Source organism: Streptomyces sp. F001 (genome assembly GCF_004187715.1).
Taxonomy (GTDB): Bacteria; Actinomycetota; Actinomycetes; order Streptomycetales; family Streptomycetaceae; genus Streptomyces; species Streptomyces flavusporus.
Genome location: NZ_QZWF01000002.1, coordinates 113042 through 167946, shown reverse-complemented (window position 1 = coordinate 167946; position 54905 = coordinate 113042). Strand labels below are relative to the sequence as shown.

Sequence of the window (54905 nt, the reverse complement as noted above, 5' to 3'; positions counted from 1 at the left end):
GGACGATGCGTGAGGTGCTGCCCCTCGTCGAGATCGACACCCTGGAGTCCGCGGCCCGCCGGGTCCTGGAGACCGGCCGGCCGCTCGTCGATCACTCCACCGTCGGCCGCACCCCGGCCGACCCGGACGAGGACCATGCCTGGTCGGTGTCGCTGTACCGGCTGGAGGACTCGCTCGGCACGGTGCTGGGCGTGGCCCTGTCGATCGAGGACGTCACCGAGAAGTACCGGGCGGGCCTCGAGGCGGAGTCCGCGCGACGGCGCCTGGCGCTCATCGCCGACGCATCCGCCCGGATCGGCACCACGCTGGACCTGGACCGCACCGCCCGGGAACTCGCCGACGTCGCCGTGCCGGAACTCGCCGACATCGCGGCCGTGGACCTGCTCGACGCGGTGGTGGGCGGCCGCCGCCGCAACCTCGGCCCCGCCGAGCCGGCGGTGATCCGCGCCCTGGCCGTCAAGGCGAACGACGCACCGGACGCCCTGCGTGCGGCCGACCCGCCCGGGCAGCCGGCCCGCTACGGTCCCGACCGCCTCGTCACGGAGTGCGTGCGCACGAGCCGGCCCGTCATGGTGGCGCAGGTCAAGGACGAGGACCTGCCCCGCATCGCCCGCTCCCCGGAGGCGGCGGCGCTGCTGGCCCGCGCCGGCGTCCACTCGTACCTGGCCGTCCCGCTCATCGCGCGCGGCGAGGTGCTGGGCGCCCTCGACCTCAAACGCACCGGCAATCCGCTGCCCTTCACCGAGGACGACCTCCTGCTCGCCCGTGAGCTGGCCTCCCGCGCGGCCGTGCAGATCGACAACGCCCGCTGGTACCAGAACGCCCGCGACACCGCCCTGATGCTCCAGCGCAGCCTGCTGCCCAGCCACCCGTCCGTCACCGGCGGCCTCGAGGTCGCCTCTCGCTACCAGCCCGCCGGCGCCACCACCGAGGTCGGCGGCGACTGGTTCGACGTCATTCCCCTGGACGGCGGCAAGACCGCCCTCGTCGTGGGCGACGTGATGGGCAGCGGTATCACCGCCGCGGCGACGATGGGCCGGCTGCGGACCGCCACCAACACGCTGGCCTCGCTGGACCTCGATCCGGCACGGCTGCTGGAACACCTCGACCGGATCACCGAGGGCCTGGACCACTCCATCGCCACCTGCCTCTACGCCGTCCACGACCCCCGGCTGCACCAGTGCCGGATCGCCAACGCCGGCCATCTGCCGCCCGCCCGCATCCGCGTCGGCTCACGCCCGGAGCTGCTCGACCTGCCGACCGGGGCGCCGCTCGGCGTGGGCGGTGTCGAGTTCTCCACCACCGTCTTCGACCTCGGCCCCGGCGACGAACTCGTCCTCTACACCGACGGTCTCGTCGAGACCCGCCGGCACTCCCTGGACGAACGCCTCGCCACCATGCTCGGCCTCCTCGACGACCCGACCCGCCCCCTGGAGGAGGTCTGCGACCTGCTCGTCCGCACACTTCACCACCCCGACAACCACGACGACGTGGCCGTACTCATCGCCCGCGCACAGCCGGGGAACTGACGCCGACCGCTCGTCAACTCCAGCTCGGCGACGGCCCGTGCGGGCCCCCGTACGCCACGGGCCGGCCCGTGGCGGCGTCCAGCAGGACGCGATCGCCGACCGGCCGGTCCAGTGTCACGGCCACTTCCCTGCCGAGCAGTTGTGCGGTGCAGGGACCGTCCGTTCCCCCGGCGACGGAGCCGGACAGCACCACGCTGCCGTCCGTCTCCAGCACATGGACGACCGGGCCGTCGTCGCAGGCGCCGTGGTTGCCGATCACGGTGACGGACCGGCCGTCGCCGGCCACCTCGACCAGGCTGCGCAGCTCCCACAGTTCGCCGCTGGGCGACCCCGCGGCCGGCCCGACCGGCGGCCTGGGGAGCTTCGACGGGCCGACGGCGACGCTCCTGAGCGGGCTGTCGTAGCCCTCCAGGGTGAACAGCCAGGCCGGGACGGTCGCCGGGCCACGGCTGGTGGCCAGCGTCATCTCGCCCAACCGCGCCCCGGTCACGGTGAGGTGCGGTCCGTCATTGCCGCCGCCGGCGAACCTCTCGTACGCCTCCCGCGCCCCCAGCAGAGGCCGCGTCAGCGAGCCGCCGCTCTTCCACGTCACCCGCCCGCTGCGCTCCGACGCGACAGGAAGGCGGCCGCGCAGGACGAAGTTCTGGGTCGCGTAGGCATGTTCGTCGGCCTTGTCATGGAAGCCACCCTCGGGCAACTCGACCGCCTCGCCCATCGGGTGATAACCGGCGCGCCACGCCTCGGCGGCCTTCGACCCGTCCCAGGCGCCGGCCACCCGGCGGGCGCGGGCCGCGGCCCCGGGAGCCTGCCCGGTGGCGCGCACCTTGTTTCCCGAACCGCCGGACTGTTCGCTTCCGCAGCCCGCGAGGACGCCGGTGCCTGCCATGAACAGGGCGACTGTGGCGAGCAGTTGCACCGTGCGGGTGGTCCTGGTGGGACTGGTCTTCCTACGCATGGGCCTTCCCCGGGGAGGAGATGCGGACTCTGGGGGGTGCGGGCCGGAGACCGCACCGTTCCTGTGACGCCCGAGCCCCGTGCCGGGTTCACACGGGACGTTCCCTGCAGCCGACAGGGACTCCGACCCCGATCACGACGTGCGCGTACAGCTCATCGGAGACGGCGAGTCGGGTGGTCAGGCCGGCACGGGTGAAGGCGTCGACGGCCGAGGGGGCCTGGCGCTCGCTCGTCTCGATCAGCAGGCAGCCGCCGGGCGCGAGCCACCGGACCGCCCTGGCGGCGACCCGGCGCAGCACCTCGAGTCCGTCGGAGCCCCCGTCGAGGGCGACCAGCGGCTCGTGGTCGCGGGCCTCGGCCGGCAGCAGGCCGACCTCGTCGGTGGGGACGTAGGGCACGTTGGCGGCGAGGATGTCGACGCGGCCTCGCAGCTCGCCGGGAAGGGCCTCGAACAGGTCGCCCTCATGGACCCGGCCGCCGTGACCGGCGATGTTGCGGCGGGCGCAGCGCACCGCGGCCGGGTCGATGTCGGCGGCGTGCAGTTCGACCCCGCCGAGAGCGGCGGCGAGGGCGGCGCCCACCGCGCCCGAGCCGCAGCACAGGTCGACGACGACGGCCGCGTCCGGAGCCTGGGCGACGGCCTGGTCGACGAGGAACTCGGTACGGCGGCGGGGCACGAAGACGCCGGGTTCGACGGCGATCCGCAGCCCCTTGAACTCGGCCCAGCCCAGGACGAGTTCAAGGGGCAGTCCGGCACGGCGGCGGTCCACCATGGCGGCGGCCTCGGCCGGGGTGCGGGCGGCGCCGAGGATCAGCTCCGCCTCGTCCTCGGCGAAGACGCAGCCCGCGGCACGCAGCGCGGCGACGACGGAGGAACGGGAGGGGCGGGACGGCGAAGCGGAAGGAGGAGCGGGCATGAAGCCGAGAGCCTTTCGGAAGCCGAAGGGCGCTCTCACGGTCACCTAGAACCGGTGATCCGCGCTGTCGTGGGAGAAGAGCACCCGACCTGACACAGCGGTAATGGGTCTCACCTCCTCGGCCTCGCAACGGCCGGGACCACCCGCAGCCGGACGGCCACCCTACCCGAAGGGCCGGACGCTCACCGCGTACGGTGGTCCGCGTACGCACCGATCACGCTCTACGGCGGGCCGCCGCGCCGGCGGCCTGGAGGCACCACCCGCATGAACGTCACCCGAGGCTTCACCGGGCGCCCGCGCGTCGACAACCCGGGGCTGCCGCCCGGGCAGTACGACGCGGGCGACGACTGGCCCGTCCTGTCCGCCGAGGTCACACCCGACCTCACGCCCGCCGACTGGACCTTCCGCATCGACGGTCTCGTCGAGGAGCCGCTCACCTGGGACTGGGGTGCGGCACACGCGCTGCCGACGTCGGTGTACGAGGGCGACATCCACTGCGTGACCAGCTGGTCGAAGTTCGGGGTGCGGTTCGGGGGTGTGTCCCTGGACGCGTTCCTGGAGCAGGTGCGGCCGCTGCCGTCCGCCACCCACGCGGTGGCGTACGCGCACACCGGGTACACCACGAACCTCCCGCTCGCCGACCTCACCGGCTCACGTGCCTGGATCGCATGGGAGTACGACGGCCGGCCGCTCACGCCCGAGCACGGCGGTCCGGCGCGGCTGCTCGTGCCGCACCTGTACTTCTGGAAGAGCGCCAAGTGGATCGCGGGCCTGCGGCTGCTCGACCACGACGAGCCCGGCTTCTGGGAGCAGAACGGCTACCACGCGCGCGGCAACCCCTGGGAGGAGCAGCGGTACTCCGGTGACTGAGATCTTCACTCCCCCGACCCGGTTCGCCGTCCCCGGCCGCATCGCCGTCGGCGACGGGACCGCGAACCGCTGGCAGACCGCCACGCTCACCGAGATCCGCCGCGAGACCCCGCGTGCCGCCACCTTCCGGTTCGCGGTGCCCGCCTGGGCGGGGCACCTGCCGGGTCAGCACCTGATGCTGCGGCTGACCGCCGCGGACGGCTACACGGCCCAGCGCCACTACTCGATCGCGTCCGCGCCGGACGACTCGGGGCACATCGAGCTGACCTTGGACCATGTCGACGGCGGTGAGGTCTCCGGCTGGTTCCACGCCGAGGCCCGGCCGGGCGACCGGGTCGAGGTGCGCGGTCCGCTGAGCGGCTTCTTCGCCTGGCCGGGCGACCGGGCGGCGCTGCTGATCGGCGCGGGCTCCGGGGTCGTACCGCTGATGTCGATGGTGCGCCACCACCGGGCACGGGACCTCTCCGTGCCGCTGCGGCTGCTGGTGTCCGCGCGCGGTCCCGAGCAGCTCATCTACGCGGCGGAGTACGGCCCGGAGACGACGCCCGTGTTCACGCGGAGCGCCCCGCCGGGTCTGCTCGTGGGACGCCTGACGGCCGCCCATGTAGCGCCGCTCCTGGCCGAGCGGCCTCCCGGTGGGTGGGAGGCCTATGTGTGCGGCTCCAACGCCTTCGCCGAGCATGCCTCGCGTCTGCTCGTCGCGGCCGGCCAGCCGGTGGACCGTATCCGGATCGAACGCTTCGGCTGAGCCCCGGCACCCCGGCTCGTCCCGCACGGCGGCCGTTCGTCGTGATCGAAGTCCCCTGGACGGGGTACGAGATTCATGTGGCACTCGCACGCATACGTGGCGGCCCGAGGGAGCGAGGGTACGGCTCCCGGGGCCTGCGGTGACGGCGAGGAGGCGGGCATGGGAACCCGGGTGCGCGGCTGGCGCTGGCGGCGTAATCCGCTGCGACGCCGGTCGGACGTCGTCGAGGCGTGGACGGCGCTGGCCGTCGCCGTCCTGCTGTTGCTGGGCGCTCCACTGGCCGGGGCGGTCGCGGCCTGGTGGGCCCACGACGAGGCACGGTCGACCGCGGTGGCCCAGCGGGCCGAGCGCAGGCATGTCCGTGCCGAGGTTCTGGGCAGGAGCCCCGCCGGTGTGCCCGCCCTGCAGGGCGGCCGGGAGTACACGTACCGGGCGACCGTGCGGTGGACGGAGCCGGGCGACGGTCCCCGCACGGCCTCCGCGCAGGTCCCGGCGGGCACGCGGCCCGGGGAGAGGGTCGACGTGTGGTTCGACGGGCGGGGCCTCAGTGTGCCGCCGCCACCGGACGACGCGACGGTCTGGCAGCACACCTTCGCCCTCGGCATCTGCGCCACGGCCGGCGCGGTCGGCGTGGTGCTCCTCGGCCGTGCGGTCGTACGCCGGGTGGCCACCGGTCACCGGATGGCCGAGTGGGAGCGCGAGTGGGCCCGTACGGAGCCGGAGTGGACCGGACGGCGGGCCTGACCGGGCGTTCATGAGTGCTCCGACCACCAGGCGGTCTGTCTCCTCTTCCCCGTCCATGCCCCGGTCGAGGACGAGAAGACCTGGCGAGTGGTCCGACCACCCGCGTACGGTGTGATCATCAACGTCCTCTTCACCCAAGGCGGTCCTACATGGCGCTGTTCGACCTCCCCCTCGACGAACTCCGCGAGTACCACAGCTCCTCCACCGAGCCCGAGGACTTCGACGCCTTCTGGTCCAAGACCCTGCAGGAGGCGCGCGAGTACGACCTGGACGCCCGGTTCGAACCGGTCGACACGGGACTGTCGACGGTGACGGTGTACGACGTGACCTTCGCCGGATTCGGCGGGCACCCGGTGAAGGGGTGGCTGACCCTGCCCGCCGCGGCTCAGGAACCACTGCCGCTGGTCGTGGAGTTCATCGGCTACGGGGGCGGCCGCGGCCTGCCGCACGAGCACCTGCTGTGGGCGTCCACGGGCCGCGCGCACTTCGTGATGGACACCCGCGGCCAGGGCAGCGCCTGGGGCGGCGGGGGCGGCACCCCCGATCCGGTCGGCGGCGCGCCCGCGTACCCCGGTTTCATGACCCGCGGCATCGACGCGCCGGAGAACTACTACTACCGCCGGGTGTTCACGGACGCGGTGCGCGCCGTCGACGCGGCCCGCTCGCATCCGCTCACCGATGCGGCCCGGACCGTGGCGCTCGGCGCCAGCCAGGGCGGCGGGATCACCATCGCCGTCGGCGGTCTGGTCCCCGACCTGGTCGCGGTCGCGCCGGACGTGCCGTTCCTGTGCGACTACCCGCGGGCGGCGACGCTGACGGACCGTCATCCGTACCGCGAGATCGGCCTGTACCTCAAGACCCACCGCGGCCGCGGCGAGGACGCCCTGCGCACGCTCTCCTACTTCGACGGCGTGCACTTCGCCGCCCGCGGCCGGGCCCCCGCGCTGTTCTCGGCGGCGCTGGAGGACCAGACCTGCCCGCCGTCCACCGTCTTCGCCGCCTTCAACGCCTGGGCGCACAAGGACAAGGCGATCGAGGTGTACGAGTTCAACGACCACGAGGGCGGCGGCCCGTACCAGGAGGCCGCCAAGGTGCGCTGGCTGCGGTCCTACGCCTGAGCGGAACTCCACTTCCCTCCGGTCCGACCAGTCGGTACGTTCAGGGAGCCCGGGCCGCAGGGCCGCGGACCGGGCTTCCGACGGACGACGGAGGGGCCATGCCCGAGCGCACACCAGACATCCACGGTCACTGCGACACCCGCTTCGCCGCGGTGCGGACGGCGTTCGAGGAGAACTTCCGGGAGCGCGGCGAGCTCGGCGCCGCGGTCGCCGTCTCGGTCGGCGGCGTGACCGTGGTCGACCTGTGGGGCGGCTGGGCCGACGCGGCCCGCACCCGGGCCTGGGAACGCGACACGCTGGTCAACGTCTGGTCGACGTCCAAGGGTCCGGTGGCGCTGTGCGCGCACATCCTCGCCGACCGGGGCCTGCTCGATCTCGACGCCCCGGTGGCCGCGTACTGGCCGGAGTTCGCCGCGGCCGGCAAGAAGAAGATCCTCGTACGGCATCTGCTGTCGCACCGCGCCGGACTCTCCGGCCCGCGCGAGCCGCACACCTTCGCCGATCTGTGCGACTGGGAGGTGACGACGGGCCGGCTGGCGGCGATGGAGCCGTGGTGGGAACCGGGAACGCGGTCCGGGTACCACGCGCTGACGTACGGCCACCTGGTCGGCGAGGTCGTCCGGCGGGTGTCGGGGCTGCTGCCGGGCGCGTTCCTGGAGCGTGAGGTGACCGGGCCGCTCGGGCTCGACTTCACCATCGGCCTGCCGGAGAAGGAGGCCGGGCGGGCGGCGGAGCTGGTGCATCCGCGGGTCGCGCCGAGCAGCGAACAGGCGGCGATCTTCAGCCAGTTGGCACCCGCCGCGATTGCCGCGCTGACCAATCCCGCGGTGGGCGCGGCCGAGGCCAACACGCCCGAGTGGCGGGCCGCCGAGATCCCCGCCGCGAACGGCCACGGCACCGCGCGGGCCGTCGCCGCCCTGTACGGGATCTTCTCGGGCCGGGGTACGTACGACGGCCACCGAATCCTGTCCCCCGAGGCGGCCGAGCGGGTGCGCGAGGGTCAGGGCGCCTGCCGGGACCTGGTGCTGGGTGCCGGGTTCGAGGGGGAGACGGAGGCCGGGCTGGGACTGTGGCTGAGCGGGCCGCACGGCTCGTACGGGCCCGATCCGCGGGCCTTCGGGCACGACGGTTTCGGCGGGTCCTGCGGGCTGGCGGATCCGGAGGCGGGGGTGTCGCTGGGCTACGTGATGAACCGCATGGGGCCGCACATCGCGAACGACCCACGCAAGATGGCGCTGGTCGACGCCTTGTACAGCGCCCTGTGACAGCCGCGTGACCCGTACTGTTCCGGTCGAACCGCCGGACCGGCCTTCCCTGAGTTCACTCTTCCGGCGGCGGTCCGAGACCGGGCCCCCGGCCGGGCAGGTCCCGCCGCCGCTCCAGCGGGGTCACGCCGGGGTTCGAGGCCGACGTGAAGATCACGGCCTGTCTCCGTAGGCTGGAGACCCTCTCAAGAGAGGCATTCTGCGCATGAGCATCCATAACGCCGAGCAGATCGACCGTGCTACAGGGAGCTCGACATGACCATGTTCACCACGTCCGACGGCACCGAGATCTTCTACAAGGACTGGGGCAGCGGCCGGCCCGTGGTGTTCAGCCACGGCTGGCCGCTCAACGCGGACGCCTGGGACGGGCAGGCCCGCCTCGTCGCCGACAACGGCTTCCGCGCGATCGCCCACGACCGCCGCGGCCACGGCCGCTCGGGGCAGCCCTGGCAGGGCAACCACATGGACCAGTACGCCGACGACCTGGCCGAGTTGATCGAGAAGCTCGACCTCGACGACGTGATCCTGGTCGGCCATTCGACCGGCGGCGGAGAAGTGGCCCGCTACCTCGGGCGGCACGGCAGCGGGCGGGTCGCCAAGGCCGTGCTGCTGGGTGCCGTCCCGCCGCTGATGCTCAGGACGGACACCAATCCGGAGGGTACGCCGCTGGAGGTCTTCGACGGGATCCGGGCCGGAGTCGAGGCGGATCGCTCGCAGTTCTACTGGGACCTGAGCGCGAGCTTCTACGGCTACAACCGGCCCGGCGCCACCGAGTCCGAGGGCGTGCGCCGCGCGTTCTGGATGTGGAGCATGCAGGTCGGGCTCAAGGGCGCCTACGACTGCATCGAGCAGTTCTCGGCGACCGACTTCACCCAGGACCTGCAGAGCATCGACGTACCGACGCTGGTCGCTCACGGCGACGACGACCAGATCGTGCCGATCGGCGCCGCCGCCCTGAAGACGGCCGAAATCGTCAAGGACGCCACCCTCAAGGTGTATCCGGGCGCCCCGCACGGCCTGGCCGGCGACTACGAACGGACGTTCAACGCCGATCTGCTCGAGTTCATCCGGAGCTGAGCTCCTACCGGGGCCGTCCGGCCGCGACCATGCGGACGCGCGGACTGCCGTCGCTGCGCTGCCCGAACTCGGGCAGCGCATGGAGATCCACCCGGAAACCGGCACAGTCCAGCTCCCGCAGGACGTCACTGAACCGGACGGCCCGGTAATACATGACGAAGGGCGGCCGCCACACGGCGTTGCGGACCCGCATCACCGCGTCGAAGCCCTCCAGCATCCAGTAGGCGGTGGATCCCGGGCGGGGCGGGGCGACGACGGGGAAGGCGAAGCACCCGCCCGGCCGCAGGACGGAGTGGACCTGCTCGAACAGTCCCGGCAGCTCGCCCGGGAGAAAGTGCCCGAACGCGCCGAAGCTGGCCACGAGGTCGAACGCGGGCCGGAACGGCAGAGCGCGGGCGTCGGCACGCACCCAGGAGACCCGCGGCCCGACGGCTCGGCCACGCTCCCGCGCGACGGCGAGCATGCCCGCACTGAAGTCGACCCCCGTGACACTCCGCCGGCACACACCCGTCAGCACATCCACGCCCGCGCCGGTACCGCAGCACAGGTCGAGCCCGTCCTCGAACGGCCCGATCCGCCGCAGTGCCGCCGCGGTGGCCTCCAGCACCGCGTCCGGCGTGCGGAAGGGTGTGTGGTCGAACTTCGGGGCGAGCAGGTCGTAACCGCGCTCGACGGAGGACAGCGCCTGTACGGCGAGTTCGCGGAGACTGGGACCTTCGGGGCTGAACATCGACATCAGCTTAGTCACGCCTGGACAGCAGGAACGGCGTCGCCGGTATCAGGAGCCTGGCGACGCGGGGCCGGGCGCCGCGAAGGCGAGGCCGTACCGCCAGGGCGCGAACCCGAGCGGGACCAGCATGGGCACGGCGAGCAGCGGCACGCCGATCCGGCCCTCGGCCGGGACATTGAGGCGTACGTCACAGCGGTAGCCGCGGATCGGGTGGTATCGTGCGGTAAGCACTTGTGTACGCCCCGATGTGGCGCCGGTGCAGTTTCCTTCCTCAGTCTGCCGAACCGCCCGCCGTAATCCCGGTCGGATCAGCGGCTTCTCAGCACCACCTCATCAGCAGACCTTGCGGTCCGTCGCCGAGGTGCTGTTCTCCGCCGCCCGGAGGCACGTACGTACGCCCTCCCCTGCGGCTCCCCCCTCTCTTGCTCCTGCATGCCTGTGTCCCAGGCCCTCCGTCCTGAAAGGACCGACCACCATGACCGCCACTCTCGAACACCCTCCCCTCCAGCAACAGGCCCAGGCCGTCACCGGTGTCGTCGACATCGACGCGGGCGGCAAGGCACATCTGCGCGCCGCGAACTGCCTTCCGACGTCCGCCGATCCGCAGGTCCCGGCCGCGCTGATCCGCCGGTACGGACTGCGCAAGGGCGACCTCGTCGAAGGCGTATGCGGCTCCCAGCGCACCCTGACCGAGGTCGCGCACGTGAACGGCCGCACGCCCGAAGAGGTCCGCGGTCGCCGTCACTTCAGCGACCTCACGCCCCTCCACCCACGCGAACGACTCCGCCTCGAACACCCGGCGTCCGGTCTCGCCGGACGCGTCGTCGACCTGCTCTCGCCCATCGGCAAGGGGCAACGCGGGCTCCTCGTGGCCCCGCCCAAGACCGGCAAGACCGTGCTGCTCCAGCAGATCGCGGCCGCCGTCGCCGGCAACCACCCCGAATGCCGGCTGATGGTGGTGCTGCTCGACGAACGCCCCGAGGAAGTCACGGACATGCGGCGCTCGGTGCGGGGCGAGGTGTACGCCTCGACCTTCGACCAGACGCCCAGGCAGCACATCGCGCTCGCCGAACTGGTGATCGAGCAGGCCAAGCGGCTCGTCGAGGCCGGCGAGGACGTCGTGATCCTCCTCGACTCGCTGACCCGGCTGTGCCGGGCGCACAACAACGCGGCCGCCTCCGGTGGCCGCACCCTCAGCGGTGGCGTCGACGCGGCCGCGCTGCACGGCCCCAAGCGCTTCTTCGGCGCCGCACGCCTGGCCGAGGAAGGCGGATCGCTGACCATCCTCGCCACCGCCCTGGTCGAGACCGGCTCCCGCGCCGACGACTACTTCTTCGAGGAACTCAAGAGCACCGGCAACATGGAGCTCCGACTGAGCCGCGAACCGGCCTCCCGCCGGGTCTTCCCGGCCGTCGACATCACGGGCTCCGGCACCCGCCGCGAGGAACTCCTCCTGTCCCCGCCCGAGTTGACCGCCGTGCACGGGCTGCGGCGCGCCCTGCGCACCCGCGACGGCGAGGCGAGCCTGGAGACCCTGCTGGAGCGGATGCGCGCGAGTCCCGACAACGCGACGTTCCTGCGCCGCATCCAGCCGACGCTGCCCGCCCGCCAGGGAGACTGACGGCGGTTCACGCACGTCCCTCCGGTGCGGCATCCGGGTGCACGGCTGCCGCATTCGGCCCTGACAGCGCGGCGTGGCCAGGACTTCGTTCCTACGTTGCTCATATGAAGATCGGATTCCCTTCCAGGGTGGCCGTGCCGACCTGCGGTCTCTGCGTCGCCGGCATCCTGGCGCTCGCCCCCGTCGCGGCGGCCGCCCCGACAGAGCCGGACCCCGGTGCACCGGGCGCGCCGCGGGGGACAGCCCCGGTGTCGACCCTGCTGTACCGCTCCGGCACGCAGGCGCTGCCGCGCCCCGGGGCACCGCAGGTCCCGGACGTCTCCGCCCTGTCGTGGCTGGTGGCCGACGCCGACACCGGCGAGGTGCTCGCCGCGCACGACGCCCACCGCAAACTGCCGCCCGCCAGCACCCTGAAGACCCTGTTCGCCCTCACGGTGCTGCCGGCGCTGCCCGGAGGGATCCGGCACCGGGTCACGGACGCGGAGCTGTCGGGCATCGGGGCGGGGAGCAGCCTGGTCGGGGTCGAGGAGGGGGGCGCGTACCGCGTCACCGACCTGTGGCGCGGAGTGTTCCTCAGCTCCGGCAACGACGCCGTGCGTGTCCTGGCCGAGCTCAACGGGGGCTGGAGCACCACGGCCGCGCGCATGGAGACCAAGGCCCGCACCCTGGGTGCGCACGACACCCGTGTCCGCTCGCCCGACGGATACGACGCGCCGGGCCAGGTGTCGTCGGCCTACGACCTGGCCGTGTTCGGCCGCGCGGGGCTGCGCAACGCCGACTTCGCGCGGTACTGCGCGACGGCCGAGGCCAAGTTCCCGGAGGTCGACGGCTCGGTGTACGACATCCACAACACCAACCGGCTGCTCACCGGCGAGGACGGTGTGGCGCCCTACCCGGGCCTGATCGGCATCAAGAACGGCTACACCAGCAACGCCGGCCATACTCTGATCGCCGCCGCCCGCCGCGACGGGCGCACCCTCGTCGTCTCGGTGATGAACCCTCAGTCGGGCGACGCCTTCACCGTCTACGAGGAGGCGCGGTCGTTGCTCGACTGGGGTTTCGAAGCCGCCGGCCGGGTCGATCCGGTAGGCTCGCTGGACGCCCTGCGCAGCAGACCGCGGCCCGGGCCTCCCGCCCTGCCCGTGGCCGCGCCGGACACACCGGACACCGGGCCGGGCTGGCCGGCGACGGCGGCGATCGCGGCCGCAGCCTGTCTGGGCGCGGGGGCGGTCGAGCTGGCGTTGCGGCTCATGGGCGTCCGCTCGGCGCCGGAGTGACCGACCGGCAGCCACACCAGCAGTCCGAGGGTGATCCAGGCATAGGTGTTGCTGCCGAGAAACCCGTCGACGCCGGACGCGTCGTCGAACCACAGCCACACCACGCTGGTGCACAGCACCGCGTACAGCGCGGCCGCGATCCGCGGCTGCCCGGCCCGGACCAGCACCACGAAGGACGGCAGCAGCCACACGAGGTGGTGCACCCAGGTGATCGGGCTGACCAGACACGCCGTCAGCCCGGTCAGGGCGAACGCGGCGTACCAGTCCCCCGCCGCCACGGCCTTGCGGGCACGCCAGGCCCACACGCCCATCACCAGCAGCACCACCACCGCCCAGACGGACTTGCCCTCCAGGTCGAGGCGGGCCAGGAGGCCCTGCAGGGACTGGTTCGAGACGTAGTCCAGTCGGCCCACCCGGGTGGTGTCCCACAGCGCATGCGTCCAGTAGAAACGCGACGCGTCCGGCGTCACCCACGCCGCCAGCCCCGTCGCCCCTGCGGCGACGACCGTCGCGACGGCCGCAGCCCGCCACCGCCGGGCGAGCAGCAGCAGCGCGATGAAGATCGCGGGCGTCAGCTTGATCGCCGCCGCGAGTCCGATGCCGACACCGGCCCAGCGTCCCCGCCCGGTGGCGAGCAACCAGGCGTCGACCATCACGAGCGCCAGGAGCAGCAGGTTGACCTGGCCGAAGCTGAACGTGTCGCGGAGCGGTTCGTACAGCGCGAGCGCACCGGCGGCCAGAGAGCAGCCGTACCAGCCGTAGCGCCGCCATGCCTTGCCGGTCAGCACCCGCAGCGACACGCCCAGGGCGGTCAGATTGAGCAGCAGGGCGACCGCGACCGCGGTGTGCAGGCCGACGAGGGCCATCGGCAGCATCACGACCGCGGCGAACGGCGGGTAGGTGAAGCCGTACGTGGTCCCCGGCACCCGGTAGTCGTAGATGCGTCCGCCGTCGTGGATCCAGCTGTGGATGGTCCCGTGGTAGACGCGCAGGTCGAACCAGTCCCGCAGCAGCGGCACCGTCGCGGTGAAGACGGTCACGGCGGCGGCGAGGACGAGCACGAGCAGCGGTCGCCCGCGGTCGGTGCGGGGCGCCCTCATGCCGTACGTCCCAGGACCGGGACCTGCGCGGCCTGGTGGGCCTGCCACAGCACGACCACCGCGAGGACCCCGCCGGAGACGGCCAGCAGCAGCTGCCCGAGGTCCGCCGGGCCGCCGCTGGGCAGCACGGCGAGCGCGAGGACGCAGGTGACGGCCGCCACCCGGTGCCGTACCCAGGTGGTGGGCGCCGCGGCGGCGATGAGGAACAGCCCCCACAGCGCGTACCAGGGCCGGATCGCCGGGCCGAAGGCCGCGACCGCCGCCAGGCTGAGCCCCAGCGCGTACACCGGGCGGGGGCGCAGCCGCAGCCATATGACGAGCAGGGCGATCGCGGTGATCGCCAGTCCGGCCGCGTGCCACACCGGGACGGCGAGCGGCGCCAGATCGCTGCCCAGCCGTTCCAGCAGGGCGCCGGTGGCACGGCCGAGCAGGCTGGTGAGCGCCCAGTTGTGCGGCGAGACGGGCGTGTTGAGAGCGGCGATCCAGCCGTACCCGGTGCCGGCCACGGCCGTCGCGGTGACCGTCGTGGCCGCGGACGCGGCGGCGGTCGTCAGCACCGCCCGTACCGGGTGGCGCCCCGCGCGCATCTGCAGCACGACGATCGCGGCGAGTCCGAGCACGGCGGGCGCCTTCACCAGCGCGGCCAGTGTGATGAGTACGGCGCCCAGGACCGGCCTGCGGCCGAGCGCAGCGACCAGGCCGACGCCGAGCAGGCCGAGCATCATGGCGTCGTTGTGTGCGCCGGCCACGAGGTGCAGCAGCACCAGCGGGTTGAGGGCACCGAGCCACAGCGCGGCGGCCGGGTCGGCACCGCTGTGCCGGGCGAGGCGGGGCAGCGCGGCCGCCATCAGGGCCACGCCCAGCAGCGCCAGGAGCCGCATCCCCATGAGGCCGGCGGGCAGTTCGCCGCTGGTCAGGCCGGACAGCGCGGAGGCGGCGGCGAGGAACACCGGGCCGTAGGGTGCCGCGGTGTGCTGCCACACCGGGGACACCTCCTCGGCGAGCGGGCCGCCGAGACGGGACGGTCCGTGCGCGTACACGTCGATCTGGGCGTCCACCATGGCCCCTTGGGCGAGGTAGCTGTAGACGTCCCGGCTGAACAGCGGCGGGGCCAGCAGCAGCGGGGCCGCCCAGACGGCGAGGACCAGCAACAGCGCGCGCGGCGTGGGCGGTTCGGGACTGCGGATCAACCGGCCGAGCAGGGCCCAGGCCGCGATCAGCAGGACGACGCCGAAGTACACGCCGACCAGCCCGAGAGCGGCGCCGGCCGAGGAGGGCGACAACAGCTCGCGGACGGGAAGGGCTCCGGCCGTCTCACCGCCCAGTGCGAGAAAGGCGGTACCGGCCAGGCCGAGTACCTGACAGCGGCGGAGATCGACGGAGGAAGCCATGGCCAACACTCGGTCAGCGTGTCAACGCCGGGTGGCCGGAAAACGACGTTCCCCCTTCCGGTGGGAGACCTGCGCATGACCTCCGTGTGATCAGAACACCGACAGTCCGGTGAGCGTCGTGAAACGGTCCAGGGCAGCGACCCCGGCGACCGAGTTGCCGCGCTCGTCCAGCCCCGGGCTCCACACGCACAACGTGCAGCGTCCCGGCACGACGGCGACGATTCCTCCGCCGACGCCGCTCTTGCCGGGCAGGCCGACGCGGTAGGCGAAGTCGCCGGCCGCGTCGTACGTTCCGCAGGTCAGCATCACCGCGTTGACCTGTTTGGCCTGGCTGCGCGTGAACAGCCGCGAGCCGTCGGCGCGAACGCCGTGCCGGGCCAGGAAGGCGGTGGCGAGGGCGAGGTCGGCGCAGGAGGCCCGGACGGAGCACTGCCTGAAGTACTGGTCGAGCAGCAGCGGCACCGGGTTGTCGATGTTGCCGTACGAGGCCATGAAGTGGGCCAGGGCGGCGTTGCGGTCGCCGTGCGCGGCTTCGGAGGCGGCGACCTCGTGGTCGAAGTCCAGGCCGGGGTTGCCGCTCTCGGTGCGCAGGAAGTCGAGGAGGGTGCCCGCCGCGTCGCCGGTACGGGTCTGGAGGCGGTCGGTGACGACCAGCGCACCGGCGTTGATGAACGGGTTGCGCGGAATTCCGTTCTCGTACTCCAACTGGACCAGGGAGTTGAACGGGTTGCCGGACGGCTCGCGGCCGACGTGTTCCCAGAGTTCGTCGCCCTCGCGGGCCAGGTCGAGGGCGAGGGTGAAGACCTTGGTGACGGACTGCGTGGAGAACGGCTCACGCCAGTCCCCCACGCCGTACACCGTGCCGTCCAGCTCCGCGACGGCCATGCCGAAGCGGCGCGGGTCGCAGGCGGCGAGCGCCGGGATGTAGTCGGCGGGCCGGCCACGTCCGGGCGTGTGCTCGATCTCCTCGGCGATGCGCTTCAGGACCGGTTCGAAGGTCAGCGACGACGTCATGATCAACAGTGTGCCTCCGCATCAGGTCCTGACGCGCATCCGCAGTTCAGACGACGGGCGAGCCGCTGCCCGCGACGACCTCCGGCCGCAACAACGCGGCCAGCCGCTCGGCCGGCAACAGGCCCCTCTCCAGGACGAGTTCGGCGACCCCTCGGCCGGTGGCCAGGGCCTCCTTGGCGATGTCGGTGGCGGCCGTGTACCCGATGTGCGGGTTGAGCGCGGTCACCAGGCCGATGGAGTTCTCCACGCTTGCGCGCAGGGCCTCGGTGTTGGCGGTGATGCCGTCCACGCAGCGCTCGGCGAGGGCGTGGCAGGCGCTCTCGAGATGGGTGATGCTCTCCGACAGGGAGTGCAGGATGACCGGCTCGAAGGCGTTCAGCTGAAGCTGTCCGGCCTCGGCGGCCATGGTGATGGTGACGTCGTTGCCGATCACCTCGAAGGCGACCTGATTGACGACCTCGGGGATCACCGGGTTGACCTTGCCGGGCATGATGCTGGAACCGGCCTGCACGGGCGGCAGGTTGATCTCACCGAGGCCCGCGCGCGGCCCGGAGGACAGCAGGCGCAGGTCGTTGCAGCTCTTCGACAGCTTGACGGCGATCCGCTTGAGCACGCCGGACATCTGCACGAACGCCCCGCAGTCCTGGGTCGCCTCGACCAGGTTCGCGGCGGTGACCAGGGGCAGCCCGGTGATGTCGGCGAGATGGCGGCGAGCGGCTTCCGCGTACCCGGCGGGGGCGTTCAGCCCCGTCCCGATCGCGGTGGCGCCCAGGTTGATCTCGTGGATCAGCTCGACGGCCTCGGCGAGCCGGCTGCGGTCCTCGTCGAGCATCACCGCGTACGCCGAGAACTCCTGTCCCAACGTCATCGGCACCGCGTCCTGGAGCTGGGTGCGCCCCATCTTCAGTACGTCGCGGAACTCGACGGCCTTGCGGGCGAAGGCGTCCTGCAGCACGGACATCGCCTTGAGCAGACCGCGCACCGCGAACACCGTCGCGATCTTGACGGCGGTCGGGTAGACGTCGTTGGTGGACTGGCCGAGGTTGACGTCCTCGTTGGGATGCAGGTACCGGTACCGGCCCCTGGCGTGGCCCAGCAGCTCCAACGCCCGGTTGGCGACGACCTCGTTGGCGTTCATGTTGGTGGAGGTGCCGGCACCGCCCTGGATGACGTCGACGACGAACTGGTCGTGCAGCTTTCCGGAGCGTATCTCCCGGCAGGCGGCGACGATGGCGTCCGCCTTGTCCGAAGGGAGCAGGCCGAGTTCCTCGTTCGCGAGAGCGGCGGCCTCCTTCACGGCGGCGAGGGCGTCGATCAGATGCGGGTAGGCGGAGATCGGCGTGCCCGTGATGGGGAAGTTCTCCGTGGCGCGCAGGGTGTGGATGCCCCAGTACGCCTCGGCGGGGACGTCGCGGTCTCCGAGCAGATCGTGTTCGCTGCGGGTGGCGGCGGTCATGAAGGTCCTCTGTGGTGTCGGAGGTGTGCGAGTCAGGCGTACGAGGCGGAGGGCAGCGGATCGAGCGCGCGCACCGGCCGGACGCTGCCGACCGGCTGTCCGCCGCCGAGCAGCGGCTCGCCCGCGAACTCGGCGAGCAGCGCCGGGTCGACGCCGGCCCGGGCCAGCGCCGCGGCGGCGACCGGGATCCGGGCCCGGTCGGCGCCGTCGGCGATCTTCACGGCGACGGTCCGGCCGTCCGGGAGTGCGGCGACCTGCACGCCTTCGAAGCCGTCCTTGGCGAGCAGTCCGGGCACGGCCCGCATCAGCGCGGCCACGTCCCGGCCGGAGCCGGAGGCCATTTCGGCGTGCTCGCGCATCGCATCGGCGACCCGCGCCTCGGGGGTGCCGGGAGCGGCGGTGGTGATACGGGCGGCGGCCCGCGCAAGGCCGTGCAGGGAGACGGAGAACAGGGGTGCGCCGCAGCCGTCGACGGTCACCCTGGCGATGCCCTGGCCGGTGAGGTCCTCGACGATCTCGGCGATGGCCTGCTGGAGGGAATGGGCGGGGTCGAGGTAGTCGTCGAGGGACCAGCCGTTGAGCTTGGCCGTGTAGAGCATGGCGGCGTGCTTGCCGGAGCAGTTCTGGGCGAGCCGGGAGGGCATACGGCCCTCACGCACCCAGGCGTCCCGGACGACCGGGTCGAACGGCAGGTCGGGGACGTTGCGCAGATCGTCCTCGTCGAGTCCGGCGGTGTCGAGGATGCGCCGGGTGCCGGCGAGATGGCGCTCCTCCCCGGAGTGGCTGGCGGCGGCGAGCGAGAGCAGCTCGCCGTCGAGCGGAAGTCCGGCCCGCACCATGGCGACGGCCTGGACGGGCTTGAGTGCCGACCGGGGGTAGAAGGCGGCCTCGATGTCGCCGAGCTGGAGCTGGACCTCGCCGTCCGCACCGAGGACGACGACGGAGCCGTAGTGGATGCCTTCGACCATCCCGCCGCGTATGAGATGGGCGACGGGGGCGTGGAGGGGCTCACGGACTGGGGGTGCGTCCGCGACGGAACTGCTGTACATCACTGCCTGGTTCATCGGTGAGGTGTCGTCGGCCGGGGCGCGGTTCACGCGTCGGCCCTGGTGGAGGTGGTGCGTATCCGGCCGCGCATGCCGTCCCGGCCCGCGACCAGCGTCGCGACGATCAGCGGCAGGCACAGCACGTCTCCGGCGTCGACATGGACGGAACGTTTCTGCACAGCGTCGTGCAGGGACTGCTCGCTCACGCCTCGGGTCCGCCTTCCGTGGGGGTGTCCGTGCGCGCTGAGCGCACGATGTCGGTGAGGGTGGTCTCGACCCGGTCGAGGTGGTGGGACATGGCCTCGACCGCGTCGCGCTCGGAACCGTCGATCAGCGCCTCGACGATCGCCCGGTGCTCACGGTTGGACTGCTCCCGGCGTCCGCCCAGCTCGTTCAGGAACGCCGACTGGCGGGCCAGCGCGTCCCGGATCTCCTCGATGACCCGGCGGAACACCGGATTCTGCGCGGCCTCGGCCACGGCCAGGTGGAAGAGGGTGTCCATCGCGACCCACGCGGTGGTGTCCGTCTCCCGCTCCATGCGGTCCAGCAGGTGGGCGAGGTGGTCGAGGTTCTCCGGGGTGCGGCGCAGCGCCGCGTACCCGGCGACCGGGATCTCGACGTGTCGGCGCACCTCCAAGAGGTCGCCGGCCGAGTAGTCGCCGAACGTGGGCTCCTCGACGCTGCTCGCGACGACGAAGGTGCCCTTGCCGGTCTTGGCCACGGTCAGCCCCATCGTCTGCAGGGCGCGCAGGGCCTCCCGCAGCACGGGCCGGGAGACCTCGAGCGTGCGGCAGAGCTCCGCCTCGGAGGGGAGCTTGTCGCCGATCGCGTACTCGCCGCGCTCGATGGCGCCGCGGAGGTGGGTGAGCACCGCTTCCATCGCGCTGACGCGCCGCGGGCCCACTCCACCTGTCTGGCTGTCTGACAGGTTCACAGGGGTGATACTCCGGGTGGCCGGCGGGTGGTGTCAAGCGGGCCGAGCGCGCCGCAAACCGGTGGACCCCCCGTTCCGGCAGTGGGGCTACCCGCACCCCGCTCGGGGGGAAGACGTCATTCTGCTGCCGGGAAATGGCTCACATACTGAAGCGCATGGCCAATCCAATGGTGCTCCCAGGGAACTCGTCCACGCGCGAAGAACAAGGCGCACAGCAAAGGGGAAGCGACTTTTCCGAACTGTCGCGCCGCATAACCGAAGCCGGGCTTCTGCGGCGCCGGCCGTTGTATTACACCGTGCGTTTCGGGGCGGTGACCCTCGCTCTTGCGGGAGGCATCGGGGCGTTTCTCGCGCTGGGGGACAGCTGGAGCCAGCTGATCGTCGCCGCTTTCCTGGCCGTGATCTTCGGCCAGCTCGCGCTGGCGGCCCATGACCTCGCCCACCGGCAGGTCTTCTCCCGTCGGCGTCCCAGCGAGGCCGGCGGTCTGCTGGTCGCCGATCTGCTGCTGGGCATGAGCTACGGCTGGTGGATGAACAAACACACCCGGCACCATGCGAATCCGAATCACGAGGGAAAGGACCCCGACGTCTCTCCCGACATTCTGGTGTGGTCACAGCGGCAGGCACGCAAAGCAAAGGGGCTGCCCCGTTTCATCGGAAAGCACCAGGCCATGCTCTTCTTTCCGCTGCTCACCCTGGAAGGGCTGAATCTGAGTTTCGCCAGCTTCAAGGCGCTGGGGAACGCGTCGATGAAACGGCCGGTGCTGGAGGGGACGCTGCTCGTCGTCCATTTCGTCGTGTACTTCGGTGCCCTGTTCACCGTGCTCTCCCCTGCCAAGGCGCTCGCCTTCGTCGCCGTCCACCAGGGCCTGTTCGGGATCTGTCTCGGCTCGGTGTTCGCCCCCAACCACAAGGGGATGCCGATGATCGAGGAGGGGATGCGGCTGGACTTCCTGCGTCGCCAGGTCCTCACCTCGCGCAACGTCAGGGGCGGTGCGCTCATCGATGTCTTCATGGGCGGGCTCAACTACCAGATCGAGCACCACCTCTTCCCCAGCATGCCGACGCCGGCGCTCCGCAGGGCCCAGGTCATCACCGAGCGGTACTGCGCCGAGCTGGGCATCCCGTACCACCAGACCGGGCTGCTCGCCTCGCACCGAGAGGCGCTGCGCCACCTCAGGAGCGTCGGAGAGCCGCTGCGCGGCGGGGGTGACTGACTCGCCGGGCGCCGGTGCGGTGCGGAGGGCGCGGTCTTCGCCCCCGCACCCCCGTTACGACCACACCGCCTCGGCGATCGCCACCCCCACGAACGCCGCGCCGAGACCCGCGCTCACGCTGCCCACTACGTTGACGGCGGCGTAGAGCCAGGCCCCCGTCTCGGCCAGCCGCAGTGTCTCGTACGAGAAGGTCGAGTACGTGGTCAGGGCCCCACACAGGCCGGTGCCGAGGAGCAGCTGAAGGTGGGAGCCCGCGGCGCCCGCCGCTGCCGCGCCGGCCAGCAGGCCGAGGACTGCAGAGCCCACGACGTTGACCGCGAAGGTGCCCCACGGGAAGACGGAGTCGTGCCGGGACTGCACCGCCCGGTCGGCGAGATAACGGAGCGGGGCGCCGATCATGGCGCCCGCGACGACCAGCAGCCAGTTCACGACGACGTCTCCCCCTCGGTCCCCGATGCGCCACGGCCGACGTACCTGATGACCTCGCAGCCCTCGAGGATCACGAGTCCCTCGGTGACCAGTTCGTCGAGCTGCGGCAGGAAGGCCCGGACGCGCTCCTCGGTGTCGACGATCACGACAGCCACCGGCAGGTTCTCGCTCAGGGACAGCAGCCGGGAGGTGTGGATCACGGACGAGGCGCCGAAGCCCTCGATGCCCTTGAAGACGCTGGCGCCCGCCAGCCCCGCCGCGCGGGCCCGGTGCACGATCTCGGAGCAGAGGGGTCTGTGGTGCCAGGTGTCGTTCTCGCCGACGAAGACGGTCACGCGCGTAGCGCTGCCGGTCAGCCGGGTCATCGCTGCCTCCGTGTCAGGAAACGACGGGTCGCGGTCGCGCCGAGCCACACCGCGGCGAGCGCCGCCGACACGGTCGCGGCCAGATACGCCAGGGCGGTGCGCGGGTGGCCGGCGTCGACCAGCTGCTGAATGTCGACGGCGTACGTCGAGAAGGTCGTGAAGCCGCCGAGCACGCCGGTGCCGAAGAAGGGGCGGACCAGGCGGTGGGCGACCCAGACGTCGGTGATGATCACCATGAACACGCCGATCACGGCGCAGCCGGTGACATTGACCCAGAAGGTCGACCAGGGGAACCCGCCCGTCTGCGCGGGCCACCACACCGAGGCCGCATACCGGGCCGTCGCGCCGATCGCGCCGCCGACGACGACCACCGCGACGACGGGCACCTGGGCACGCCAGGCGCGCCGTCGTGGGGGACGCGTGTCCAGGGGGAGGCTCTCGGTCTCCGGGGCTGTCATGACAGTACGTCTCCTACTCGCCGGGGCCCTGACTGCGGGCGCCTGTCGTCGCAAGTAGGGACCGTTGGCGGCACCGACGCCGCGGTTCGGGTACGGCGGGCCCCACCGCCGCGCCGCGCGGGAACGCGGCCCCCGCCAGACTAGCTCCGGGGCCGCGCACCCGTCACTTCGAGGCGGTGCCTCGCACACCGCGACGCCGCGCTCCCGGACACTGCCCAGGATCAGCAGGTCGCCCCCTGCACAGACGCTGGTGATCACGCGGAAGCCGGTGCGGCGGTGGGTGAGGTGGTGGACGACGTCACCGTCGTCGACCGCCAGGACACCGGCCGCGGCCGGAGGGCGGACGGGGGCGTGACCCTCGGGCGGGTACCCGCCGTGGCCGCTTCCCTACCAGCCCTTCTCGAACATCCGGGCCACCTCGGCGATCCGGACCTCGTCGCGGCGGTAGTAGGTGCGGCGCCGGACACGCTTGGCGCGCAGCATGCCGAGGTCCGCGAGGAGGGTGAGGTGGGTGTGGGCCACCGCGCGGCGGACGCCGAGCTTCGCGGCGACGGCGTCGGCGGAGACCCCGTCCGCCACGAGGTCGGTGTGCCGCCGGCGGGGAAAGTGGGCGACCGGATCCTTCAGCCACTCCAGGATGCGCAGGCGGGTGTCGTTGGCGGGAGTCCTCAGCATTACGTCCCCCTCGGTCCGGGCCCTCTATGTGCGGCTTGCCCACTGTGGCGCCGGTCAAGCCGCCGTGCTCGGCACACCGCCGGACTTGACCGGGATCGAACGGACCTTCGCCTCAATGTCACGGAACAGCGAGGACCCGGCCGCGGAGGTACGCACTCGCACGGCCGGGTCCTCGGGTCCCGTGATCCGCCTGGGAGCAACACGATGGGGGCCTCACCTCAGCCCCGCCGACCTCCGGCGAATCCCCGCCGAATCCCCTCAGCGGTGGCTGAACCACGCCATCGCCGGCAGCGCCCTGTCGTCGTAGCCGAACAGGGCCTGGTTCTCCCAGCCGTTGCCGGAGGAGGCGTCGGTCGGGTCCCAGCCGTTGCCGTTGACGGCGGTCCAGGTCGCCTCCCAGTAGAAGACGCCGAGGCCGCGGCCGTTCGGGACGGCCTCCACGATGCTCGCGATGTCCTTCATCCACTGCGTCTGCCCGGCCGTCGAGGCCGCGTAACCGGACACGAGCTCACCGGAGAGGTCGATGATGTTCTCGTGCGCGTCCTCGCTGTCCAGACGGAAGGGGTAGGCCGTCTCGGCGACGAAGACCGGCTTGCCGTAGCGGGACGCCGCGTCGTCCAGCGTGGTCTGGAAGTCGTGGAGCGTGCCGTGCCAGTAGCCGTAGTACGACAGACCGATGGCGTCGAACTTCACGCCGCCCGCCACGGCGCTGTCGAACCACCAGCGGGTGCCGGACAGGTCACCGCCCTTGGCGAGATGAAGCGCGACGGTGGTGGACGAGTTGACCGCCTTGACCGCGTCGTATCCACTGTTGATCAACCCGGCGAGCTGCGTCCAGTTGTCGGTGGATCCCTCGTTCCACAGCATGCCACCGTTGATCTCATTGCCGACCTGGACCATGTCGGCGGTGGTGCCCTGTGCCTTCAATGCGTTCAACACGTCGTACGTGTGGTTGTACACGTCCGTCTTGAGCTGACTGTACGAGTGGCCCGCCCACGCCGCCGGCTTGCTCTGGGCGCCCGGGTCGGCCCATGTGTCCGAGTAGTGGAAGTCCACCAGCAGCTTCATGCCCTGCGCCTTGACGCGCTTGGCCATCGCGAGCACGCGCGTCTTGTTGTTGTAGCCGTCGGCCGGGTTGACCCAGACCTTCAGGCGCGCGTAGTTCATGCCGGACGACTTGAGGATGGCGAGGGCGTCGCCGGTGGTGCCGGAGCTGTTCTTGTAGACCCCACCCTTGGCCTCACTCTTGGCGAGGGACGAGATGTCGGCACCCTTGATCGACGTACCGGACGTGCCCGACGTGAAGGTCAGGTCGTCAACATTGATCCAGTTACCCGCGTTCGCGTCACTGTTGATGCTGATGGTGCACTGGTTGTTCGTCACATTGACCGGCACGACGATCCGGATCCACCCACTGGCGGACACCGGCAGATCCGTGCGCTGCTCCGCGCTGCCACAGTTCTTCAGGGCTATGTACGCGGATTTCTGGCCACCGCCGGAACGGACCCACGCGGTCAGCTTGTAGGTGCCGTTGGCGAGCCCGGAGAGGTACTGGTACGTCTCCACCTTGTAGGCGGTGGACGCCCAGTGGCTCAGCCGGTAACTGCCGCTGCGGCCACCGGCTTCGACGTACGAGGCGCCGGTCGAGCCGTACTCGGACCAGCCGCTCGGCGTGGCCGCGCCGGTGCCGTCGGCCTCGAACCCGCCGTTGGTGAGCGTGCTCGCCGCAGCCGCGGTCGGGGCGGGCAGGGCGGTGAGGGCGAGCCCGGCCGCAAGCGGCAACAGCAGGGCTCTGAGGGTGCCTCTGGGATGGAACTTCATCGTCCGTCGTCCCTTCCGACGTGATGGGGATGGGGGATGCCCCTCTCGTGGGGATGAGGGGCCCCTCCGCCCGCGGCTCTCGTGGCACACACGGGCGGAGGGGAGTCGGCTCAGCCGTCGAGTCGTACGACCCGTACGGCTCCCGCCGGAACCGCCAGGCGGCCGGCGGCGCGTTCGCCGGTCAGCAGCTCGGTTCCGGACGTGTCCAGCGGCACCTTGGCGTCGGCGGCGGTGTGGTTGACGGCGAACAGGAAGGTGCCCGACTCGCCGGTGCGGCGCACGACTTCGACATCGTGGGGCAGGTCGGTGCGCGGGGCGATGCGCGCGTCCTCGGCGGCCCGGCCCAGCACCGCGTCGAGGCCGTCGGTGCCGAGGCGGGTGGAGACGTACCAGGCGGTGCCCTCGCCGAGGCGGTGCCGGGTGACGGCGGGGCGGTCGGCGGTGAGGCCGTCGACGTAGGTCCACACCGTCTCGGCGCCGCGCGGCACCACGAACTCCGTCCACACGTCGGCGCCGAGCTCGGCGCCGTCCGGGCCGGCGATCCGGACCTTCTCGCCCTTCAGGAGCGGCGAGAACTCCTCCACCGTCAGGCCGAGGATCTCCCGCAACGGGCCCGGATAGGCGCCCTCGTGGACGGCGTCGTGCTCGTCGACGATGCCGGAGAAGTACGACACGACGAGGGTGCCGCCGTGCTCGACGTACTCCTTGAGGTTGAGCCCGGCCGCCTCCGTCATCAGATACAGCGCGGGCACGACGACAAGGGGATACGCCGACAAGTCGGCTTCCGGATGGGCGAAGTCGACCGTGAGGTGGCGGTCGTAGAGCACCTCGTAGAAGGTGTCGGCGCGTTCGCGGGCGTCGTGGTCCTCGCTGGGGCGCCAGTCGAGGTTCTGCGCCCACCAGGAGTGCCAGTCCCACAGGACGGCCACGTCGGCCTGGGTGCGGGTGCCGCGGATCGGGCCCAACGTGTCGAGGGACGCGCCGAGTTCGACGACCTCGCGCCACACGCGCGTGTCGGTGCCGCCGTGCGGCAGCATCGCCGAGTGGAACTTCTCCGCGCCGCGCCGGGACTGCCGCCACTGGAAGAACATGGCGCCCTCGGAGCCGCGCGCCACATGCGCGAGGGAGTTGCGGGCCATCTGGCCGGGCGCCTTGGCGGGGTTGCGGGCCTGCCAGTTGACGCCCGAGGTGGAGTGCTCGAGGAGCAGCCAGGGGGCGCCGCCGGCGACGGAGCGGGTGAGGTCTGCGGCCATCGCGAGGTTGACGTGGGTGCGGCGGCCGTCGGTGATCAGGTAGTGGTCGTTGGTGACGAGGTCGACCTCGCGGCCCCAGGCCCAGTAGTCGAGGGAGTCGCACTGGCTGAGCGCGGTCATGAAGTTGGTCGTGACCGGCACGCCCGGTGAGAGGCGGTGCAGGATGTCCCGCTCCATGCGGAAGTTCTCGCGGATGGTGACGTCGGCGAACCGCTTGTAGTCCAGTGCCTGCCCGGGGTTGCCGACGGTGGGGGTGAGGCGCGGCGGGTTGATCTGCTCGAAGTCGGTGTACCGCTGGCCCCAGAAGGCCGTGCCCCAGGCCTCGTTGACCGCGCCGACCGTCTCGTACGTGGCCTCCAGCCAGCGGCGGAAGTGCGCGGCGCAGGAGTCGCAGTAGCAGGCGGAGACGGGGACGCCGTACTCGTTGTGCACGTGCCACATCGCGAGGGCGGGGTGGTTGCCGTAGCGGTCGGCGAGCCGGGTGGTGATGTTCGCGGCGGCCGCGCGGTAGTCGGCGTTGCTGTGACAGATGGCGCCGCGCGAGCCGAACTCGTAGCGGGTGCCGTCGGCCGTCACCGGCAGCGCCTCGGGGTGGGCCCGGTAGAACCACACCGGCGGCACCACGGTGGGCGTGCCGAGGTCGACGCGGATGCCGTTCTCGTGCAGCAGGTCGAGCAGGCGGTCGAGCCAGCCGAAGTCGTACATCCCGGGTTCGGGCTCCAGGAGCGCCCAGGAGAAGATCCCGACACTCACCATGGAGACGCCGGCCTCCCGCATCAGCCGGACGTCCTCCTGCCAGACGGTTTCCGGCCACTGCTCGGGGTTGTAGTCCCCACCGAAGGCGAGCCTGGTGAGGCCCCTGGGGGTGGTCTCCGGCATGGATCTCTCCCGTTTAATCGATCATTTGGGAACGTGCACACACAGCTGGGGCGGTGCGAGCCCAACATAACCGCACAGCAACAACCATTGACAAGTGTCTGGGATGTTTCTCTACTGTGAACGCTCACAGAAGCATGACAGGGCCTCGCGACGGGCGAGGACCCAGGTCAGCAGGCATCTGCAGGGCAGGTCTCCGCAGCGGGCGGGGACCCTGGTCAGGGGAGAGTTCCATGCCGAACACGAAGCGCCGGCGGCTCTTTGAAATCGCAGCAACCACTGTCGCCGTCACGCTCGGCGCCACCGCACTCGCCGCCTGCGGTTCCGAGGACGACGGCGACGCCCAGTCGGGCCCGGTCTCGCTGACGTACTGGACCTGGACGCCCGGCATGGACAAGGTCGTCGACCTGTGGAACAAGGGGCCGGGCAAGAAGGAGCAGATCACGGTCACGGTGAAGAAGCAGGCGTCCGGCGACACGCTGGTCACCAAGATCCTCACCGCGCACAAGGCCGGCAAGGCGCCCGACCTGGTCCAGGCCGAGTACCAGGCGCTGCCGACGCTGGTCAGCAATGACGCACTCGCCGACATATCGGGCGAGGTGGGGGACGCGAAGGGCAAGTTCGCCGAGGGCGTCTGGCAGCAGACGACGCTGGGCACGGACGCGGTCTACGCGGTGCCGCAGGACATCGGACCGATGATGTTCTACTACCGCGAGGACCTCTTCAAGAAGTACGACCTGACGGTCCCGATGACCTGGGACGAGTTCGCCGAGACCGCGCGGAAGCTGAAGAAGGCCTCCCCGGACACCGACCTCACCACCTTCTCCGCCAACGACTCCGGCCTCTTCGCGGGCCTCGCGCAGCAGGCCGGCGCCAAGTGGTGGACCACCGAGGGCGACAAGTGGAAGGTCGGCATCGACGACGCGGCGACGCAGAAGGTCGCCAAGTTCTGGGGTGACCTCGTCGAGGAGGGCGCCATCGACAACCAGCCGATGTACACCCCGGCCTGGAACAAGGCGCTCAACACCGGCAAGCAGATCGCCTGGGTCAGCGCCGTGTGGGCGCCGGGCACGCTGAGCACCGCCGCGCCCGACACCAAGGGCAAGTGGGCCATGGCTCCGCTCCCCCAGTGGTCCGGCAGCGAGAACGTCACCGGCAGCTGGGGCGGCTCCTCCACCGCGGTCACCACGGACTCCGGGAACAAGGAGGCCGCCGCGAAGTTCGCCGCCTGGCTGAACACCGACGGCGAGGCCCTGAACGCACTGGCCAAGGAGAGCGGCATCTACCCGGCCTCCACCTCCGCGCAGCTCAGCGGCGCCTTCACCACGCCGCCGGACTACTTCTCGAACCAGGCGGACTTCTACACCCAGGCCGCGGAGATCGCGAACACCACCGCGCCGTCCGCGTGGGGCCCGAACGTCAACGTCGCCTACACGTCCTTCAAGGACGCCTTCGGCGCCGCCGCCAAGAACAAGTCGGACTTCACCGCCGCCCTGAAGACGATGCAGGACGACACGGTCGCCGACATGAAGAAGCAGGGCTTCGAGGTCGCCGAGTGACCAGCACGGCACGCCGGAAGTCGTACGGGGTCAAGGGGGCCCCGTACGGCTTCCTGATTCCCGCATCGATCCTCTTCGTCCTGTTCTTCGCGCTGCCCATCGGGTACGCGATCTGGCTCAGCTTCCGCAAGGTGCAGGTCTCGGGCCTCGGCCTGGGCGCCGGTGCCCGCAAAGAGGTCTGGGCCGGGCTGGAGAACTACACCGACGCCTTCACCGACAGCGAACTGCTGGATGGTGCGCTGCGCGTCCTCGGCTACGGCTGCATCGTCGTCCCGGTGATGCTCGGCCTCGCCCTGCTGTTCGCCCTGATGCTCGACTCCGAGAAGGTCAGGCTCGCACCCTTCTCCCGGCTCGCGATCTTCCTGCCGTACGCCATTCCCGGCGTCGTGGCGGCGCTGCTGTGGGGATTCCTGTACCTGCCGGACGTCAGTCCCTTCTACTTCGTGCTCGACAAGCTGGGCCTGCCGCAGCCGGACCTGCTGGACGGCGGTCCGCTGTTCCTCGCTCTGTCGAACATCGCGGTGTGGGGCGGCACCGGCTTCAACATGATCGTCATCTACACCTCGCTGCAGTCCATTCCGGCCGAGGTCTACGAGGCGGCGAAGCTGGACGGCGCCACGCCGCTGCAGATCGCACTGAAGATCAAGATTCCGATGGTGGCGCCCTCGCTGGTGCTGACCTTCTTCTTCTCGATCATCGCGACGCTCCAGGTGTTCAGCGAGCCGACCACCCTCAAGCCGCTCACCAACTCCGTGTCCACGACCTGGAGTCCGCTGATGAAGGTGTACCAGGACGCCTTTGGCAAGGGCGACATCCACGCCGCGGCAGCGCAGGCCACGATCATCGCGCTCGCCACCCTGCTGTTGTCCTTCGGCTTCCTGCGGGCCGCGAACCGTCGGAACAAGCGGGACGTCAGTCAAGGAGTCGCACGATGAGTTCTCTTGCCGTCCGCAAGGCCGCCCCGGCGGCCGGCACGACCCCGGGCACCGCCCAGGGTCCGCCGCTGCGCCGCCGGATCGCGCTGGTCCCGACGATCACGCTGCTCCTCGGCGCGCTCTACTGTCTGCTGCCGGTCGCCTGGGTGGTGATCGCGTCCACCAAGTCCGGCAGCGAGCTGTTCTCCACGTTCACCTTCCTGCCGGGCACCGGCTTCGCCGAGAACCTGTCGGACCTCAGCGCCTACCGCGACGGCGTGTACTGGCAGTGGATGGGCAACTCGGCCCTCTACGCCGTTCTCGGCGCCCTGCTGTCGACGGTGGTGTCGTCGTTCAGCGGCTACGCGCTGGCGACCTACCGCTTCCGCGGCCGCGAGGCGATCTTCAACGTGCTGCTCGCGGGCGTGCTGATGCCTCCGGTGATCCTCGCCATCCCGCAGTACCTGCTGCTGGCGAAGGTGGACCTCACGGACTCGTACCTGTCCGTGCTGCTGCCGCAGATCCTCTCCCCCTACGGCGTCTACCTCGCGCGGATCTACGCCGCCGCCGCGGTCCCCTCCGACGTGGTGGAGGCCGGGCGGATGGACGGGGCGAGCGAGTGGCGGATCTTCACCCGGATCGCGCTGCCGATGATGATCCCGGGGCTGGTCACGGTGTTCCTGTTCCAGTTCGTGGCCATCTGGAACAACTTCCTGCTGCCGTACATCATGCTCAGCGACGACGAGAAGTTCCCGATCACCCTGGGCCTGCACACGCTCCTGGAGCAGGGTGCCAACACCCCGGCGCTGTACACACTGGTGATCACGGGGGCGTTCCTCGCGGTGTTCCCGCTGGTCGCGCTGTTCCTGGTCGTCCAGCGCTTCTGGAGCCTGGATCTGCTCTCCGGGGCCGTAAAGTCATGACCATGAGCAACACGGGGGGCCGGCGCAGACCGCCGACGATTCACGACGTGGCGCGCGAGGCGGGTGTCTCGCGCGGCACGGTCTCGCGCGTGCTCAACGGCGGCCATTACGTCAGCCCGGCCGCGCAGGAGGCGGTCAACGCCGCCATCCGCAGGACCGGTTACGTCGTGAACCGGCACGCCCGCTCGCTGATCACCGGGCGTTCGGACTCGATCGGCTTCCTGCTGACGGAGCCGCAGGAGCGGTTCTTCGAGGACCCGAACTTCAACGTCCTGCTGCGCGGCTGCACCCAGGCCCTCGCCCAGCACGACATCCCGCTGCTGCTGATGCTGGCCGGCACTGAGGACGAACGGCGGCGCATCACGCGGTACATCACCGCGGGGCACGTCGACGGGGTGCTCCTCGTCTCCAGCCACTCCGGGGATCCGGTGGCCCAGGAGCTGCGCGAGGCGGGGGTGCCGCTGGTCGCCTGCGGCAAGCCGATCGGGCTGGGCTCGAAGGTGAGTTACGTCGCCGCCGACGACCGGGACGGCGCGCGGGACATGGTCCGGCATCTGCTGTCCCTCGGCCGACGGCGGATCGGCGTGGTCACCGGTCCGCTGGACACGCCGGGCGGTGTCGAGCGGCTCGCCGGGTACAAGGAGGTGCTGACCGAGGCCGGCGTCGAGATCGACGAGCGGCTCATCGTGTCCGGCGACTACAGCCGGGCCAGCGGTGAGGCGGGCGCCGAGCGCTTGCTCGCGCAGGCCCCGGACATGGACGCGGTGTTCGTCGCGTCCGACCTGATGGCACAGGGCGTGCTGACGGCACTCCAGCGGGCGGGGCGCCGGGTGCCGCAGGACGTGGCGGTCGGCGGCTTCGACGACTCCCCCGCCGCCGTCACGGCGAGCCCGGAGCTGACGACCATTCGACAGCCGTGGGACCGGATCAGCGCCGAGATGGTGCGGGTCCTGCTCGCGCAGATCGGGGGCGAGGATCCGGCTGCCGTGATCCTGCCCACGGAGCTGGTGAAGCGGGAGTCCACGTAGCCGTTGCACGCACACTAGTTGCACACTCAACGAATGGCCGATTCGGTGTTACCGTGCGGATATGGCAGCGAACACGGCCCAGTCCGGCCTGGAGCAACGGTGGCGGGACATCCTGTCGGCGCATGCGCGGACGATGTGCGAGATCGACCGCGTGCTGCATCCGCACGGCCTGGGGGCGAGTGACTTCGAAGTGCTGGACATCCTCGCCACCGAGTCGCCGGAGGAGGGCGACCAGTGCCGGGTGCAGAACCTCGTGGGGCGGGTGCATCTGAGCCAGAGCGCCCTGTCCCGCCTCATCGGCCGGCTGGAGAAGGACGGCCTGGTCGAGCGCTCCGTCTGCGCGGAGGACCGGCGCGGCGTCTGGGTGACCCTGACCCGCAAGGGCCGCGAGCTGCACGCCGAGGTCCTGCCCCTGCAACGGGCGGCCCTGGCCCGCACGCTGCAGGGCTGACATGGGCGTTCACCCGGGGTGAACGCCCGCGGTCACCTCTGTGGCCGGGCCAGCAGGGTGCGCACGCCGTCCGAGGTGAGCGTCAGGCCGTGCGACGAACTGCCGTCGATGGTGAGAGACAGGTCGTCGGAGGGCCACTGCGAGGCGAGCGCGCCGAGCGGTACGAGGCGGTAGCGGGAGACGAACGGGAGCAGCTCGGCCATCTCCAGCTCCGAGGTGAAGACAGGCACCACCGGGCGCCCGTCCGGTTCCTCCAGCACGGGCAGCGCCACGGCGGTGGGATCGGCGGCCTCCTCCTCGAGGGCGTCGTCGGGCACGGGGACGAGCACCTCACTGCTCGCGAGCGTGTCCAGCGCCGCCGTGTCCTCGGTGTTCTCGGCGAGCACGTCGAGTGCCCGCTGGGCCGGGGTGGCGTTGTTGTCGTTCGCGGGTGTCTCCATGACAGATCCCCTGGTAGCGGTGGTCGTACGGCCCGCCCGGCACGAAGTCGCCCCGGCGCGGCATCCCACGCGTACCCGACCCGACGGAACCCAACCCTCCGCCCGCCGGGCGGTGCTCCGGCGCCGGAAAAGGAGGTGAGGCCGGGCCCGCCCGCTGGTTGTATGAGCGTCATGCTGCCCACCGACCGCCTGCTGGCCTTCGCGGCCATGTCCTTCGTGCTGATCGTGATCCCCGGGCCGAGTGTGCTGTTCGTGATCGGCCGGGCGCTCGCGCAGGGCCGGCGCGCCGCGCTGACCACCGTCGTGGGGAACACGCTGGGCGCGTATGTGCTGGTCGTCGCCGTGGCGCTGGGGGTGGGGGCGGTGGTCGAGCGTTCCGTCCTGGTGTTCACCGTGCTGAAGCTGGCGGGCGCCGCGTATCTGGCCCACCTCGGGGTCAGGGCGTGGCGGCAGCGTGGTGCGCTGCAGGCCGCGTTCACCGCCGACGAGGGTCACCGGGGTGGTCTGCGCACGCTGTGGGAGGGGTTCGCGGTCGGGGTGGCCAACCCCAAGACCATCGTGTTCTTCGCCGCCGTGCTGCCCCAGTTCGTGGACCGCGCTCAGGGGCACGTCGTGGTGCAGATGCTGCTGCTCGGTCTGGTCTTCAACATCATCGCGGTGGTCTTCGACAGTCTGTGGGGGCTGACCGCGGCCACCGCCCGGAACTGGTTCGCCCGCTCCCCGCGACGGCTCTCCCTGGTCGGCGGCGTCGGCGGCCTCACCATGATCGGCCTGGGTGTCACGGTCGCCGTGACGGGCCGCAAGGACTGAACCGCCGGGGCGGTGGCGGTCGCCCGCGACTGACCGCCCTCGGGGTTCCGACCTGCGGCTCGGCGGAGGCGGAGGCGGCGCTGTCCGGTGTATCTGCGGCAGCCGGACATGGGTTCATCATGGCTTGTGTGGTCACCTACAGGCTGATCGCCGGTTGTTTGTCGCGCTTCGGCCCTGGCGGCGCTCGCCGAGCGCGCGTTCGCTCGCGACGGTGGCCGCCGCGGCGCCTGCCTCCTGCTGCAGCGCCGGTTCCCCGCTCCTCGGTGAGAAGAAGGAGTGCCGTGTCATGGATACAAAGCTTGAGGTCGTGGTGATTCCGGTCGCCGACGTGGACCGGGCCAAGGCCTTCTACAAGGCGCTGGGATGGCGGGAGGACGCCGATTTCCCCGCCGGGGACGACTTCCGCGTGGTGCAGATGACCCCGCCCGGCTCTCCCTGCTCGGTGATCTTCGGCACCGGAGTCAGCGACGCCGCGCCCGGCTCGGCGCAGGGGCTGCACCTGGTCGTGTCGGACGTCGAGGCGGCCCGGGCGGAACTCGTCGAGCGGGGAGCGGAGGTCGGCGAGGTCTTCCACGACGCCGGAGGCGTGTTCCACCGCGCCGGTACCGACAACCGGGTCCCCGGGCCCGACCCCGAACGCCGCAGCTACGCCTCCTTCGCCTCCTTCAGCGACCCCGACGGCAACGGCTGGATCCTGCAGGAGATCACCGAACGCCTTCCCGGCCGCTGAGGCTGCTGCTCCGCGGCTACTGGCCGAGGCGGTCCAGATCGGCGGGGGTCATGCCGAGCGGGCCGAGGACCACGACGCCGAGTTCCTCGGTCAGTGCCATGAACCACTCCGCGTCCAGCTCGGTCTCCGGCGTGGCCAGGTGAAGCGGGTGTCGGCCCGGACGACGAGCTCGGCGAATCCGGCCGGCGAGGAGTCAGACTTCTTGCGGGTGCCGACGTACCGGTCGCATAGGGCCGGTGAACAGGCGGAATCGCCCCGGGCCGGCGCTCGGTCAGCGGCTGCGGGTGCGGCTGACCGAGTCGGAGTCGGAGGTGTGGCTGGTCCGGTCCGTGCCGGCGGACGGACCGCCCGCCCTGAGCGCGGCCACGGCGGACGCGGGGTCGTCGGCGTAGAAACGGAAGGTGCGAGCCTCGGCGGGCTTGCCCAGGGCGCGTACGTACCGCACCGGCTCGGTGAGCTCGACGGTGACCGTCGTCTGGCCGTCCACCGCCATGTCGGCGACGCCGTTCTCATCCACGACGGCCAGCTTGCCGTTCGGGAACTTCCGGTCCAGGCGGACGGAGGCTATGCGGTCGGCCGGGATGCGGATGTCCAGCAGGGCGCCGTAGCGCAGGCGCAGCGAGCCGTCGGCCCCGATCACATGCGGGCGAACCACGCAGGAGGCGTGCAGGGCGATGACGAAGTAGCAGCCCCAGATGTCGAGGACGAGAGTGACGGCGTGCACCACGGGCCAGGGGATCAGGAAGGCGAGGGCCACGGTCTCGACGATGCAGACGAAGAAGAAGCCGTACATGACCGCCGTCTGACCCGAGGCGTACGGGATGGGCAGGTCCCCCTCGCGTACGCCGTGCGGTCCGCGGCGGGTCACCCAGCGCAGGAAGCTGGTGGAGAGGAAGACCTCGTGGGTGGTCAGCTTGCGCACGGGCGCCGGAACGGTGTCGGCGATCGCGGCGCGGAAGGCAGGGCCGCGCTCCAGACCGTCCCGACGGTGCCGGCGGTAGTCGAGGGAGAGCAGGGCGGTCGCCGCGGCCATCAGCGCGAGTACCGTCAGCTCCACCACCAGCCGGACGGCTGGGGCTGTGCGCACCCCGCCGACCACGCACAGGACGAGCACGAGTTCCCCGGGGACGAGCGTGGCGAAGGACCAGCGCACCGCCTTTCTCAGCGCCTTCACCTGGCACGCTCCCGCAGCAGCTCGATGGCGCGGCGCACGGCCGCGGCCTGGGCGGGGGCGAAGTCCGCGAAGAAGGCGTCCGCGAAGCCGCCGTCCTCACCCACGGCGCCGTCGTCCGGGATGGCCATCGACTGCGCCGCCTCGTCCGGGATGCTGTCGACGATGGCCCGGGCGGTCCGCTCCACCCGCGGGTCGTCCTCGGCTGCCTCGGCCAGCTCGTCCAGCTGTGCGTAGACCTCGTAAGCGCGCCGCATGGCCTCCGGCCCGGCGCTGAGGCTGCGCACCATGGCGTCGAGCCAACCGCCGTCGCCGCCTGGTGAGCCGGTCTCCAGAAGGGCGAGCAGCTCCCGCTCCCTGGCCGCCATCGCCGGCTCCGGCCCGGGCAACCGCGCCGAGGCGCGGGCCATGTCGGTGAAGAGGGCTGCGAGTTCGGGCGAGATGGGGGCCTCGGCGGGCAGCCGCCCGGTCTGCTCGGCCTGCTCGAGCAGCTGGCGCAGGCGGGCGCGGCGCTGCCGGATGGACTCCTCCTGGCGGGCCAGGTCGGCGTCCAGCTCGGTGAGGATCTCGACGAGATCCTTGCCCGCGTCGTCCACCAGCACGTCCTTCACCTCGTCCAGGCTCAGGCCGAGCTCGGTCAGACGGCGGATGCGGGCCAGCTCGACGGCGTCGCGCAGTGAGTACTCGCGGTACCCGTTGGGCTGCCGCGGCGGCTCGGGCAGCAACCCGATGCGGTGGTAGTGCCGCACGGCGCGGGTGGTGATGCCGGCGATGCCGGCGAGCTCTCCGATTCGCATGGCCCCAGTAGAAACGTTGTCGCCGCGACAAGGTCAAGCGGCACGGTTCACGGCTGGCGGCCTCTGCCGAACGCCGACCGTGTGTCCGCGCGCAGCCCGTACAGCACACCGTGCAGGCCGATGTCGTGCGCCTCGGGGGAGGAACGGCCCGGGGGCAGAGGCAGACCCGGCTTCGCCTCGACCACCCGGGCCGTCCCGGTCGTGATGTCCTGCGCGCTCGTCGGTCACTCGGTGAGGGCGAGGAACTCCCGCACGGGCAGCGCCCGGTCGACGATCCGTGTGTCGCCGATCCAGCCGTAGAAGCCCTGCCCGAAGCGCGCGTCGAACTGTGTGGCGCCGAGGACGAAGGGCTTGCCGAGGGTGGCGATGCCGGCCGACGGCTGCGTGGGGTTGCGTGCGATCTTCGAGCCGTCCACGTACATCACCGTGCGGCGGCCGTCGTTGACGACGGCGATGTGCATCCAGCGGCCGACGGGGACGGCGTGGGACCACGACGTCGGGTCGGCGTCCTGCAGGTGCGGGTAGACGACGAACTGCAGGAACCTCTCCGGCGACAGGTTGAGACTGCAGGTGGGTTCCAGCGGCGACCAGCCGGTGGTCTTGCCCGCGTCGCCGTTGCGGCCCTCCCAGCTGAGGATGCCCATCCAGCTGTGGTCGCCCTCGAACGGCTCCGGCAGCCGGACGAAGGTCTCGATGGTGTAGCCGCGGGTGAACTTCTCGCTGTTCAACGGCGCCTGCGCGGCGGTCCGCAGGACGGCGCCGCGGTCGGGGCTCTTGCCGCCGTCGAAGCGGAGGCTGGCGTGCGCGGGCTGTCCGGGGTGGTGGTCCCGGGACCAGGTCAGCGCCTCGGGCCCGCTGGAGTGCAGTCGGCTCACCGTCAGGTCGTTGCCGTTGCCGGTGAGGTCACGTACGACCACGCCGTCGGCGACGGGGGCTCCGGAGGTGCCGGCCGCGGGGGTTCCGGACGCGTCGAACCGCCAGTAGGCGACCGTGCCGCGGGGCATCACCGCGGAGGCCGGGCGCGGCTCGGGCCGCACGACGGGAGCGAAGCCCTTGAACCGCTCGTCGAAGTCGATGTCGAGGCTGAACCGGTCGACGGGGCCGGTGAGTTCGATGGTCTCGGCCGCCAGCGGCGACCGCTGCTGCGGGTCCCGGGCGAGGAACCACGGCGAAAAGGTCTCGACGTCGATGACGCCGCGGACGAGGTCGAAGCCGTAGGTGCGGATCATCCCGGCGCCGCCGTAGTAGCGGTCCTGGTAGTTGGTGATGTGGACGTGGACATCGTTGTCGGCGTCGTTGGTCAGGACCGTGCGCCCCGGGGGCCAGTAGTGGCCGCCGAGCGCGAGGAAGATCTGGTCGTTGCCGCGGATGAGACCGTTCCACAGGCGGGTGCCGTGGCCCGACAGCTGGGCCTTGCCGTCGTCGTCCGACCAGGCGATGTCGTGTGTGGTGAGGACCGCGGGCAGTGCGGGATGGGCGTCGAGGACGCCCTGAGCCCACTGCAGTCCCTTGTCCGAGACCCGCCAGTCCAGGGCGAGGACGATCCACTCCTGGCCCCCCGCCCTCAGGACGTGGAAGCTGTTGTAGCCGTCGGGCGAGGCACCCCGGAAGGTCGGCATGGCGGCGTAGCGGCGTGGTCCGAAGGCGGCGAGGTAGGCGGAGTCGCCGCGCTGGTCGTCCGTCGATGACCGGATGTCGTGGTTGCCGGCCAGCACGCTGTAGGGCACCTTGCCGTGGAGGGTGCGGAAGGTGTCGGCGGCGAGTTCGATCTCGTCCTCGGTGCCGTGTTCGGTGACGTCGCCGAGGTGCGTCATGAAGGCGATGTTGGACGCGGACCGCTCGGCCACGAGGTAGCGGAAGGTCTCCCGCAGCGGGGTGGGGTCGGCGCTGTCGGCGTCGAAGAGGTACTGCGTGTCCGGCAGGACGGCCAGTGCGAAGCGCGGGCTCTCGGTGTCGAACCGGCCGCCGCCTGCGCGGTCCTCGGCGGCCGCGGCCGTCGTGACATCCAGCCCCGCGACCGCCGCGCCGGCTGCCGGGACGGCGACCGCGGCGCGCAGCAACGCGCGTCTGTGCAGGGGAGTTTGCTGTCTGTCTGCGCTCATCGATGCTCCACGGGAGAAAGCTGGGTCGGGTCAGCCCGTACGCTGCTCACCCGCCCTGGCCACCCGGTGGCGTGGAGCTGAACACCGGCTGCATGGACGCCGCCGGTGCGTCCCTCTCACTACAACCCGACGCTCAGCACGTCCGCGGCCCGCACCGCCCGCCCCGACGCGAGGGACTCGTTCGCGGCCAGGCCCGTCACGAGGGACCGGGCGCCGGCCGTGGCGTCGGCCGCACGGCCGAGGGGGTCGGCGCCGGCGTCGCCGAAGAGGTCGTCGAGCATGCGGACGTCGCCGCCGCCGTGGCCGCCCTCGCCCGTGGCGACCTTGATCTCGCGCGGGCGTTCCCAGAAGCGGCGCAGCAGCAGTTCGGTGCGGCCCGCGTCCTCGTCGGTCTCGGCGCCGTGCAGAGCGGTCCGGGTGCCGGGGCGTGACCAGGTCGTCTCCTCGACGAGGAGTTCCAGTCGTCCCTCGCTGCCGTTGAAGGCGATGCGGTAGCCCTCCCAGGGCGCGTACGCCGTCAGGTGGTACGTCAGCGTCGCGCCGGAGTCGTAGCGCACCAGTACCGCCATGTCGTCCTCGATGGTCACGCCCGGCGCGAAGACGTTCTGGTCGCGGTGGTAGCCGTCCTCCGACTCTGCGTCCAGGTAGAGCGACTTGAGGATCGGCTCGTCGGCCAGGCGCAGGGCGTACGGGTCGTCGTCGGCCGCCGGGGAGCCGTGTGCGCGGATGTAGTCGCGGGCCAGGCCCCGGCGTCGGCCGGCCTCGTCGCCGTAGAAGAAGAGGCCGCCCTGTGCGAAGACGGTGTGCGGCGTGGCGTCCAGCCACCAGTTGACCAGATCGAAGTGGTGAGTCGACTTGTGGACGAGGAGTCCGCCGGAGTCGGCCTTGTCGCGGTGCCAGCGGCGGAAGTAGTCCGCGCCGTGCCGCAGGTCGAGGAGCCATTCGAAGTGCACCGAGCCGACCTCGCCGATCTCGCCGCCCGCGAGGAGCTCCCGTACGGCCGAGTGCACCGGGTTGTAGCGGTAGTTGAACGCCACCCGCACCGAGCGTCCGGTCCGCCGCCGTGCGTCAAGGATGCGCCGGGCGCGCTCGGCGTCCGTCGTCATCGGTTTCTCGGTGACCACGTCGCAGCCCGCCTCGAGGGCGCGCACGATGTAGTCGTCGTGGGTCCGGTCCACGGTGCACACCACCACGAGGTCGACCCGCTCACGGCGCAGCATCTCGTCGAAGTCCTCGGCCCCGTACGTGGGTACGGGCACGCGGTCCGGGTGCACGGACGCGATCCAGTCGTTGTGGACGTCCATGCGGTGCGCGTTGACATCGCAGAAGCCCACAAGATCCACTCGGTCCGCGTAGGGGCCGGCCAGTGCCTGCGTGTAGAGCCGGGCGCGGGCGCCCAGACCCACCACGGCACAACGACGTCGGGGCGCGGTGTCGAAGGTCATGCGGAGCCTTTCGTTCCGATGAGGCGGTGCAGGGGTCTTGTCGTGACATCCGGACGTCTCTAGGGTCGCAGAACGGTGCAAGCGCTTTCTAGTGTCTGGAGAGGGGTGACTCCGCATGCCCGGAATGCCCGTAGTGCCAGGAAGCAGAACGACGAGGTCCTGGCTCACGGCAGCCGTGCTCGTGCTGTGCGCGGCGCTGACCGGCTGCTCCGGTTCCGCCGAGACGAGCGGCTCGTCCGGCAAGGTCGTGCTCCGCTACACCTGGTGGGGCAATCCGGACAGGGCGGCCAGGACGGAGCAGGCGATCGAGCTCTTCGAGAAGGAGCACCCGGACATCGAGGTGCAGACCTCGTTCTCCGGATACGACAGCTACAAGCAGAAGCTCGCCACCCAGGCCGCCGGCGGCGACGCCCCCGATGTGATGCAGCTCGACTACCGCATGATCGAGCAGTACGCGTCCGGCGGTGTCCTCTACGACCTCGGCCGGCAGAAGTCCGTGCTGCGGACGGACGAGATCGATGCCGGCCTGCTCGCCACCGGTGCCGTCGACGGCAAGCAGTACGCCGTACCGCAGGGGCGTGGCACCGAGGCCGTCGTGTACGACGCAAAGACGTGGCGGGCCACCGGCGTTCCCCTGCCGAGCGGGGACTGGACCTGGAGCGAGTGGGCCGACACCATGCGCACCCTCGCGCAGAAGACCGGCCGACCGGCGGCCACCGACCCGGGCCAGAGCGAGGACGCCTTCGAGGTGTGGCTGCGCGGCCAGGGCAAGTCCCTGTACACCGAGGACGGCAAACTCGGCTTCACCGCCGACGACCTCACCCGCTGGTGGACGTTCACCGATGAGCTCCGCCGCGAAGGCACCGTCTCGCCCGCCGAGCAGACCACCCAGCTCGACGGCACCGTCGAGAACACCCCGCTCGGCCGTGGCAAGGCCATCGCCGACATCAACTGGGACGCGCCGGCCAGCGGTTTCGTCCCGCTCGTCGGCGAGGGCGTCACGCTCGCACCGATGCCGTCCGGCGAGGACGGCACACCCGGACAGTACTTCAAGCCGTCGATGTTCATGGGCGTCTCCGCCGACTCCGGGCATCCCGAAGAGGGCGCGCTGCTGATCGACTTCATGCTCAACGACCCCGGCGCCGCGAAGATCCTCGGCGCGACCCGCAGCATCCCGGTGAACGAGACCCTCCGCGAGGAGACCGCCGGGTCCCTCACGGACTTCGACCGGACCATCCACGACTTCCAGACCACCCTCGAAGGCGAGCTCAACGATCCGCCCCAGGCGCCCCCGTCGGGTGACAGCGCGTTGCAGACCACCTTCCAGCGGGACTACGACCAGGTCTCGTACGAGCGGATGTCACCCCGTGAAGCGGCCGAGAACTACATCACCGAGGCGAAGGCGGAGCTGAGGTCATGACCACCACGCAGATACCAACCGCGGTACGCCCGAAGGGCGTTGCCCCGGCACACAAACCCCCGCGCCGCCGACGCGAGGGCGCCGCCTGGGTGTTCCTCTCCCCCTGGGTGCTCGGTGCCTGCGTCCTGACGTTGCTGCCGATGGCCGTCTCGCTCTACCTCTCCTTCACCGACTACGACCTGTTCAACCCGCCGAGCTGGGTGGGGCTGCGCAACTACACGCAGATGTTCACCGAGGACCCGCGCTACTGGCGCTCGGTGGTCGCGACCCTGACGTACGTCGCCATCGCCGTGCCCCTGCAACTGGGGCTCGCACTCGTCGTGGCGCTCGCCCTGAAGGGCATGAAGCGGGGCAAGGGCTTCTACCGCTCGGCGTTCTACGCGCCCTCGCTGCTCGGCGCCTCGATGTCCATCGCCCTGGTGTGGCGGGCGATCTTCAACGACGGCGGCACGGTCGACAACCTCTTCGGTACCGGCGGCTGGGTGAACAAGCCCGGCTGGGCGCTGCTCGCGGTGGCCCTGCTGACGGTGTGGCAGTTCGGGGCGCCGATGGTGATCTTCCTGGCCGGACTCCAGCAGATCCCCGGAGAGTTGTACGAGGCCGCGGAGGTCGACGGGGCCGGGCGGTGGCGGCAGTTCCTGTCCATCACCGTGCCGATGCTGTCCCCGGTGATCTTCTTCAACCTGGTGCTCCAGACGATCCAGGCCTTCCAGGTCTTCACCCCGGCCTTCGCGGTCAGCGCGGGCAAGGGCGGGCCGGCCGACTCGACGCTCTTCTACACGCTCTACCTCTACGACCGTGGCTTCGTCGCCTCCCACATGGGCTACGCCTCCGCCATGGCCTGGGTGCTGCTGATCGTCATCGGCGCGGTGACCGCCCTGCTGTTCCGCACCTCGCGCTCCTGGGTCTTCTACGCCTCCGACACCGATGGAGGAGCCCGATGACTACGGCAACTCCCGCTGTCCGCAAGCCCGTTGCCTGGCGACGGGTCGCCCTGCACGCCGGCTGTCTGGCCGCGCTGCTGGTGATGCTGTACCCGCTGGCCTGGCTGGTGGCGACCTCGCTCAAGCCCGCCGACGAGGTGATCGCCAGCCTTCAGCTGCTGCCCAGCCGCCTGGAGTGGTCGAACTACTCCACCGCCCTGGACGGTGTGAACGACGTCTCCGTGGGCCGGCTGCTCACCAACTCCCTGCTGATCGCGGGCGGCGCGGTCGTCGGCAACGTCCTGTCGTGCTCGCTGGCCGCGTACGCCTTCGCGCGACTGCGGTTCCGCTTCCGGGGCCCGCTGTTCGCCTTCATGATCGCCACGATCATGTTGCCGCACCACGCGGTGCTGATCCCGCAGTACATCATCTTCAACCAACTCGGCATGGTGAACACCTACTGGCCGCTGATCCTGCCCAAGTTCCTCGCCACCGAGGCGTTCTTCGTCTTCCTCATCGTGCAGTTCATGCGCGGGCTGCCACGTGAGCTGGAGGAGGCGGCGCGCATCGACGGCTGCGGGCCGTTCCGCAGTTTCCTCCTGGTCATCCTGCCGCTCACCCGCCCCGCGTTGATCACCACCGCGATCTTCACGTTCATCTGGACGTGGAACGACTTCTTCACCCAGCTGATCTATCTCTTCTCGCCCGAGAAGTTCACGCTGACGCTGGCCCTGCGGGCGTTCGTGGACGCCTCCAGCCAGTCGTCGTTCGGTCCGATGTTCGCGATGTCGGTGATCGCCCTGCTGCCGATCGTGCTGTTCTTCCTCGCCTTCCAGCGGTTCCTCGTGGAGGGCATGGCCAGTTCGGGGGTCAAGGGATGAGCGCCCGTACGCGTACGACCCGTGAGCCGGGCGAGCTCTTCGGCCCCCGCGCGACCCTCTTCGCGGACATGCTCAGCGTCGGCCTCGCCACGGCCGTGGCCTGTCTGCCGCTGGTGACCGTGCCGGCTGCGTTCTCCACGGTGTGCGCCGTCCTGCGCGGCGTACGCGAGGACCGGCCCGCAACGGCGGGGCGGTATCTCACCCTGCTGCGGCAGCGGCTGCGCACAGGTGACCTGGCGGCCGGTGCGGTGCTCCTCGCGGGCGTGCTGCTGCTGGCCGCGGACCTGGCCCTCGCGGGCGCGGGGCTGCCCGGAGCACGGCTGTTCGCCGTGGCGGCGGGCGCGATCGGCGCGTGCGCGGCGGTCGTCGGACTGCGTGCGTGCGCCCGCCCCGAGTCACTCACCGACTGGCCCGCGGCCGTGCGTACGGCGGCCCGGGACGCCGTACGGGATCCGGGCGGCAGCGGCCTGGTCCTGCTCGCCCTCGTGGCGGCCGCGCTGTGCGGCTGGATGCTGCTGCCGCTGGCCTTTCTCGCACCGGGGCCGCTGGCCCTGGCTCTGACGTCCGTCGACGTACGACTGGAGAGCATGTGATCGCCCGCAGAACGTTCCTCGCCACGACCGCCACGGCCGCCGCGGCCACCGGGATCAGCGGCGCGCCCGCCGCGGCCGAACCGCACACGGACGCCGGCTTCCTCGCCCTGCTGACCGAGGCCGCCGACCAGCGCGTCACCGGGCTGCTCACGACGTACGGCGAAACCATCACCGACCTGCGCGACCGGGGCCGGGCGCGGGCCGCGGCCCGCGCGCTGCGCACGTTCACCTCGGTCTATGTGCACAAGGAGTCGGCGTACCACCACTCCCCCGACCTGCTCGGCCCGCTCCGCGAACTCGCCGGCACTCTCGCCGAGGAGCAGCACGACGACGGCCTGTACGACCAGGGCGCCGTGCACTCGCCACCGGACACCGCCTTCTCGGTCGTCGACCTGAATCTGGCGTACGCCCTGCTGGACCGCGACGGGCACCGGCCGACCGAAGCCGTGCGCAGCGTCGTCGAGCAGGTGCTGGACAAGGCGGGCCCGGGTCTTGCGACCGGTGGTGTGCACACCGCCAACCACCGCTGGCTGGTGTGCGCCGCACTGGCCCGGATCCACCGCCGCCGGCCCGACCCGGCGTACGCCCGCCGCATCGACGCATGGCTGGCCGAGGGCATCGACCTGCTGCCCGGCGGCGAGTACAGCGAACGCAGCCCCACCTACTCGGCCGTCGTCACCAACCCCGCCCTGCTCACCCTGGCCCGCCACTACGGCCGTACGGATCTGTACGCCCCCGTACGCGCCAATCTCAAGGCCACCCTCTACGTCATCGAGCCCAACGGCGAGGTGGAGTCGGTGCATTCGCGGCGCCAGGACCAGACGGCCCTGCGCTACCTGCCTGAATTCTGGCTCCAGTACCGGGAGTTGGCGATCCATGACGGCGACGCCCGCTTCGCCGCCGTGGCCGCCCTGCTGCAGGAGCGCGGCACGGACCAGACCTTCGGGGAGACACCGCTGGGCGACCGGCTCGCGGAGGTCCTGGACCGCCCGGAGCTGGCTCGCCCGCTGCCGTCACAGGCACCGCTTCCCGAGAACTTTGTGCACCACGACCCCGACTGCCGCCTGGTTCGCGTACGCCGGGGCACCCGCACCGCGACCGTCTTCGCCGGCACCGACTTTCCCGAGGTGCGGGCCATTTCCTCGGGCCTGTCCACCAATCCCACGTTCTTCAAGATGCGCAAGGGCGCGGCGATCCTGGACTCGCTGCGCCTGTCGCCGCAGTTCTTCTCCCTCGGTCACTTCCGTGCCGAAGGGCTCGAGCCGGTCGACGGCGGCTGGCGGCTGCACGCCGAGGTACGGGCCGCGTTCCACCAGCCCCTGCCGCCGCAGCACCGCCGGCCCGACGGCGACTATCCGCTCAGCAACGACGGACGCTTCTGGTCCGCGATGGACTTCCCGCACCGCCCCAAGGAGTGGCGGACCCTGCGCACCGAGGTACTGGTGCGTCAAGTACGCGGCGGCGGCTGGGAACTGGACTTCGACGTCTCCCGGTCCGCGGTACCCCTCGCACTGGAGCTGTGCTTCCGCCGCGGCGGCACCTTGACCGGTGACGGGCTCGAACCCGTTGCGGGCCAGACCGACACCTACCAGCTCGTCAGCGGCGAGGCCGCGTACACCGTCGGCGACGACCGGATCGAGTTCGGCCCCGGCAACGGCAAGGGCGGCAAGCAGCCGCCGGTGGTCGAGCCGGGCGAACGCTACTCGTGGATGAACGGCTCCCTCACACCGGACGGCATCCGCGTGCTGATCACCGGCAGGTCACCGCTGGCGTACCGGCTCACGCTGAGGTGATCGTCACTCGTCGACTTCTCATCGGGCGTCTGCGCAATTGAGCCGACGGGCCACTGCAGGGCGAATTCAGTGGCGTCAGTGCCGGGGCGGGTTCCTGCGCGGGGTGATCGTGGCGTTCGGCAGGGTGGGGGCGGGCAGGCGGTCGCCGTCGTACCCCTTGACGGTGCCGAAGCGTTCGGAGGCTTTCTGCCAGTCGTCCCGGGCCCGGACGATGTCGTCATGGCTGCGGCCGATGAAGTTCCACCACATGACGATCTCCTCCTCGAAGGGGGGCCCTCCGAGCAGGACCGTGCGGGCCCTGACGTCCGACTCGTTCGTCAGCGTCAGGGCGCCGATGCCGGGGTGGGCGTAGCCCATGTCCGCCGGACGCAGCAGGGTGTCGGCCATGCGGACGTCGCCGTGGTCGACGAGGAGGCCGTGCTCGTAACCGGGGTCCACGGCGAGCGTGACCGATGCGCGGGGTTCGAGGGCGATTTCGGCGCCGAGCAGCGGCGTGAAGGTCCGCACCAGGGAGACGGAGCCCGCGAGCGAGCCGAGGAAGACCCTGATCTCGGCTCCGTCGATGTGCACGGGCTCGGGGACGTGGTGCTGGAAGTCCTTTTCGGTATGCCGGTGTTCATCGGGCAGGGCCACCCACAGTTGCACGCCGTGCAGGATCGTGGTCCGCGGCGTCGAAACCTCGGAGTGGGCGATGCCGTGTCCTCCGGTCATGAGGTTGAGTTCACCTGGCCGTACGAAAGCATGGCTGCCGAGCGTGTCGCGGTGCTCGATCTCCCCGCTGAACAGCCAGCTGACCGTCTGCAGTCCGGTGTGCGGATGCGGGGCGACGTCCATGCCACCGGTGGCAGAGACGTCGTCGGGGCCGTAGTGATCGGCGAAGCACCACGCTCCGATCAGCGTCCGGGCGCGCTGCGGCAGTGTGCGCCGTACGGTCATCGCCCGCGGCCCGCCCAGCGGCACCTCGCGCGGAGAGATCACCTCGACGCGCGGCTTCTCCGCCCCTCTTTCGGCGTCCGTTCCGCACAGCATCTCCACGGGGTCCGTTTCCATGTTGCTCATCGGATGCCGCCTCTCGCCCACCCCAAGGGGTTTGTTTAAAATGGAACAACTTGTCCCGAGTATACGGAGCCCACGACCGCGTACACCACGCACCACGTGGACGGGGCGCCATCACCGAAGGAGTCCCGGGTTGAGCAGCAGCACGACGGAACCGGCGGTTCAGCGGATCTTCATCGACAAGCAGAGCCCAAAGGCCTACGACGCCCTTGTCCAGACGTCCGAGGCGGTCCGTGCCGTCGCTGCCGACGCCGGACTCGACCGCACCCTCGTAGAGCTGATCAACCTGCGCGTCTCGCAGATCAACAGCTGCGCCTTCTGCCTCCACACGCACACTCGGGCCGCCCTGCGCTCAGGCGACACCCCCCAGCGGCTGGGGGTCCTGGCTGCCTGGCGGGACACCGAACTGTTCACGCCCGCGGAACGAGCCGCACTCGCTCTGGCGGAGACCGTCACCAGCCCCGCCGACGCCACGACACAGGAATCCGCCTACGCTTCGGCGCGCGAGACACTCACCGAGGACCAGATCTCCGCGGTGATCTGGGTGGCGATCACCATCAACGCGTTCAACCGGGTCTCGATCATGAGCAAGCACCCGGTACGGAGCAACTCCCGACCGTGATCGGCCCACCTTCAGGCCGTGCGAGGCGCCGCCCCGGATCGCCCCGAGGGCGCCACGCCGTCATCCTGGAACGGTGGGGAAGTCTCCTCGCTGCCGGAAGGAGCCCCGATGAAGGCCGTGCGAACCCACGACCGTGATGCCGCCGTCGACGGCCTGGTGGTGGAAGAGGCACCGTACCCGTACGCGGGCGAGGGCGACGTGATCGTAAAGGTGCACGCGGCCTGCTTCACTCCGGATGAGCTGACCTGGCCGGCCACCTGGGTCGACCGGGGCGGCCGGGACCGAGCGCCCGTCATTCCGGGACACGAGGTGTCGGGTGAGGTCGCCGAGGTCGCGGTGGGCACGACCGGGCTGTCGGCCGGTCAGCGTGTCGTCGGGCTGACCGACTGGAACCGGGACGGCACTCTCGCCGAGTACGTGGCGGTGGAAGCGCGCAACCTGGCGCCACTGCCCTCGGGAATCGACCACGTCCAGGCGGCGGCTCTGCCGATGCCGGGCCTCACCGCCTGGCAGGGCCTGTTCGTACACGGAAGGCTGGAGGCCGGGCAGAGCGTGCTGGTGCACGGAGCGGGAGGGGGCGTGGGAATGGCTGCGACACAGCTTGCCCGCGAAGCCGGGGCGCGCGTGATCGGGACGGGGCGCGAGGGCAGCCGGGAGCAGGTACTGGAGCTCGGCGCCGAGGTTTTCCTCGACCTTCAACAGCCGGCGTGGGAGGAGACCGTGGGCCACGTCGACCTCGTCTTCGACGCCATCGGCGGGCAGGTCCTCGCCCGCTCGGCCGCCGTGGTCAGGCCCGGCGGCACCCTGGTGACCATCGCCCATCCCCCGAAGGTGCGGCCCGAGGACGGCCGGGCCATGTACTTCATCGTCGAACCCGACCGCAGTCACCTCCTCGAGATCATCGGCCGGCACCGGGAGGGCCGGCTGCGCCCGCTGGTGGGTGCCGTCCTTCCTCTGGACCGGGCGCCGGAGGCGTTCCGCACGAAGAAGGGAACAGTCGGCAAGACGGTCATCCAAGTTGCGTGAGCTAGTCGGAGGGGTTTTCGCGACGGATGCTCTCGACGAACGTTGCCTCGTCCTGTGCGATGCGGTTGGCCTCCTCGAACACGCTGAGGACCTGTGCAGCGGGGATGACGGCAGCGCCGGACGCGTCCGCGAACACGTAATCACCCGGGCGGACGGTCACGCCGGACACGACGACCGGCCGGTTCGCCTCGAACGGCGTCACCACGTCACCGCCCCATTTACTCGTCTCCCCCAAGCAGTAGGCGGCGAAGTCGTACGTCGCGATGTCGACGAAGTCCCGGAGACGGCCGTCGGCCAGGACCCCGGCAAGACCATGTACCGCCACCAGCGAGAGCTTTGTTCCGCCTCCGAGCGATATGCCGGTATGCCCGTTGCCGGCCAGGACCAGCACCCGCCCCTGTGCGCCCTGTGCGATGGCGTCATGGAACAGCCGGAGGAAATTGAACTGCTCAGGTGGGAGTGCTTCCCCGCATGCAGGGAGAAACGAGATCGTCACCGCGGGGCCCAGGAGGACACGGCCCGGGGTCGGGCTCACCAGGTCGTCGATGTGACACCGGTGACGGTGCATCCGTCCCATGGCATCGACGACATCGGGGGTACGTACTCGCGCGGCGAGATCCTGCAGGCGGTCGTTCTCGCGGGCAGTCATGCCGGTGCGGGGATCTTGAGGTAGTCCAGTCCGCCGGCGTCGAGCCACATCTCGGTGGGAGAGCGAACCAGGCGAAGCAGAACCCTGTCGCAGCCGGGACAGCGCAGCACCATCCCGGGACCATCGAGGTAAGCGTGCGTCTGGGCAAGCACCATCTGTTCACCGCAGCCGCGGCATCGTCCGGAAACCACGGTCATATCGGTTCCGAACAGGGCTTCGAGATCCCCGGCGGCGGCGTTGCCGTCAAGGAAGTCCGGCGTCACGGTCATGGAGATTCAGCTCCTCATCCGCTGGATCCAAAACGCTCGGTGCGGATACGGCCGGGCTGGTGGCCGAGGGCCACCAGCAGGCCGGCGGCCGTTTCGACGAAGCCGGTGGAACCGCAGACGTAGCAAGTGGGTTCAAAGTCCGGTGGCCACCCGGCGTTCGACAACTCCGAAGCGGTGAACCGCCCGGGGGGCCGCGGCCACTCGGCCGGGGTGGAGCGGGTATAGAGGTACGTCTTGTCGAGGCCCGGATCGTCCCCTCTCAAGTCGGATACGAAGAGCTGGTACTCAGGGCTGCGCACGACGTACACCAACCGGAAGGGCGTACGGCTGCCGACCGCGCGGCGCATGCGGATCATCGCCATCAGCGGCACCAGGCCCGAGCCGCCGCCCACCAGCAGAATCGGCTCCTTCTGCTCGGGCCGCCACACGAACCAGCCGCCGACCGGTCCGCGCAGTTCCACCACGTCGTCCACTGCCAGTTCGTCCGTCAGATACGGGGAGACCTCGCCGTCATCGACACGCTGCACGGTCAGCTCGACGCTCTCGCCGTCGGGTGCCGACGCCAGTGAGTAACTGCGCTGTGTGCTGTAGCCGTCCTCCGCCGTGAGTCGCACATCGACATGCTGCCCCGCCAGATGACCCGGCCAGCCGGGCACCTCGAAGACGAGGGTGCGCGCAGCGTCGGACTCGATACGCCGATCGGTCAGGCGGGCTGTCGTCCAGCGCAGCCGGTCCCCTAGTCGCCCTGATACCGCTGCTCGCGCCATGGGTCCCCATAATCGTGGTAGCCGATGTTCTCCCAGAATCCCCGTTCGTCCTCATCGAGCAGTTGGATGCGCTGCACCCACTTGGCGGACTTCCAGAAGTACAGGTGCGGAACCAGCAGTCGGGCGGGGCCGCCGTGCTCCGGCGCGAGTTCCTCGCCGTCGTAGCGGTAGGCGATCCATGCCTTCCCGTCGAGGAGGTCCTCCAGGGGCACGTTGGTGGTGTAATCGCCGTAGGAGTGAACCAGTGCGTAGTCGGCACTGGTCTCCACGTCCTCCAGAAGGACGTCCAAGGAAACTCCCTGCCACTCCGTGTCGAACTTCGACCACTTGGTGACACAGTGCAGGTCAACGGTCGGAGTCTGGCTGGGCAACGCAGTGAATTCCGCCCAGTTCCAGCTGTGCCGTGTGCCCGTCTCTGTGCGGATGGTGAACTCCCATTCGTCAGGGTTCACCCTGGGGGTGGGTCCTGCGGACAGAACGGGGAAGTCGGTGGTCTCGTACTGCCCAGGAGGAAGTCTGTGCCGGGTTTCCCGCGCTCGGCCGTGGAATCCGCGCGAAACGATGGGCATGTCGTGCCCCCATTCTCCGAAGCAGGCGGTTTCCATTCTCCAGGACATCGCACAGCACAGCATCTCGGCAGAAAAAGGCTCCGGAGTGGTATGGCTTCAGAACCACGTCATGGATCACATCACTGAAGACATCACTGAAGAGCGGAGGAACCCGTGAAGCTGGTACGCGACGCCATGACCACCGACGTCGTCACGGTCGAGCCCTACACCTCGCTGACCGCGGTGGCAGCCTGCATGCGGGAGGCCGACGTCGGCTGCGTTCTGGTCATCAGCGACGACGCCCTCCATGGGCTGGTCACCGACCGCGACATCGCGGTCCGCGTCATCGCCGAAGGTCTGATTGCCGGCAGCATCACAGCGCTGGAGGCCGCCTCCGGGGACCTCGTCACCGTCACCCCCGACACGTCACTGTGTGAGGCAAGCACGCTCATGCGTGACCACGCACTGCGCCGGCTGCCCGTCGTGGACGAGGGTCGCATCGTGGGTCTGCTCTCGCTGGGCGACATCGCCTCCACCCCGCACGCCCAGGAGGTTCTCATCGCACTCAACAATGCACCAGCCAACCACTGACATCCGGGCACTGCCTGTCCGGCGCTTGAGCTGCGTGCACCAGCCCGGTGCGCTTCCGGCTCAACGCGAAAGGAGGGACAATATCCGGGTACCGCAAAACCCAGAAGCCGTCTCCTGCCGATTACCGCAGTCCGTTCGGAAACGACGACAACACAAACGCGGAGGACCGAGATGACAGGACAGACACAGAGGGCCGTTCTGGCAGGCGGGTGTTTCTGGGGCATGCAGGACCTGATTCGACGCCTGCCCGGAGTGACGTCGACCCGCGTCGGCTACACCGGCGGTGACGTGCCCAACGCCACGTACCGCAACCACGGCACACACGCCGAGGCGATCGAGATCACATTCGATCCCGACCGGACCGACTTCCGCACGCTCCTGGAGTTCTTCTTCCAGATACACGATCCGACGACGAAGAACCGCCAGGGTAACGACATCGGTCTCAGCTACCGCTCGGCCATCTACTACGTGGACGAGGAGCAGCGGAAAGTGGCGGAGGACACCGTCGCCGATGTCGACGCTTCTGGCCTGTGGCCCGGCACGGTTGTGACAGAAATCGAACCTGTCGGACCCTTCTGGGAGGCCGAGCCCGAGCACCAGGACTACTTGGAGCGCTATCCCGACGGGTACACCTGCCACTTTGTCCGCCCAGGCTGGCGGCTTCCCACTCGCGCGAGGGATTGACGGCGGCGAACCGCACAGGCGCCTGGACTCTACAACCTGTCAGGCAGGGCCCCACACGCTCGGCTTGAGGTGACATGCGCCCGAGGGCTGCCCACCGACGGCCGCCGGAGTCACGATGTCGTACGACAATCTGGTCATCGTTCTCGCGGTGTCCGCCGGTGTCCCGTTCCTCCTCGCGGTGATGCCCCGCGTCCCTCTTCCGGGCCCGGTCCTCGAGATCGTGGCCGGGATCGTCCTTGGCCCGGCGGTGCTGAACGTGGTGCAACCGGACGCCATCGTTCAGGCCTTGTCGATCATCGGCCTGAGCTTCCTGCTGTTCCTTGCCGGGCTCGAGATCGACTTCCAGCAGCTACGCGGGCCGTGGGCACGGCTCATCGGTATGGGTCTGGCGGGCACACTTGCGCTGGCCGCGACCGTCGGCTGGGGGCTGCACATCGCCGGGCTGGTCGAGAGCCCGCTGCTGATCGGAACCGCGCTGGTGGCCACGTCTCTGGGTCTTCTGGTCCCGATCCTGAAGGACGCCGACGCGGTCGATCGGCCGGTCGGCCAACTGACCATCGGTGGCGGCTCGGCAGGAGAGATCAGCGCCGTGGTGTTGCTGTCGCTGTTCTTCTCCGAGCATGCGTCGGGCCCGGCCTCCAGGCTGCTTCTCCTGCTCGGCCTCGCTTGTCTGGTGGCGCTCGTCATGGTGGCCTCGATGCGTGCAGGACGCTCCATGTGGCTGTCCGGGGCCGTGGTGAAGCTGGCGGACACAAGCGCCCAAGTCCGGGTCCGCTTGACAATGGCTCTGATTGTCGGCCTGTCCGCGGTCGCCCTGCACCTGGGATTCGAGGCCATTCTGGGTGCCTTCATCGCGGGGGCCGTACTACGGCTGGTCGACCCCGACGCCGAACGGACACACCCGCAGTTCCACGTCAAACTGGAGGGCCTCGGCTATGGATTCCTCGTCCCGGTGTTCTTCGTGACGAGCGGTATCCAGTTCGACGTAGGAGCCCTGTTCGCGGACGCTGAGACGGTGCTGCGGGTACCGATGTTCCTTGCCGCGCTGCTCCTCGTTCGGGGACTGCCCGCATTGGCCTACCGCAGCGCCGGGCTCTCGCGCGCGGAGATCATGGCCAGCGGACTCCTGCAGGCCACCTCCCTCCCCGTCATCGTGGCCGCGACAACGATCGGCTTGAAGCTGGACGCGATCCGGCCGGCCAACGCCGCCGCGCTGGTGGCGGCAGGCCTGCTGTCGGTGGTCGTGTTTCCTCTGACGGCCCTGCCCTTGCTGAACCGTTCACGAGCATCCGCAAGCTCGGAGCCCGGAAAGGACCCGGATTGATCCCAAGAACGGCTCCCGCTGTCACTTGGCAGGCGCAGGCGTACCGCAACGGCGGCAGGGATGCCGGGAGGCTGGGAACGTGGTCCGGAGCGGAGACGTTTTCGTCTGGGAGCGGGCGGGTCGGCCCGCCCCGCCGACGAGGGGAACGAGGACGTCAAGATGAGCGACAAGGCCCGGAAGCTGTTCGAGGCACTCGACCTCGACCAGAACGGGACCCTGACCCGCGAAGAGGTGATCACCGCCCTGCGCACGAAGGGCCCGTCTCTTGCCGCGTCGGGGGATCTGCCGTTTTGGGGCGTGGGCGACGCCGATGCCTCCTCCGCGCTGTTCGACGCCGCTGACCAGAACGGGGACGCGGTACTGACCCTGGAGGAGTTCGCGGCATTGGTCGACCGCCGTTTCGGCTGGCACTGACACCGGACCGGCCTCCGCTGCAGGCGGCGGGCCGGCGCGACACGCGATACGGGGCGCGAGTGGGGCCGGCCGCGTGCATGAACCGTACGTCGCACCGGGCCCCCTCTTGTCTCCGACGGCATGGCACCCGTACGCTCACCATCCATACCGACTGGATGGTATGTCCCGAAGGAGCCGCCGGAGATGAGCCGCATCAACCGCCAGGTGCGCCTGGCCGCACGCCCCGTGGAAGAGCCGCGGCCGACCGACTGGGAGCACGTCGAGGAGCCGACCGGGCAGCCGGGCGACGGGGAATTCCTGGTGCAGGTGCTCTGTCTGTCGATCGACCCGGCGATGCGCGGCTGGATGAACGCGGGCAGGTCCTACATCCGCCCGGTGGAGATCGGCGAGGTGATGCGCGCCGGCGCAGTGGGAAGGGTGATCGCCTCCCGGCACTCCGGGTTCGCGGTCGGCGACCATGTGTCGGGCTCGTTCGGCGTGCAGGAGTACTGCGTGTCGGACGGACTCGGCGTGACCAAGGTCGACCCGGCGATGGCCCCCTTGCCGACGTATCTCGGTGCTCTCGGCATGTCGGGACTGACGGCCTACTTCGGCCTGATCGACATCGGGCGTCCCGAGCCCGGCCAGACCGTCGTCGTCTCCGGAGCGGCGGGGGCGGTCGGCAGCGTCGTCGGGCAGATCGCCAAGATCCTGGGCTGCCGGGTCATCGGCATCGCCGGCGGCGAGGCCAAGTGCCGGCTGGTGGTCGACGAGTTCGGGTTCGACGCCGCGATCGACTACCAGAACGAGGACGTGCGCAAGGCGCTGCGCGAGCATGCCCCCGCCGGCGTCGACGTGTACTTCGACAACGTCGGCGGTGACGTTCTGGACGCCGTGCTGCTGCGGCTGGCGCGCGGTGCCCGTGTCGTCGTCTGCGGCGCGATCTCCCAGTACAACAGCACCAAGCCGCAAGGCCCTGCCAACTACCTGTCTCTGCTGGTGAACCGCGCCTCCATGACGGGCATGGTGGTGTTCGACTACGCCGACCGGTACGCCGAGGGCGTCGCACAGCTGGCCACGTGGCGGGCGGAGGGCCGGCTGAAGTCCCTTGAGGACGTGGTGTCCGGTGGAGTGGCGGCGTTCCCCGAAACCCTGATGCGGCTGTTCCGTGGTGAGAACCACGGCAAGCTGGTCCTGAAGATCGCGGACTGACGGGCGGAGGGGGAGGAATCCGGTGAAGGCACTGAGCTACCACGGCCGTCATGACATCCGCTACGGGGATGTCCCCGACCCGGCCGTCACCAGCCCCACCGACGCGGTCGTCCAGGTCACCACGGCCGGCATCTGCGGCAGTGACCTGCACATCTACGGTGGCAACCCGTTCAGCCCGGAACTGGGCTACACGCCGGGACACGAGTGCGTCGGTGTGGTGGTCGACACCGGCGGCCAGGTCACCCGCTTCAAGCCCGGCGACCGGGTTCTGGTGCCCGCCTCGGCCGGCTGCACCCTGTGCCGGTCGTGCGCGGCCGGGTTCACCGCCCGGTGCGAGCGCGCCAAGTCCAGCACGGAGCTCTGCTACGGAGTCAGCCCGCAGCTTCCGGGCAGCCAGGCCCAGGCGCTGGCGGTGCCGTACGCCGATGTCAATCTGGTGCACCTGCCCGAGGGCATCTCCGACGAGGCCGCCGTCGTCCTGACGGACAACGCGCCCACGGCCTGGTACGGCTGCCGCCGTGCCCGTATCCAGCCCGGTGAGACCGTCCTGGTCATCGGCCTCGGCCCGGTCGGCCTCATGGCCGCCCAGTCCGCCTTCGCGATGGGCGCCGCGCGGGTGCTGGGCACGGACCTGGTCGCGGAGCGCTGCGCCTTCGCCGCCACCCTGGGGGTCGAGCCGGTCGAGGGCGAGGACGCACGGACGGCCGTACGGGACATGACCGGCGGACGCGGGCCGGACGCCGTGGTGGAGGCCGTGGGCTCGGACGCCACCATCGATCTCGCCCTCAAGGCCGTCCGGCAGGCCGGCCGGGTCAGCGTCATCGGGGTCAGCCACAGCAAGGCGTTCCCTTTCCACATGGGATTGGCACAGGTCAAGGAACTGGAGTTCGCCATCGGGC

At 70.7% G+C, this 54905-nt stretch carries 57 protein-coding genes and 1 pseudogene (2 of these 58 running past the window's edge); 30 read left to right on the top strand and 28 right to left on the bottom strand.

What is annotated here, in order from left to right:
- Positions 1 to 1529, top strand: partial view of a SpoIIE family protein phosphatase gene (locus tag StrepF001_RS08390; RefSeq protein WP_129797666.1) — the 3' portion only. Its footprint begins 550 nt before the window's first position; 1529 of the gene's 2079 nt are visible here — the last part of the coding sequence; its start codon lies off the left edge, out of view; it ends in the stop codon at positions 1527 to 1529.
- Between the two features lie 13 nt (positions 1530 to 1542).
- Here StrepF001_RS08390 and StrepF001_RS08385 read toward each other — a convergent pair whose 3' ends face one another.
- Complete coding sequence (locus StrepF001_RS08385) at positions 1543 to 2484, bottom strand: hypothetical protein (RefSeq protein WP_206306796.1); 942 nt, start codon at positions 2482 to 2484, stop codon at positions 1543 to 1545.
- 88 nt (positions 2485 to 2572) lie between these two features.
- Positions 2573 to 3400 carry a putative protein N(5)-glutamine methyltransferase gene (locus tag StrepF001_RS08380; protein WP_129797665.1) on the bottom strand — a complete coding sequence of 276 codons (828 nt, stop codon included), beginning with the start codon at positions 3398 to 3400 and terminating at the stop codon, positions 2573 to 2575.
- Positions 3401 to 3664: 264 nt separating this feature from the next.
- Between StrepF001_RS08380 and StrepF001_RS08375 the strand changes: the two genes are divergently transcribed.
- From StrepF001_RS08375 to StrepF001_RS08350, 6 genes are all read left to right on the top strand, one after another.
- On the top strand, positions 3665 to 4270 hold the full coding sequence (locus StrepF001_RS08375; protein ID WP_129797664.1) for a sulfite oxidase-like oxidoreductase: 606 nt from the start codon (positions 3665 to 3667) through the stop codon (positions 4268 to 4270).
- Positions 4263 to 5018 carry a ferredoxin reductase gene (locus StrepF001_RS08370; RefSeq protein WP_129797663.1) on the top strand — a complete coding sequence of 252 codons (756 nt, stop codon included), beginning with the start codon at positions 4263 to 4265 and terminating at the stop codon, positions 5016 to 5018. Before StrepF001_RS08375 ends, StrepF001_RS08370 begins: the two co-directional genes overlap by 8 nt.
- A 159-nt stretch (positions 5019 to 5177) precedes the next feature.
- On the top strand, positions 5178 to 5762 hold the full coding sequence (locus StrepF001_RS08365; protein ID WP_165396199.1) for a hypothetical protein: 585 nt from the start codon (positions 5178 to 5180) through the stop codon (positions 5760 to 5762).
- A 149-nt stretch (positions 5763 to 5911) separates the two neighbouring features.
- Positions 5912 to 6880 (top strand): acetylxylan esterase, encoded by a 969-nt coding sequence (locus StrepF001_RS08360; RefSeq protein WP_129797662.1) that lies wholly within the window; start codon positions 5912 to 5914, stop codon positions 6878 to 6880.
- A 98-nt stretch (positions 6881 to 6978) separates the two neighbouring features.
- Positions 6979 to 8145: a serine hydrolase domain-containing protein gene (locus StrepF001_RS08355; protein ID WP_129797661.1), complete on the top strand. Its 1167-nt coding sequence runs from the start codon at positions 6979 to 6981 to the stop codon at positions 8143 to 8145.
- Positions 8146 to 8400: 255 nt separating this feature from the next.
- Positions 8401 to 9222, top strand: a complete 822-nt coding sequence (locus StrepF001_RS08350) for an alpha/beta hydrolase (RefSeq protein ID WP_129797660.1) — start codon at positions 8401 to 8403, stop codon at positions 9220 to 9222.
- A 4-nt stretch (positions 9223 to 9226) separates the two neighbouring features.
- Here StrepF001_RS08350 and StrepF001_RS08345 read toward each other — a convergent pair whose 3' ends face one another.
- Positions 9227 to 9952 (bottom strand): class I SAM-dependent methyltransferase, encoded by a 726-nt coding sequence (locus tag StrepF001_RS08345; RefSeq protein WP_129797659.1) that lies wholly within the window; start codon positions 9950 to 9952, stop codon positions 9227 to 9229.
- Between the two features lie 48 nt (positions 9953 to 10000).
- The gene (locus tag StrepF001_RS08340; protein ID WP_129797658.1) at positions 10001 to 10183 is read right to left on the bottom strand and encodes a hypothetical protein; all 183 of its coding nucleotides are present in this window, start codon (positions 10181 to 10183) and stop codon (positions 10001 to 10003) included.
- Positions 10184 to 10427: 244 nt separating this feature from the next.
- Here StrepF001_RS08340 and rho point away from each other — a divergent pair, with 244 nt between their 5' ends.
- Together rho and StrepF001_RS08330 are read left to right on the top strand one after the other, a co-directional pair.
- The gene (gene rho, locus StrepF001_RS08335; protein ID WP_129797657.1) at positions 10428 to 11573 is read left to right on the top strand and encodes a transcription termination factor Rho; all 1146 of its coding nucleotides are present in this window, start codon (positions 10428 to 10430) and stop codon (positions 11571 to 11573) included.
- 104 nt (positions 11574 to 11677) lie between these two features.
- Positions 11678 to 12514: pseudogene (locus StrepF001_RS08330) on the top strand (serine hydrolase); the annotation flags it as partial.
- A gap of 83 nt (positions 12515 to 12597) precedes the next feature.
- Here StrepF001_RS08330 and StrepF001_RS08325 read toward each other — a convergent pair.
- The 7 genes from StrepF001_RS08325 to StrepF001_RS08300 form a co-directional block, all read right to left on the bottom strand.
- Positions 12598 to 13950 (bottom strand): glycosyltransferase 87 family protein, encoded by a 1353-nt coding sequence (locus StrepF001_RS08325; protein ID WP_129797656.1) that lies wholly within the window; start codon positions 13948 to 13950, stop codon positions 12598 to 12600.
- Positions 13947 to 15341: a polyprenol phosphomannose-dependent alpha 1,6 mannosyltransferase MptB gene (gene mptB / locus StrepF001_RS08320; protein WP_129797655.1), complete on the bottom strand. Its 1395-nt coding sequence runs from the start codon at positions 15339 to 15341 to the stop codon at positions 13947 to 13949. The genes StrepF001_RS08325 and mptB overlap by 4 nt, the downstream gene beginning before the upstream one ends.
- A 90-nt stretch (positions 15342 to 15431) precedes the next feature.
- On the bottom strand, positions 15432 to 16364 hold the full coding sequence (locus StrepF001_RS08315) for a glutaminase (protein ID WP_129797654.1): 933 nt from the start codon (positions 16362 to 16364) through the stop codon (positions 15432 to 15434).
- Between the two features lie 37 nt (positions 16365 to 16401).
- A complete protein-coding gene (aspA, locus tag StrepF001_RS08310) occupies positions 16402 to 17811 on the bottom strand; it encodes an aspartate ammonia-lyase (RefSeq protein ID WP_129797653.1) in 1410 nt (469 codons plus the stop codon).
- Positions 17812 to 17843: 32 nt separating this feature from the next.
- Positions 17844 to 18860: an asparaginase gene (locus StrepF001_RS08305; protein WP_129798386.1), complete on the bottom strand. Its 1017-nt coding sequence runs from the start codon at positions 18858 to 18860 to the stop codon at positions 17844 to 17846.
- A gap of 44 nt (positions 18861 to 18904) precedes the next feature.
- Entirely contained in the window at positions 18905 to 19063 is a 159-nt protein-coding gene (locus StrepF001_RS45470; RefSeq protein ID WP_165396198.1) for a hypothetical protein, read from the bottom strand.
- The gene (locus StrepF001_RS08300; RefSeq protein WP_129797652.1) at positions 19060 to 19737 is read right to left on the bottom strand and encodes a FadR/GntR family transcriptional regulator; all 678 of its coding nucleotides are present in this window, start codon (positions 19735 to 19737) and stop codon (positions 19060 to 19062) included. Before StrepF001_RS08300 ends, StrepF001_RS45470 begins: the two co-directional genes overlap by 4 nt.
- 221 nt (positions 19738 to 19958) lie before the next feature.
- Here StrepF001_RS08300 and StrepF001_RS08295 point away from each other — a divergent pair, with 221 nt between their 5' ends.
- Complete coding sequence (locus tag StrepF001_RS08295; RefSeq protein WP_129798385.1) at positions 19959 to 21008, top strand: acyl-CoA desaturase; 1050 nt, start codon at positions 19959 to 19961, stop codon at positions 21006 to 21008.
- Positions 21009 to 21062: 54 nt separating this feature from the next.
- On the opposite strand, the gene crcB (StrepF001_RS08290) is transcribed toward StrepF001_RS08295, so the two are convergent.
- From crcB (StrepF001_RS08290) to StrepF001_RS08265, 6 genes are all read right to left on the bottom strand, one after another.
- Positions 21063 to 21437: a fluoride efflux transporter CrcB gene (gene crcB / locus StrepF001_RS08290; protein WP_129797651.1), complete on the bottom strand. Its 375-nt coding sequence runs from the start codon at positions 21435 to 21437 to the stop codon at positions 21063 to 21065.
- Positions 21434 to 21802 carry a DUF190 domain-containing protein gene (locus StrepF001_RS08285; RefSeq protein WP_129797650.1) on the bottom strand — a complete coding sequence of 123 codons (369 nt, stop codon included), beginning with the start codon at positions 21800 to 21802 and terminating at the stop codon, positions 21434 to 21436. Before StrepF001_RS08285 ends, crcB (StrepF001_RS08290) begins: the two co-directional genes overlap by 4 nt.
- Complete coding sequence (crcB, locus tag StrepF001_RS08280; RefSeq protein WP_129796385.1) at positions 21799 to 22260, bottom strand: fluoride efflux transporter CrcB; 462 nt, start codon at positions 22258 to 22260, stop codon at positions 21799 to 21801. Before crcB (StrepF001_RS08280) ends, StrepF001_RS08285 begins: the two co-directional genes overlap by 4 nt.
- 387 nt (positions 22261 to 22647) lie before the next feature.
- A complete protein-coding gene (locus StrepF001_RS08275; protein ID WP_129797649.1) occupies positions 22648 to 22935 on the bottom strand; it encodes a helix-turn-helix domain-containing protein in 288 nt (95 codons plus the stop codon).
- A gap of 258 nt (positions 22936 to 23193) precedes the next feature.
- Entirely contained in the window at positions 23194 to 24756 is a 1563-nt protein-coding gene (locus StrepF001_RS08270; protein WP_129797648.1) for a glycosyl hydrolase 53 family protein, read from the bottom strand.
- A 110-nt stretch (positions 24757 to 24866) separates the two neighbouring features.
- On the bottom strand, positions 24867 to 26888 hold the full coding sequence (locus tag StrepF001_RS08265) for a beta-galactosidase (RefSeq protein WP_129797647.1): 2022 nt from the start codon (positions 26886 to 26888) through the stop codon (positions 24867 to 24869).
- A 230-nt stretch (positions 26889 to 27118) separates the two neighbouring features.
- Here StrepF001_RS08265 and StrepF001_RS08260 point away from each other — a divergent pair, with 230 nt between their 5' ends.
- From StrepF001_RS08260 to StrepF001_RS08240, 5 genes are all read left to right on the top strand, one after another.
- Positions 27119 to 28444 carry an extracellular solute-binding protein gene (locus StrepF001_RS08260; RefSeq protein ID WP_129797646.1) on the top strand — a complete coding sequence of 442 codons (1326 nt, stop codon included), beginning with the start codon at positions 27119 to 27121 and terminating at the stop codon, positions 28442 to 28444.
- On the top strand, positions 28441 to 29379 hold the full coding sequence (locus tag StrepF001_RS08255) for a sugar ABC transporter permease (RefSeq protein WP_129797645.1): 939 nt from the start codon (positions 28441 to 28443) through the stop codon (positions 29377 to 29379). Before StrepF001_RS08260 ends, StrepF001_RS08255 begins: the two co-directional genes overlap by 4 nt.
- Complete coding sequence (locus tag StrepF001_RS08250) at positions 29376 to 30281, top strand: carbohydrate ABC transporter permease (protein WP_129797644.1); 906 nt, start codon at positions 29376 to 29378, stop codon at positions 30279 to 30281. Before StrepF001_RS08255 ends, StrepF001_RS08250 begins: the two co-directional genes overlap by 4 nt.
- Positions 30278 to 31309 (top strand): LacI family DNA-binding transcriptional regulator, encoded by a 1032-nt coding sequence (locus StrepF001_RS08245; protein ID WP_129797643.1) that lies wholly within the window; start codon positions 30278 to 30280, stop codon positions 31307 to 31309. The genes StrepF001_RS08250 and StrepF001_RS08245 overlap by 4 nt, the downstream gene beginning before the upstream one ends.
- A 61-nt stretch (positions 31310 to 31370) precedes the next feature.
- Positions 31371 to 31760 (top strand): MarR family transcriptional regulator, encoded by a 390-nt coding sequence (locus tag StrepF001_RS08240; protein WP_129797642.1) that lies wholly within the window; start codon positions 31371 to 31373, stop codon positions 31758 to 31760.
- A gap of 32 nt (positions 31761 to 31792) precedes the next feature.
- Here StrepF001_RS08240 and StrepF001_RS08235 read toward each other — a convergent pair whose 3' ends face one another.
- Complete coding sequence (locus tag StrepF001_RS08235; protein ID WP_129797641.1) at positions 31793 to 32200, bottom strand: SseB family protein; 408 nt, start codon at positions 32198 to 32200, stop codon at positions 31793 to 31795.
- Positions 32201 to 32371: 171 nt separating this feature from the next.
- Here StrepF001_RS08235 and StrepF001_RS08230 point away from each other — a divergent pair, with 171 nt between their 5' ends.
- Positions 32372 to 33010: a LysE family translocator gene (locus StrepF001_RS08230; protein ID WP_129798384.1), complete on the top strand. Its 639-nt coding sequence runs from the start codon at positions 32372 to 32374 to the stop codon at positions 33008 to 33010.
- 286 nt (positions 33011 to 33296) lie between these two features.
- Positions 33297 to 33740 carry a VOC family protein gene (locus StrepF001_RS08225; RefSeq protein WP_129797640.1) on the top strand — a complete coding sequence of 148 codons (444 nt, stop codon included), beginning with the start codon at positions 33297 to 33299 and terminating at the stop codon, positions 33738 to 33740.
- A 271-nt stretch (positions 33741 to 34011) separates the two neighbouring features.
- On the opposite strand, the gene StrepF001_RS08220 is transcribed toward StrepF001_RS08225, so the two are convergent.
- From StrepF001_RS08220 to StrepF001_RS08205, 5 genes are all read right to left on the bottom strand, one after another.
- Positions 34012 to 34914 (bottom strand): hypothetical protein, encoded by a 903-nt coding sequence (locus StrepF001_RS08220; protein WP_240797334.1) that lies wholly within the window; start codon positions 34912 to 34914, stop codon positions 34012 to 34014.
- Positions 34911 to 35708, bottom strand: coding sequence for a MerR family transcriptional regulator (locus StrepF001_RS08215; RefSeq protein WP_129797639.1), 798 nt, complete (start codon positions 35706 to 35708; stop codon positions 34911 to 34913). The genes StrepF001_RS08220 and StrepF001_RS08215 overlap by 4 nt, the downstream gene beginning before the upstream one ends.
- A gap of 47 nt (positions 35709 to 35755) precedes the next feature.
- Entirely contained in the window at positions 35756 to 35893 is a 138-nt protein-coding gene (locus tag StrepF001_RS45465) for a hypothetical protein (protein WP_165396196.1), read from the bottom strand.
- 39 nt (positions 35894 to 35932) lie between these two features.
- Complete coding sequence (locus StrepF001_RS08210; RefSeq protein WP_129797638.1) at positions 35933 to 37810, bottom strand: LamG-like jellyroll fold domain-containing protein; 1878 nt, start codon at positions 37808 to 37810, stop codon at positions 35933 to 35935.
- Between the two features lie 119 nt (positions 37811 to 37929).
- Complete coding sequence (locus tag StrepF001_RS08205) at positions 37930 to 39255, bottom strand: Gfo/Idh/MocA family oxidoreductase (RefSeq protein WP_129797637.1); 1326 nt, start codon at positions 39253 to 39255, stop codon at positions 37930 to 37932.
- A gap of 124 nt (positions 39256 to 39379) precedes the next feature.
- On the opposite strand from StrepF001_RS08205, the gene StrepF001_RS08200 reads away from it, so the two are divergent.
- Genes StrepF001_RS08200 through StrepF001_RS08180 form a run of 5 tightly spaced genes read left to right on the top strand, consistent with a single transcriptional unit; the run spans position 39380 to position 44865 of the window.
- The gene (locus StrepF001_RS08200) at positions 39380 to 40675 is read left to right on the top strand and encodes an ABC transporter substrate-binding protein (protein ID WP_240797458.1); all 1296 of its coding nucleotides are present in this window, start codon (positions 39380 to 39382) and stop codon (positions 40673 to 40675) included.
- Positions 40672 to 41619: a sugar ABC transporter permease gene (locus StrepF001_RS08195; RefSeq protein ID WP_129797635.1), complete on the top strand. Its 948-nt coding sequence runs from the start codon at positions 40672 to 40674 to the stop codon at positions 41617 to 41619. The genes StrepF001_RS08200 and StrepF001_RS08195 overlap by 4 nt, the downstream gene beginning before the upstream one ends.
- Positions 41616 to 42479 (top strand): carbohydrate ABC transporter permease, encoded by an 864-nt coding sequence (locus StrepF001_RS08190; protein ID WP_129797634.1) that lies wholly within the window; start codon positions 41616 to 41618, stop codon positions 42477 to 42479. The genes StrepF001_RS08195 and StrepF001_RS08190 overlap by 4 nt, the downstream gene beginning before the upstream one ends.
- Complete coding sequence (locus StrepF001_RS08185; protein WP_129797633.1) at positions 42476 to 43072, top strand: hypothetical protein; 597 nt, start codon at positions 42476 to 42478, stop codon at positions 43070 to 43072. The genes StrepF001_RS08190 and StrepF001_RS08185 overlap by 4 nt, the downstream gene beginning before the upstream one ends.
- Positions 43069 to 44865 (top strand): hypothetical protein, encoded by a 1797-nt coding sequence (locus tag StrepF001_RS08180; protein WP_129797632.1) that lies wholly within the window; start codon positions 43069 to 43071, stop codon positions 44863 to 44865. The genes StrepF001_RS08185 and StrepF001_RS08180 overlap by 4 nt, the downstream gene beginning before the upstream one ends.
- Positions 44866 to 44940: 75 nt before the next feature.
- Here the strand turns inward: StrepF001_RS08180 and StrepF001_RS08175 are convergent, their stop codons facing one another.
- Positions 44941 to 45924, bottom strand: coding sequence for a pirin family protein (locus tag StrepF001_RS08175; protein ID WP_129797631.1), 984 nt, complete (start codon positions 45922 to 45924; stop codon positions 44941 to 44943).
- Between the two features lie 130 nt (positions 45925 to 46054).
- Here StrepF001_RS08175 and StrepF001_RS08170 point away from each other — a divergent pair, with 130 nt between their 5' ends.
- Together StrepF001_RS08170 and StrepF001_RS08165 are read left to right on the top strand one after the other, a co-directional pair.
- Entirely contained in the window at positions 46055 to 46543 is a 489-nt protein-coding gene (locus StrepF001_RS08170) for a carboxymuconolactone decarboxylase family protein (RefSeq protein ID WP_240797333.1), read from the top strand.
- A gap of 108 nt (positions 46544 to 46651) precedes the next feature.
- The gene (locus StrepF001_RS08165; protein ID WP_129797629.1) at positions 46652 to 47569 is read left to right on the top strand and encodes an NADP-dependent oxidoreductase; all 918 of its coding nucleotides are present in this window, start codon (positions 46652 to 46654) and stop codon (positions 47567 to 47569) included.
- Position 47570: 1 nt separating this feature from the next.
- On the opposite strand, the gene StrepF001_RS08160 is transcribed toward StrepF001_RS08165, so the two are convergent.
- Genes StrepF001_RS08160 through StrepF001_RS08145 form a run of 4 tightly spaced genes read right to left on the bottom strand, consistent with a single transcriptional unit; the run spans position 47571 to position 49823 of the window.
- Entirely contained in the window at positions 47571 to 48218 is a 648-nt protein-coding gene (locus tag StrepF001_RS08160; RefSeq protein WP_129797628.1) for an RraA family protein, read from the bottom strand.
- Positions 48215 to 48487: a DUF6510 family protein gene (locus tag StrepF001_RS08155; RefSeq protein WP_129797627.1), complete on the bottom strand. Its 273-nt coding sequence runs from the start codon at positions 48485 to 48487 to the stop codon at positions 48215 to 48217. The genes StrepF001_RS08160 and StrepF001_RS08155 overlap by 4 nt, the downstream gene beginning before the upstream one ends.
- A gap of 14 nt (positions 48488 to 48501) precedes the next feature.
- The gene (locus tag StrepF001_RS08150) at positions 48502 to 49254 is read right to left on the bottom strand and encodes a ferredoxin reductase (protein WP_129796387.1); all 753 of its coding nucleotides are present in this window, start codon (positions 49252 to 49254) and stop codon (positions 48502 to 48504) included.
- Positions 49224 to 49823: a sulfite oxidase-like oxidoreductase gene (locus StrepF001_RS08145; RefSeq protein WP_129796388.1), complete on the bottom strand. Its 600-nt coding sequence runs from the start codon at positions 49821 to 49823 to the stop codon at positions 49224 to 49226. The genes StrepF001_RS08150 and StrepF001_RS08145 overlap by 31 nt, the downstream gene beginning before the upstream one ends.
- A gap of 153 nt (positions 49824 to 49976) precedes the next feature.
- On the opposite strand from StrepF001_RS08145, the gene StrepF001_RS08140 reads away from it, so the two are divergent.
- From StrepF001_RS08140 to StrepF001_RS08115, 6 genes are all read left to right on the top strand, one after another.
- The gene (locus StrepF001_RS08140; protein ID WP_240797332.1) at positions 49977 to 50393 is read left to right on the top strand and encodes a CBS domain-containing protein; all 417 of its coding nucleotides are present in this window, start codon (positions 49977 to 49979) and stop codon (positions 50391 to 50393) included.
- Positions 50394 to 50564: 171 nt separating this feature from the next.
- Complete coding sequence (gene msrA, locus StrepF001_RS08135; protein ID WP_129797626.1) at positions 50565 to 51077, top strand: peptide-methionine (S)-S-oxide reductase MsrA; 513 nt, start codon at positions 50565 to 50567, stop codon at positions 51075 to 51077.
- 115 nt (positions 51078 to 51192) lie between these two features.
- A complete protein-coding gene (locus StrepF001_RS08130; protein WP_129797625.1) occupies positions 51193 to 52401 on the top strand; it encodes a cation:proton antiporter in 1209 nt (402 codons plus the stop codon).
- 159 nt (positions 52402 to 52560) lie between these two features.
- Complete coding sequence (locus StrepF001_RS08125) at positions 52561 to 52815, top strand: EF-hand domain-containing protein (RefSeq protein WP_129796391.1); 255 nt, start codon at positions 52561 to 52563, stop codon at positions 52813 to 52815.
- 183 nt (positions 52816 to 52998) lie between these two features.
- Entirely contained in the window at positions 52999 to 54006 is a 1008-nt protein-coding gene (locus StrepF001_RS08120) for an NADP-dependent oxidoreductase (protein ID WP_206306795.1), read from the top strand.
- 22 nt (positions 54007 to 54028) lie between these two features.
- On the top strand, positions 54029 to 54905 hold the 5' portion of the coding sequence (locus tag StrepF001_RS08115) for an alcohol dehydrogenase catalytic domain-containing protein (RefSeq protein ID WP_129797624.1). 176 nt of this gene lie beyond the right edge of the window; only the first 877 of its 1053 coding nucleotides appear in the window; it begins with the start codon at positions 54029 to 54031; its stop codon lies off the right edge, out of view.

Coding starts and splice junctions, on each gene's coding strand:
- StrepF001_RS08285 (WP_129797650.1), bottom strand. CDS start 21,802: ATGACCCGGCTGACCGGCAGCGCTACGCGCGTGACCGTCTTCGTCGGC.
- rho (WP_129797657.1), top strand. CDS start 10,428: ATGACCGCCACTCTCGAACACCCTCCCCTCCAGCAACAGGCCCAGGCC.
- StrepF001_RS08205 (WP_129797637.1), bottom strand. CDS start 39,255: ATGACCTTCGACACCGCGCCCCGACGTCGTTGTGCCGTGGTGGGTCTG.
- StrepF001_RS08275 (WP_129797649.1), bottom strand. CDS start 22,935: ATGCTGAGGACTCCCGCCAACGACACCCGCCTGCGCATCCTGGAGTGG.
- StrepF001_RS08185 (WP_129797633.1), top strand. CDS start 42,476: ATGAGCGCCCGTACGCGTACGACCCGTGAGCCGGGCGAGCTCTTCGGC.
- StrepF001_RS08300 (WP_129797652.1), bottom strand. CDS start 19,737: ATGGAAGCGGTGCTCACCCACCTCCGCGGCGCCATCGAGCGCGGCGAG.
- msrA (WP_129797626.1), top strand. CDS start 50,565: ATGACAGGACAGACACAGAGGGCCGTTCTGGCAGGCGGGTGTTTCTGG.
- StrepF001_RS08240 (WP_129797642.1), top strand. CDS start 31,371: ATGGCAGCGAACACGGCCCAGTCCGGCCTGGAGCAACGGTGGCGGGAC.
- StrepF001_RS08365 (WP_165396199.1), top strand. CDS start 5,178: ATGGGAACCCGGGTGCGCGGCTGGCGCTGGCGGCGTAATCCGCTGCGA.
- aspA (WP_129797653.1), bottom strand. CDS start 17,811: ATGACCGCCGCCACCCGCAGCGAACACGATCTGCTCGGAGACCGCGAC.
- StrepF001_RS08120 (WP_206306795.1), top strand. CDS start 52,999: ATGAGCCGCATCAACCGCCAGGTGCGCCTGGCCGCACGCCCCGTGGAA.
- StrepF001_RS08235 (WP_129797641.1), bottom strand. CDS start 32,200: ATGGAGACACCCGCGAACGACAACAACGCCACCCCGGCCCAGCGGGCA.
- crcB (WP_129796385.1), bottom strand. CDS start 22,260: ATGACAGCCCCGGAGACCGAGAGCCTCCCCCTGGACACGCGTCCCCCA.
- StrepF001_RS08385 (WP_206306796.1), bottom strand. CDS start 2,484: ATGCGTAGGAAGACCAGTCCCACCAGGACCACCCGCACGGTGCAACTG.
- StrepF001_RS08175 (WP_129797631.1), bottom strand. CDS start 45,924: ATGAGCAACATGGAAACGGACCCCGTGGAGATGCTGTGCGGAACGGAC.
- StrepF001_RS08165 (WP_129797629.1), top strand. CDS start 46,652: ATGAAGGCCGTGCGAACCCACGACCGTGATGCCGCCGTCGACGGCCTG.
- StrepF001_RS08245 (WP_129797643.1), top strand. CDS start 30,278: ATGACCATGAGCAACACGGGGGGCCGGCGCAGACCGCCGACGATTCAC.
- StrepF001_RS08125 (WP_129796391.1), top strand. CDS start 52,561: ATGAGCGACAAGGCCCGGAAGCTGTTCGAGGCACTCGACCTCGACCAG.
- StrepF001_RS08250 (WP_129797644.1), top strand. CDS start 29,376: ATGAGTTCTCTTGCCGTCCGCAAGGCCGCCCCGGCGGCCGGCACGACC.
- StrepF001_RS08345 (WP_129797659.1), bottom strand. CDS start 9,952: ATGTTCAGCCCCGAAGGTCCCAGTCTCCGCGAACTCGCCGTACAGGCG.
- StrepF001_RS08380 (WP_129797665.1), bottom strand. CDS start 3,400: ATGCCCGCTCCTCCTTCCGCTTCGCCGTCCCGCCCCTCCCGTTCCTCC.
- StrepF001_RS08230 (WP_129798384.1), top strand. CDS start 32,372: ATGCTGCCCACCGACCGCCTGCTGGCCTTCGCGGCCATGTCCTTCGTG.
- StrepF001_RS08360 (WP_129797662.1), top strand. CDS start 5,912: ATGGCGCTGTTCGACCTCCCCCTCGACGAACTCCGCGAGTACCACAGC.
- StrepF001_RS08350 (WP_129797660.1), top strand. CDS start 8,401: ATGACCATGTTCACCACGTCCGACGGCACCGAGATCTTCTACAAGGAC.
- StrepF001_RS08305 (WP_129798386.1), bottom strand. CDS start 18,860: ATGTACAGCAGTTCCGTCGCGGACGCACCCCCAGTCCGTGAGCCCCTC.
- StrepF001_RS08160 (WP_129797628.1), bottom strand. CDS start 48,218: ATGACTGCCCGCGAGAACGACCGCCTGCAGGATCTCGCCGCGCGAGTA.
- StrepF001_RS08155 (WP_129797627.1), bottom strand. CDS start 48,487: ATGACCGTGACGCCGGACTTCCTTGACGGCAACGCCGCCGCCGGGGAT.
- StrepF001_RS08375 (WP_129797664.1), top strand. CDS start 3,665: ATGAACGTCACCCGAGGCTTCACCGGGCGCCCGCGCGTCGACAACCCG.
- StrepF001_RS08225 (WP_129797640.1), top strand. CDS start 33,297: ATGGATACAAAGCTTGAGGTCGTGGTGATTCCGGTCGCCGACGTGGAC.
- StrepF001_RS08265 (WP_129797647.1), bottom strand. CDS start 26,888: ATGCCGGAGACCACCCCCAGGGGCCTCACCAGGCTCGCCTTCGGTGGG.
- StrepF001_RS08200 (WP_240797458.1), top strand. CDS start 39,380: ATGCCCGTAGTGCCAGGAAGCAGAACGACGAGGTCCTGGCTCACGGCA.
- StrepF001_RS08150 (WP_129796387.1), bottom strand. CDS start 49,254: ATGGCGCGAGCAGCGGTATCAGGGCGACTAGGGGACCGGCTGCGCTGG.
- StrepF001_RS08295 (WP_129798385.1), top strand. CDS start 19,959: ATGGTGCTCCCAGGGAACTCGTCCACGCGCGAAGAACAAGGCGCACAG.
- StrepF001_RS08215 (WP_129797639.1), bottom strand. CDS start 35,708: ATGCGAATCGGAGAGCTCGCCGGCATCGCCGGCATCACCACCCGCGCC.
- StrepF001_RS08325 (WP_129797656.1), bottom strand. CDS start 13,950: ATGAGGGCGCCCCGCACCGACCGCGGGCGACCGCTGCTCGTGCTCGTC.
- StrepF001_RS08190 (WP_129797634.1), top strand. CDS start 41,616: ATGACTACGGCAACTCCCGCTGTCCGCAAGCCCGTTGCCTGGCGACGG.
- StrepF001_RS08130 (WP_129797625.1), top strand. CDS start 51,193: ATGTCGTACGACAATCTGGTCATCGTTCTCGCGGTGTCCGCCGGTGTC.
- StrepF001_RS08260 (WP_129797646.1), top strand. CDS start 27,119: ATGCCGAACACGAAGCGCCGGCGGCTCTTTGAAATCGCAGCAACCACT.
- StrepF001_RS08195 (WP_129797635.1), top strand. CDS start 40,672: ATGACCACCACGCAGATACCAACCGCGGTACGCCCGAAGGGCGTTGCC.
- mptB (WP_129797655.1), bottom strand. CDS start 15,341: ATGGCTTCCTCCGTCGATCTCCGCCGCTGTCAGGTACTCGGCCTGGCC.
- StrepF001_RS08270 (WP_129797648.1), bottom strand. CDS start 24,756: ATGAAGTTCCATCCCAGAGGCACCCTCAGAGCCCTGCTGTTGCCGCTT.
- StrepF001_RS08145 (WP_129796388.1), bottom strand. CDS start 49,823: ATGCCCATCGTTTCGCGCGGATTCCACGGCCGAGCGCGGGAAACCCGG.
- StrepF001_RS08355 (WP_129797661.1), top strand. CDS start 6,979: ATGCCCGAGCGCACACCAGACATCCACGGTCACTGCGACACCCGCTTC.
- StrepF001_RS08210 (WP_129797638.1), bottom strand. CDS start 37,810: ATGAGCGCAGACAGACAGCAAACTCCCCTGCACAGACGCGCGTTGCTG.